At 35.7% G+C, this 57671-nt stretch carries 47 protein-coding genes (1 of these 47 cut by a window edge); 15 read left to right on the top strand and 32 right to left on the bottom strand.

Translation table 11 applies throughout. The features are described from left to right. Positions 1-56: 56 nt before the first annotated feature. From hflX to hemA, 14 genes are all read right to left on the bottom strand, one after another. Entirely contained in the window at positions 57-1289 is a 1233-nt protein-coding gene (hflX, locus tag K5R64_RS03090; RefSeq protein ID WP_220760768.1) for a GTPase HflX, read from the bottom strand. Positions 1290-1504: 215 nt separating this feature from the next. Then, positions 1505-1984 (bottom strand): FKBP-type peptidyl-prolyl cis-trans isomerase, encoded by a 480-nt coding sequence (locus K5R64_RS03085; RefSeq protein ID WP_220760765.1) that lies wholly within the window; start codon positions 1982-1984, stop codon positions 1505-1507. Between the two features lie 67 nt (positions 1985-2051). After that, complete coding sequence (locus K5R64_RS03080) at positions 2052-2507, bottom strand: FKBP-type peptidyl-prolyl cis-trans isomerase (RefSeq protein WP_220760763.1); 456 nt, start codon at positions 2505-2507, stop codon at positions 2052-2054. A gap of 3 nt (positions 2508-2510) precedes the next feature. Next, positions 2511-5243 (bottom strand): AsmA family protein, encoded by a 2733-nt coding sequence (locus K5R64_RS03075; RefSeq protein WP_220760761.1) that lies wholly within the window; start codon positions 5241-5243, stop codon positions 2511-2513. 183 nt (positions 5244-5426) lie between these two features. Beyond that, entirely contained in the window at positions 5427-6773 is a 1347-nt protein-coding gene (locus K5R64_RS03070; protein WP_220760759.1) for a DUF5689 domain-containing protein, read from the bottom strand. Positions 6774-6787: 14 nt separating this feature from the next. Continuing rightward, positions 6788-9625, bottom strand: a complete 2838-nt coding sequence (locus K5R64_RS03065) for a carboxypeptidase-like regulatory domain-containing protein (protein ID WP_220760757.1) — start codon at positions 9623-9625, stop codon at positions 6788-6790. 520 nt (positions 9626-10145) lie between these two features. Next, positions 10146-10541 carry a c-type cytochrome gene (locus K5R64_RS03060; protein ID WP_220760755.1) on the bottom strand — a complete coding sequence of 132 codons (396 nt, stop codon included), beginning with the start codon at positions 10539-10541 and terminating at the stop codon, positions 10146-10148. Between the two features lie 66 nt (positions 10542-10607). Beyond that, positions 10608-11615, bottom strand: coding sequence for a porphobilinogen synthase (hemB, locus tag K5R64_RS03055; protein ID WP_220760753.1), 1008 nt, complete (start codon positions 11613-11615; stop codon positions 10608-10610). Positions 11616-11711: 96 nt separating this feature from the next. Then, complete coding sequence (gene tnpA / locus K5R64_RS03050) at positions 11712-12170, bottom strand: IS200/IS605 family transposase (RefSeq protein ID WP_220760751.1); 459 nt, start codon at positions 12168-12170, stop codon at positions 11712-11714. Positions 12171-12371: 201 nt separating this feature from the next. Beyond that, complete coding sequence (hemF, locus tag K5R64_RS03045) at positions 12372-13340, bottom strand: oxygen-dependent coproporphyrinogen oxidase (protein WP_220760748.1); 969 nt, start codon at positions 13338-13340, stop codon at positions 12372-12374. Positions 13341-13460: 120 nt separating this feature from the next. Further along, on the bottom strand, positions 13461-14486 hold the full coding sequence (hemE, locus tag K5R64_RS03040; RefSeq protein WP_220760746.1) for a uroporphyrinogen decarboxylase: 1026 nt from the start codon (positions 14484-14486) through the stop codon (positions 13461-13463). A 22-nt stretch (positions 14487-14508) separates the two neighbouring features. Beyond that, positions 14509-15192, bottom strand: coding sequence for a uroporphyrinogen-III synthase (locus K5R64_RS03035; RefSeq protein ID WP_220760745.1), 684 nt, complete (start codon positions 15190-15192; stop codon positions 14509-14511). Next, complete coding sequence (gene hemC / locus K5R64_RS03030) at positions 15192-16118, bottom strand: hydroxymethylbilane synthase (RefSeq protein WP_220760744.1); 927 nt, start codon at positions 16116-16118, stop codon at positions 15192-15194. The genes K5R64_RS03035 and hemC overlap by 1 nt, the downstream gene beginning before the upstream one ends. Positions 16119-16344: 226 nt before the next feature. Continuing rightward, positions 16345-17601, bottom strand: coding sequence for a glutamyl-tRNA reductase (gene hemA / locus K5R64_RS03025; protein ID WP_220760742.1), 1257 nt, complete (start codon positions 17599-17601; stop codon positions 16345-16347). Between the two features lie 229 nt (positions 17602-17830). Between hemA and K5R64_RS03020 the strand changes: the two genes are divergently transcribed. The 9 genes from K5R64_RS03020 to K5R64_RS02980 all read left to right on the top strand — a co-directional run bounded on the left by K5R64_RS03020 (position 17831) and on the right by K5R64_RS02980 (position 26874). Continuing rightward, positions 17831-18703, top strand: a complete 873-nt coding sequence (locus tag K5R64_RS03020) for an AraC family transcriptional regulator (RefSeq protein ID WP_220760740.1) — start codon at positions 17831-17833, stop codon at positions 18701-18703. Between the two features lie 131 nt (positions 18704-18834). Next, complete coding sequence (gene hemH, locus K5R64_RS03015) at positions 18835-19848, top strand: ferrochelatase (protein ID WP_220760738.1); 1014 nt, start codon at positions 18835-18837, stop codon at positions 19846-19848. A 130-nt stretch (positions 19849-19978) separates the two neighbouring features. Further along, positions 19979-20536: a CopD family protein gene (locus K5R64_RS03010; RefSeq protein WP_220760735.1), complete on the top strand. Its 558-nt coding sequence runs from the start codon at positions 19979-19981 to the stop codon at positions 20534-20536. 153 nt (positions 20537-20689) lie between these two features. After that, positions 20690-22105, top strand: a complete 1416-nt coding sequence (locus K5R64_RS03005) for an ATP-binding protein (RefSeq protein ID WP_220760849.1) — start codon at positions 20690-20692, stop codon at positions 22103-22105. A 12-nt stretch (positions 22106-22117) separates the two neighbouring features. Further along, the gene (locus K5R64_RS03000; protein WP_220760733.1) at positions 22118-22900 is read left to right on the top strand and encodes an enoyl-CoA hydratase/isomerase family protein; all 783 of its coding nucleotides are present in this window, start codon (positions 22118-22120) and stop codon (positions 22898-22900) included. 23 nt (positions 22901-22923) lie between these two features. Further along, a complete protein-coding gene (locus tag K5R64_RS02995; RefSeq protein ID WP_220760731.1) occupies positions 22924-23325 on the top strand; it encodes a hypothetical protein in 402 nt (133 codons plus the stop codon). Between the two features lie 13 nt (positions 23326-23338). Then, positions 23339-24487, top strand: coding sequence for an aldose epimerase family protein (locus K5R64_RS02990; protein ID WP_255580281.1), 1149 nt, complete (start codon positions 23339-23341; stop codon positions 24485-24487). Positions 24488-24787: 300 nt separating this feature from the next. Continuing rightward, a complete protein-coding gene (locus K5R64_RS02985; RefSeq protein ID WP_220760727.1) occupies positions 24788-25783 on the top strand; it encodes an NAD(P)H-dependent glycerol-3-phosphate dehydrogenase in 996 nt (331 codons plus the stop codon). 236 nt (positions 25784-26019) lie between these two features. Then, a complete protein-coding gene (locus K5R64_RS02980) occupies positions 26020-26874 on the top strand; it encodes a mechanosensitive ion channel family protein (protein WP_220760725.1) in 855 nt (284 codons plus the stop codon). 21 nt (positions 26875-26895) lie between these two features. On the opposite strand, the gene dinB is transcribed toward K5R64_RS02980, so the two are convergent. Beyond that, complete coding sequence (gene dinB, locus K5R64_RS02975) at positions 26896-27987, bottom strand: DNA polymerase IV (protein ID WP_220760723.1); 1092 nt, start codon at positions 27985-27987, stop codon at positions 26896-26898. 150 nt (positions 27988-28137) lie between these two features. On the opposite strand from dinB, the gene K5R64_RS02970 reads away from it, so the two are divergent. Then, complete coding sequence (locus K5R64_RS02970; RefSeq protein ID WP_220760721.1) at positions 28138-28614, top strand: CYTH domain-containing protein; 477 nt, start codon at positions 28138-28140, stop codon at positions 28612-28614. Here K5R64_RS02970 and K5R64_RS02965 read toward each other — a convergent pair. From K5R64_RS02965 to pgi, 3 genes are all read right to left on the bottom strand, one after another. Beyond that, the gene (locus K5R64_RS02965) at positions 28611-29081 is read right to left on the bottom strand and encodes a septal ring lytic transglycosylase RlpA family protein (RefSeq protein WP_220760719.1); all 471 of its coding nucleotides are present in this window, start codon (positions 29079-29081) and stop codon (positions 28611-28613) included. The genes K5R64_RS02970 and K5R64_RS02965 overlap by 4 nt on opposite strands. Positions 29082-29165: 84 nt before the next feature. After that, a complete protein-coding gene (locus K5R64_RS02960) occupies positions 29166-29588 on the bottom strand; it encodes a hypothetical protein (protein WP_220760717.1) in 423 nt (140 codons plus the stop codon). Between the two features lie 114 nt (positions 29589-29702). Continuing rightward, complete coding sequence (gene pgi / locus K5R64_RS02955) at positions 29703-31346, bottom strand: glucose-6-phosphate isomerase (RefSeq protein ID WP_220760715.1); 1644 nt, start codon at positions 31344-31346, stop codon at positions 29703-29705. Between the two features lie 297 nt (positions 31347-31643). Between pgi and K5R64_RS02950 the strand changes: the two genes are divergently transcribed. Then, on the top strand, positions 31644-32894 hold the full coding sequence (locus tag K5R64_RS02950) for a T9SS type B sorting domain-containing protein (RefSeq protein WP_220760713.1): 1251 nt from the start codon (positions 31644-31646) through the stop codon (positions 32892-32894). A gap of 31 nt (positions 32895-32925) precedes the next feature. Here K5R64_RS02950 and K5R64_RS02945 read toward each other — a convergent pair whose 3' ends face one another. From K5R64_RS02945 to uvrC, 5 genes are all read right to left on the bottom strand, one after another. Then, positions 32926-34152, bottom strand: coding sequence for a peptidoglycan DD-metalloendopeptidase family protein (locus K5R64_RS02945; protein ID WP_220760711.1), 1227 nt, complete (start codon positions 34150-34152; stop codon positions 32926-32928). A 32-nt stretch (positions 34153-34184) separates the two neighbouring features. After that, on the bottom strand, positions 34185-35120 hold the full coding sequence (locus K5R64_RS02940) for a tryptophan 2,3-dioxygenase family protein (RefSeq protein ID WP_220760709.1): 936 nt from the start codon (positions 35118-35120) through the stop codon (positions 34185-34187). Next, the gene (locus K5R64_RS02935; protein WP_220760707.1) at positions 35120-35890 is read right to left on the bottom strand and encodes a DUF3108 domain-containing protein; all 771 of its coding nucleotides are present in this window, start codon (positions 35888-35890) and stop codon (positions 35120-35122) included. Before K5R64_RS02935 ends, K5R64_RS02940 begins: the two co-directional genes overlap by 1 nt. A 596-nt stretch (positions 35891-36486) precedes the next feature. Beyond that, complete coding sequence (locus tag K5R64_RS02930) at positions 36487-38673, bottom strand: patatin-like phospholipase family protein (RefSeq protein ID WP_255580280.1); 2187 nt, start codon at positions 38671-38673, stop codon at positions 36487-36489. A 62-nt stretch (positions 38674-38735) separates the two neighbouring features. Continuing rightward, entirely contained in the window at positions 38736-40547 is a 1812-nt protein-coding gene (gene uvrC, locus K5R64_RS02925) for an excinuclease ABC subunit UvrC (protein ID WP_220760705.1), read from the bottom strand. A 257-nt stretch (positions 40548-40804) separates the two neighbouring features. Here uvrC and K5R64_RS02920 point away from each other — a divergent pair, with 257 nt between their 5' ends. The 3 genes from K5R64_RS02920 to K5R64_RS17125 are packed head-to-tail and all read left to right on the top strand — an operon-like array spanning position 40805 to position 42565. After that, positions 40805-41782 (top strand): succinylglutamate desuccinylase/aspartoacylase family protein, encoded by a 978-nt coding sequence (locus K5R64_RS02920; protein WP_220760703.1) that lies wholly within the window; start codon positions 40805-40807, stop codon positions 41780-41782. Beyond that, positions 41769-42344 carry a 5-formyltetrahydrofolate cyclo-ligase gene (locus K5R64_RS02915; protein WP_220760701.1) on the top strand — a complete coding sequence of 192 codons (576 nt, stop codon included), beginning with the start codon at positions 41769-41771 and terminating at the stop codon, positions 42342-42344. The genes K5R64_RS02920 and K5R64_RS02915 overlap by 14 nt, the downstream gene beginning before the upstream one ends. A 38-nt stretch (positions 42345-42382) precedes the next feature. After that, entirely contained in the window at positions 42383-42565 is a 183-nt protein-coding gene (locus K5R64_RS17125; RefSeq protein ID WP_255580279.1) for a hypothetical protein, read from the top strand. 56 nt (positions 42566-42621) lie between these two features. On the opposite strand, the gene K5R64_RS02905 is transcribed toward K5R64_RS17125, so the two are convergent. The 6 genes from K5R64_RS02905 to gdhA form a co-directional block, all read right to left on the bottom strand. After that, positions 42622-43224, bottom strand: a complete 603-nt coding sequence (locus K5R64_RS02905) for a lipoprotein signal peptidase (RefSeq protein WP_220760699.1) — start codon at positions 43222-43224, stop codon at positions 42622-42624. A 109-nt stretch (positions 43225-43333) separates the two neighbouring features. Next, positions 43334-43714 (bottom strand): TraR/DksA C4-type zinc finger protein, encoded by a 381-nt coding sequence (locus K5R64_RS02900; RefSeq protein WP_220760697.1) that lies wholly within the window; start codon positions 43712-43714, stop codon positions 43334-43336. 7 nt (positions 43715-43721) lie between these two features. Then, complete coding sequence (gene ileS / locus K5R64_RS02895) at positions 43722-47183, bottom strand: isoleucine--tRNA ligase (RefSeq protein WP_220760695.1); 3462 nt, start codon at positions 47181-47183, stop codon at positions 43722-43724. Positions 47184-47312: 129 nt separating this feature from the next. After that, entirely contained in the window at positions 47313-48026 is a 714-nt protein-coding gene (gene recO / locus K5R64_RS02890) for a DNA repair protein RecO (RefSeq protein WP_220760693.1), read from the bottom strand. Positions 48027-48049: 23 nt separating this feature from the next. Then, complete coding sequence (locus tag K5R64_RS02885; RefSeq protein WP_220760691.1) at positions 48050-50332, bottom strand: T9SS type A sorting domain-containing protein; 2283 nt, start codon at positions 50330-50332, stop codon at positions 48050-48052. A gap of 135 nt (positions 50333-50467) precedes the next feature. Then, positions 50468-51811, bottom strand: coding sequence for an NADP-specific glutamate dehydrogenase (gene gdhA / locus K5R64_RS02880; protein WP_220760689.1), 1344 nt, complete (start codon positions 51809-51811; stop codon positions 50468-50470). A gap of 247 nt (positions 51812-52058) precedes the next feature. Here gdhA and K5R64_RS02875 point away from each other — a divergent pair, with 247 nt between their 5' ends. Continuing rightward, the gene (locus tag K5R64_RS02875; protein ID WP_220760687.1) at positions 52059-52862 is read left to right on the top strand and encodes a glutamate dehydrogenase; all 804 of its coding nucleotides are present in this window, start codon (positions 52059-52061) and stop codon (positions 52860-52862) included. 236 nt (positions 52863-53098) lie between these two features. On the opposite strand, the gene K5R64_RS02870 is transcribed toward K5R64_RS02875, so the two are convergent. From K5R64_RS02870 to K5R64_RS02860, 3 genes are all read right to left on the bottom strand, one after another. After that, positions 53099-54088: a Gfo/Idh/MocA family protein gene (locus K5R64_RS02870; RefSeq protein WP_220760685.1), complete on the bottom strand. Its 990-nt coding sequence runs from the start codon at positions 54086-54088 to the stop codon at positions 53099-53101. A 168-nt stretch (positions 54089-54256) separates the two neighbouring features. Further along, positions 54257-55399, bottom strand: coding sequence for a glycerate kinase (locus K5R64_RS02865; protein ID WP_220760683.1), 1143 nt, complete (start codon positions 55397-55399; stop codon positions 54257-54259). Positions 55400-55526: 127 nt separating this feature from the next. Then, positions 55527-57671 carry the 3' portion of a chondroitinase-B domain-containing protein gene (locus tag K5R64_RS02860; protein WP_220760681.1) on the bottom strand. Its footprint extends 162 nt past the window's final position, so only the last 2145 of its 2307 coding nucleotides appear in the window; the start codon falls outside the window, past its right edge; it ends in the stop codon at positions 55527-55529.

The following is a 57671-nucleotide window of genomic DNA, read 5'->3' as shown; positions in this document are numbered from 1 at the left end:
AAAATAAAGTTGAGTAGATTTCTATTGCGGAATTTGGGTTTTAAATTTGGGCGGAATTATTCCTCTTCTTTATCAATGGCATCCTTATAATCGGGATATAAGAACTTATTATAAGGGAAACGTGTGATGTGAATTTGTCTTACAGCTTCATAAACACGTTCTCTGAATTCTTCAAAATTTTCTTTATTTGTGGCCGAAATAAACAACGCTTTAGATTCACCCACTCGATTCATCCAAGTCGATTTCCATTCGTCTAGCGTATAATGCTTGGGCGTTTTTTCAGTCATCAAATCGTCTTCGTCAATGGTCAAATGGCGGTAGGCGTCGATTTTATTGAATACCATAATCGTAGGTTTGTCATGTGCTTTGATATCAGTCAAAGTTTGATTCACTGATGCGATATGGTCTTCAAAATCAGGGTGTGAAATATCTACAACGTGTAATAATAAGTCGGCTTCGCGCACTTCGTCTAGGGTACTTTTAAAAGAATCCACTAATTGTGTAGGCAATTTTCGGATGAAACCTACCGTATCCGATAATAAAAACGGGAGATTTTTAATCACCACCTTACGCACGGTAGTATCCAAGGTCGCAAAGAGTTTGTTCTCTACAAAAACATCACTTTTTCCCACGGCATTCATCAAAGTCGATTTTCCTACATTGGTATAACCCACAAGAGCTACTCGTACCATAGCGCCACGGTTGCTTCGCTGCACTCCCATTTGCTTGTCGATGGTTTTGATTTTATCTTTCAAAAGAGAGATTCTGTCTCGTACAATACGTCTATCAGTTTCAATCTCTGTTTCTCCAGGTCCACGCATCCCGATTCCCCCTTTTTGGCGTTCCAAGTGTGTCCACATACCTGAAAGACGTGGCAACAAATATTGGCATTGTGCCAGTTCGACCTGTGTTCTAGCATAAGATGTTTCGGCGCGTTGGGCAAAAATATCCAGGATGAGATTGGTTCTATCGAGTACTTTACAATCTGGGATAAGTTTGGAAATGTTTTTTTGTTGAGACGGTGACAGTTCATCGTCAAAAATCAAAGTCGAAACTTTATGTTCTTTAATATACAACAAGATTTCATCCAATTTTCCTGTACCTACAAAGGTTTTAGGATTGGGTTTATCCATTTTTTGAGAAAAACGCTTGACAACTTGACCACCAGCTGTATAAGTTAAAAACTCTAGCTCGTCAAGGTATTCATTAAGTTTATCCTCCGATTGGTTTTGCGTAACAATACCTACGATGGCTGTTTTTTCAAAATTGATTATTTCTTTTTCTAACATAATATGGAATAAGCCACAAATTTAATGATTTGCAGGCTAGTAATGATTGTAATTTATTTTATTCTTTTTGTAGAATTCCCACCAATAATTTCAATTTGATTTATCACAAATCAAATTTTTGCAAATTTACAACGAGTCACAACGATTTAAATCCCTTAATAGCGTAGGGTAAGAAACCGTTGTGACTCGGTGGGAAGAGCTTAAGATACAAAAAATTACTGCACTTTAAGTAAATGTATGTCAAATAACAGTACTGAACCACCAGGAATTTTTCCCATGGTATTGTTGCCGTATCCAATGTGTGCAGGAATAAGCAATACACCTTTTCCACCTTCTTTGAAGTAGGTGATTCCTTCAGTCCACCCAGGAATAACTTGTTGCAACCCAAAACTAATTCCTTCAGGACCACTTTGATCAAAGACATTTCCATCAGTAAAATACCCTTTGTAGGCTACTGTTACCTGAGACTCAGCTGTAGGTTGTGCACCTGTGCCTTCTTCGGTAATAATGTAGTATAAACCTGAATCGGTTTTTGTTGCTGTCAAATTGTTTTTGGCTAAATAGTCCTTTATTTCTTGTTCATTTTTAGCGGTATAATCACTAAGGACAGCGGTTTCTTGAGTTGGTTCTTGTTCTTTCTTTTTACAAGATGTAAAAGATACTGTTAAGGCGAGTGCTAATACGAGGTATTTCATAATCTATTTTAATTTAATTCTTTGTTTTACTGGGTGTTTGCGTTGTTTCTAAAAAAAACTTTGGAGATTAGTTTACACTAATGAGATGAATTTCGAAAATAAGTACCGAGCCAGCGGGAATAGTTAGGTAACTTCTGTTGCCGTAGGCTAAATGAGAAGGAATTAGTAAAAGACCTTTGCCCCCTTCTTTGAAATAGGTGATGCCTTCTGTCCAACCTTTGATAACATTTTTGAGGTTAAAAGTAATACCGGCTGCCGAACTTTGATCAAATACCACTCCATTGATGAACGTTCCTTTGTAAGCAACTGTTACATTCGAACTAGAAGTGGGTTGTGCGCCGTCGCCTTCTTCAGTAATGGCATAGTACAAGCCAGAATCGGTTTTGATAGTGGTCAATTGTTTTTCGGTGATGTAAGTATTGATTTCTTGATCGTTTTGTGCGGTATAGTCCGTGATAGGGTCATTGTTGGTGCAGGACACAAAAAGGATAAGAAGTCCTGCAATCAGTGAGTGAGTTTTCATAATTTAATTTGGGTTTTCTATATATTCTTGTTCTTCAATGTCTTCGGTTTTTTTACCGAGTTTTACTTTTGGTTTTTCCTGTGTGCCAGTTACAGTTAGTGGAATTCCAATTATTCCCAGTGGAGGCAATCCCAAACGCATTTTGATATTCAAACGCCCATCAAAACTGGAAGTCCCTTCAATCCTTGGTCGGAAACCTGCAAATTTAAACTTAAATCGTTCAATCGTAATGATGTTGTTTTTAATGGTGGTTTTGATATCCACTTTGGTCACATCTGGGTCTTTGATGCTTTCGAAATTAGTGGATTTACTAACCGAATTAAACATCTTAAATCCTTTCATTTTTACGTCTTTTACCGAAAGTACCCCACCGCCGGATAAGGAAGGATAAACGGGTTTCATGTCTTGATTTAGCTTTCCTTTGACGGCATAATCTAAGGATACAATTCCCTGCGCACTTTTGGCAGCCGATGCCATATTTCGAAACATTTCGATTTCGTTATACGCCTTTTTGATATCAAAGTCCTCGGCTTTTATTTTAAAATCAAAAAAGGCTCTTTGCAAGGTTTCGCTATTATAAACAATATCCATTTTTACAGGACTGCCTATAATGTTAAAACCTGAATTGGTTAAGCTTACTTTTCCTTTGTTCACATTCATATTCCCCGCCAAATTGGAAATAGTGAGTCCCTGCCAATACACTTTTGCGATAGCGGCATTCAAATTAAAATTAAAATTAGGCGGAATCACCACAACTCCTGTACTAGCCGCTGATGGGGCAACTGTTCCCTCAACAGGAATAGGCTCAGGGCTCGCAAACCTAAATTCATCCACGTACAGTCGAGGGCTTTTGAGGAAAAAATTCCCTTTTAAAACCGCCTTGTCAGAGAGAACAAAATTAATCACATTGCCCATTGAACCATTCATCACAAAATCAGATTTTCCATAAGAAGCTTTGAAATTATTGAATTTCAATTGGTCTTGCTTGAACGTAAAAACACCTTCATTTATAACAAAAGCTTTGGGGAAATATTGTGAACGAGTGGTGATGTTTTTTAATACCAAAGTTCCGCTATTATTCAATTTGTTATAACGTCCGCGAGTGGCATCGCTTTGAGTTCCTTTTAAGGCCAAATGAGCTTTGATATATCCTTTTACATCCAATCCTTTTTGAGAAAAAACCTTATAGATGCGTCCCAAATCCAATTCGCCATTGATTTTCAAATCATAATGCAGGTCGTCTAAATTTCCAAAAAGACCTTCTACTTTCATCGGTTTCCCTTCGAATACAAACGAAGCAGGGTGCATTTTTACCCAAACATCTTTGGTTTTTCCTGTGGGATTGTCCACTTGGATATCCAAATCTATATCCGAAATTGGATTTGGATAATAAGGCATTTTAATCCAGCCCTTTTTCAACGATAGCGACCCTTTTGTTTTGGGCAATGTTTTTTGTTCGATATCATAAACGCCATTGGCAGTAATATCAGCATTGAAAAGTCCTTTTAAGTCAATGCTAGCAATTCCAAAAGCGCGGTTCATTTTTTCTAAATCCATAGCAGCACGTATGCGAGCAGCGATTTCAGGTTTTTCTAAACCTTTGACATCCACGATTCCATTCAAGTAATTTTTGCCCACATTGAAAAAAATGGAATCTACTTTTACGTTTAATTGTTGGGTGTCCAAAGAAGGGAGTTTGGTGTCAAAATTTAAAAACAAATTTGTAACTGGCACAGGTACTTGGTCATACGCGACCATTCCTTTTCTGATTTTCATGTTGAAAGCGAGGTCGGGTTTGCTGTTGGTAGCTTCAACATAATTCCCTTTTAAAGTCAATAAGATATCGGTTTTTCCTTCAATCTTTGTTTTTTCAAGCCAATGGGTAAATTGCGGAGGCAAGGCCGTAAAGAAATCATATAAATTGCTATCCGTTGATTTTATTTTAAAATCGATCGCATAACCATCTTTAATAAAATTGAAAGTTCCTTTAAAATCTACGGGGAGCTTGTTGATTTTCAAATCGTTTTGTTTGAACTCGAAGGCCAATGAAGTGGTGTTGATTTTGGTAATCAAACTCGCATTCACGTTTTTGTTTTTCAAATAAGGCTCTCCCGCCATTGTGAAATCAAACGAATCAATTTTGGCTTCGGTAAATAAATCAAAAACGGATTTTTCTAAATCGCCTTTTCCTAAATAATTGAATCCACGTGCATCGATTAAAATTTTAGTCGATTGGTCATCATAAACTAAATGGGTGTTTTTGATGTCTATTTTTTCAAGCTTAATAGTTGTATCTGAACTTTCATCAGTAGCGTTGGATGTTTTTTTAGGTTTGTACACACTATAGTTAGCTTGTCCTTTTTCGTTCACTTTGATATTAAACAAAGCGTCAGAGACAAAAATTTGGTCGATTTTGACTTCCTTTTTAAAAATTAATCGCGGGATATTAATCCCAAATGCCATTTCTTTGGAATGAATCAAAGTGTCTTTTTTGAAAGGTGCGGCTCCGTTTAATGTAAAATCGTTTAGTGTTAGGGTCAAAGAAGGAAAATGATCAAAGAAAGACAAATTGGATTCTGTAAAATGCAATTCGCCATCGATGTTTTCATTAGCAAAAATTTTAATCTGATTGGTGATAAACTCCGGAAATAACTTTGGTAAAATATACAGTAGTAACAACAAGCTAACCATTGTAATTCCTGTTATTTTCAATCCCTTCCTCAGATTCTTTTTCATTGCAATAATTTTTTTGCAAATGTAGTTCATTTAATCAATTGTAGGATTCAAATTTTTTTGAACATAAATAGAGTTAAAACGATGCGCATTTAATACATCTCGTTTTAGTTTCTAAAGTTTTACACCGCAAAATTTAAGTCTGCCAACCAAACGGATGAGCTTCAAGGGCATAGTAATTTTGAACTATTTTTCTCCAAATATCTGAACATCATCTACTTGGAAGGCGCCATCCAACGCTGTGTTTTTGCCCGAGCCAATGTATTTAAAAGCAATGTTGATTTTGCCTGTATAATGCGACAAATCGACTCCACCTGATCCAATGAATTGGTACCAAGGTGTGGCTTGTTGCGGAACATTAAAGGTGACTTTGGTCCAATTGGCTTTGGTAACATCCAATCCGTCAAAATTTGTCGAAACATATACCTCTAATGTGTTTAATGGGGAATCTACATCTAAATGGTGTTGTGCGGTTCTAAAGGTAAGTACTTCATTTTTATAGCTATCCATATCGATTTTTGGTGAAATTAACCAAGCAATATTCGAATTGACTTTGGTACCACTGATGGCAAATTCGGCACAGCCATTTCCATTGTAAACCGCTCCTTTCCAAAACAAAGAACCTGCTTGAGTCAAATTAGTCCATCCAGGTAAACTCAAATTGCTTTTATCGGTCACCGATTGAAAGTTTTCGGTAAAAAACGGAATGCCTCGCGCTGTGGTGGGTTCGATATCTTTTTCTGAACGAACAACCAATTGGTAATCAGCCCCAAATTTTGTTAGTACACCACGGATTTTTACTTTTGTAGTAGGTACTAAATTATTTGCAAAACGAGCGTAACTACTGGTTCTTAAATAAATTTGGTTGCCATTTTTGTCCGTTAAATACCAATTGGTCCCACCGCCTACATTGTTGGATTCTTCAAAATAACGCCGGCCAATAGCTGCTTCCGCAAATTGTACCTCATTCAATTCCACCAGCGTGTTGAGGTTATTGTCTTTGGTCAATTCAGGGATAGTTGTGGTGCGTACTAATTGTTCTTCGGGAAGTGTGGTGCAGGAGGGGTAAAGTACTCTTTTATAGTCATTTTGAGAGAGGCGACCTACTGAAGCTTCGTTAAAAGCATTGGCATAAATAGCTCCTATACGCAATCCTCCATAATAGATATCAGTATATTGATTTTTTAATTTTAGATATACTTTGTTGCCTAAGCGATAATCGACATATAAATTGCTGGCATCAACGGGAACACTAAAACCAATAGCTGGTATGGAGGCTGTGGGCATGGTTTGTAAATAAAGGGTTTTAAAAAAATTACCGTATTCGTCTGAGGATACAACATACGCTTCCAGAATATCATCATAACCATATTGAGTTACTACCGAAGTTGCTTTTTCGAGTACTGTTGCTACCGTTTGGTTGGGAGTTAAATCCAACTGGTTACACACTAATTCTGGAACAGGAGGAGTATCTGACACACAGGACGAAAAAACAAAAAGAAGTCCAATTACGAAAGGAAGAAAGGTTTTCATAAGGTGAGTTTTGGTTATAAACTTAAAGTGAGATTCATATAAAAAGTACGGCCGTATCCTTGAAAATATTTGTTTCCAAAAGAAGGGTTGTTGCTACTTACATCTTGATTGCGTTGACGGAAATTAGCATTACGAGCTTGTTCAAATCCACCAGTTTTGTAATGGGTGTCCAAGACATTATTGATGCTGATAAATAGGCCTAAATAGTTTTTTTGAATGTGCCATGATTTTCCTCCGAGAACATTCACTAATGTTATTGCGGGTAATTTTTCTTGTTCCAAAAGTATTTTGGCTCGTTCTTCTGTTGCTTCAGGAAAAGGAAAGCCACTGGTGGGATTGGTATAAAATCGGCTAGTTCGGGCAATGGGTGATAAATCTACATAACGACCATCGAGCAAATTAATGTTGGTTGCCAACCACCAATATTTAGGATTTCGGTATTCTAATCCCCAACTATAGGCTTGTTGTGGCATGCCTGCTTGCTTGTAATTTTTGAGCAATGTAGTACCAAAATCAAAGCGAGGATTTTGATTTTCCTCTGTGGCCCATGTGTCATTGGTTACGACTAGATTGGGATTGTTAGTATAAATGTATTGACCATAAGCTATAGCCAAATTAGTTTTGAAAGTAGTAGAGATGTTGTAAGCTAAGCTCCATTCCAACCCCTGATTGCTTTTATTTAAATGGGTCAAAGATTGTCCCACAAAGGCATTGGTGTTGGTATAACCTGCACCATTATCAAAAATTCCCTCGGCGTAGAAAAAGGAATTTTGAGTGGCGTTCAGTTGTGAGATATGATAGGTCGTGAGTCGCGTTTGCCATTGCGGTACCCGATAGTAATAACTGATATCCAAGCTAGAGTTCGTTTCACTTTGCAATTCCTGAACGACACTATTGTTTATTCGGGCGTTAGGGAAACTGCTTTTTAGGGTTGGTGCTTTAGTGCTATGAGCTGCATTGAAGGTAACAGATTGACGCCCCGAAATTTTATAAATTAGTCCGCCTTTGAAGCCAAAATTTTCAAAGTTTAATTTGGTGCTTTTTCCAAAAGAAGTTGACGGATAGAGGCCGTTTTTGTACAAGCCCTCTCGTTCATACTGAGTTTTTGAAAAAGACTGCGCTAGGTAAAAATCGACTTTTTGGTATTGGAATCTAAATTGAGTAAAAGCCTCGATGGTTTGTGCCCAAAGGAGGTAATTGTAGCCGTATTTATCACCTTTTACCACTTGACGATTAGGATGATGTAAGTCCGATTGAGATGCATTACCAGTATAATAAGGATCGAAATCTTCAAAATATAGCCCGCCTAGTAAGTCGGTTAATTGCTGGTAATTGTGCGATTTTAATTTGGAAAAAGAAGCTCCTGCATGTAGTGATACATTGGTGTTAATTGTGGTGGTAAAAAGAGTATTTCCCATGATGCTTTTATCAAAAGAGCAATCTTCATATACGACATAATGACTTTGTGCGGGGGTATATCGAATTATTTTTCCTTGGTTATCCAATACAGGATTTTGATTGGTAAGGTATAACTTGTTCCAGTTGATTTGAGTATTGGCAAAAAATTCTTCTTTGTTTTTTTCCGCATTAGGTAGGTCGGGGATAAATGCACCAGCATATTCACCTTGGTCAGGAGCATAAAGGGAAAGATAATAACTTGGAAGTTTTCTATAATAAGTAGGATCAGGGCTGTTCGCATTTTGATAGTCAATATTGCTATTGCTTGTTTTTCCAAATTGATATACTAAACTTGTGGTCCATGAGCTATGGTCGTTGAGAGTAAAGTAATGATTTAACATCAAGATAGGCTCTTCGATAGTTTTTATTCGGGCATTTCTTTTTTTGCCGTTTTGATATCCCCAGTAGGAATTATAAGTTGAAGCAGTTAGCTGATTGACTTCATCGGTATTTGGGGAATTTTTACCTCGGGTATTGGGTGTATAAAATCCAGAGAAATTAAGTGCGTGTTGGTCGTTGAGTTTTTTTTCGATACCTATAAAAAGGGAGTTAGCATCATAGGTTGTTCCTTCAAAGTAAGCTTCATTGGCCCACCGTTTCCCTGCTGAGATGACATAAGCCCAACCATTTGAATGCAGTCCAGAAGCATAAGTGCCAATAGTTCTCCAACTGTAATTGGTGTTTGTTGCTGAAAAAGTGATTCGGGAACCAGCTTTAAAAACCGAAGCTCGGGTGTGAATTTGTTGTGTTCCTAATAGTCCCCCAAAACTATAATCAGATGCTGTCGTACCTATAGTTAATTCTTGATTACGAGTAACATCATTGAGTCCGCCCCAGTTACTCCATTGGGGTCTGCCATCATACATTTTATTCATTTTTACTCCATTGAGTAAGGTAACGGCGTGTTCTGTATCAAGACCTCGTATTCTGAATCGTGCCGCTCCCCAATTAAATGCCGCCGCTTGCTGAAAAACATCTTTTGTAGATTGTAATAAAATGGAACTGCTGATGAAACTTCCGCTATCGTCTTGTAATTCTTCATCTAGCAGCCTAATGGTATTGCTTTGTTGTTCTGTGGCCATGTCTTCTTCCATTGTAAGGATTCCCAACGATAGATTTTGGTTCTTATTTACTTCAATGGTCAACAATAAATCTTTATAGCCTTGATTGTGAACCTGAAGTAAATAGTTTCCAGCAGCTTCTACTTCTAAAGAAAATACTCCAGAGGCATCTGTGAGTTGCATCATCGAGGTGTTTTGAAGTCCTACTACAACTGAAGCTATAGGGAGAGCCGTTTTGGCATCTACAACTTTACCAGAAACGAGTGTTTTGTTTTGAGAATAAAGAAACACAATCGGAAAAAACAAGAAAGAATAAATTAGCGGTATTCTCATACGCAACATGCATTATAAAAACAATTAATAATTTAATTCCCTAGATTACGCATTTGGATTTAGTTCCTTTATGTCGTGCAGAGGTTACGGCTTGTGATGATTTGATTTTTAAAAAATCCGTTTCATCTATGTGACTTGCTGGTAGGTCTTTATGCATAAGCTAGGTGAAAGCTTATCCTTATAGCTTGCTATTAAAAGTAACCACGGTCGTAATTATCTATTTTAAACCGTATGTGTGAGGTTCTTATAAGATAAAAGTTGGGTGAAAAACTAAAAATGCGAGCGACATCTAAGGAAAGATTCCAATAAAGATGTTATTTGTTTTTGGAAATGAAATGTTGCCTTTCCAATTGATTGTCATTGGAAAGGCAATACTAAAGTAGGAAAAAAAGTATTTAGTTGTGTAAAAAATAAATTTTTTTAATAAAAAAATCCTTTCTTAATTTTTACAAAAATTAAGAAAGGATAAGTATTGTCGCTGCATTTAGTATTAACGAAACTAAGACAAATGATTTGGAAGTTATTTACTGTAAATGTAGGCTTCTAATCCTTTTAACTCTTCATCGCTTAATGCCTTTGTAATAGCAAAATTGGCTTTCATCACTTCAAATTGACTTGGATCCACGATGGCTTCCCCTTCTCCTTTTAGAAATTTTACGATATCGCCATTTTGCTCTTTGTAAATTTTAGCAATTTCGTGTACACTTGGACCAATAGTTTTTGTGTCTATTTGGTGGCAACTGGTACAATTTCCTTTTCCTGTAAAGATGGATTCACCAAGTTCTTCTGGTGTTTTCACAGTAGCTTGCATTCCTTCAGAAACAGGTTCAGGTTTTTTTTTAAAAGGCTCTGCTTCTTTCTTTTTGCAGGCAATAGCTAGAGATACGATGCTAATAAGAAGTATTATTTTTTTCATTTTAAAACAATTTTATAGGCTAAAATTTAGTTTTTATTCTAAATACCAATGTTGATAATTATCAGGCTATTGGTTTAATAAAATAGCCGCCTCTTTAGCAAAATACGTTGAAATTAAACTTGCACCTGCTCGTTTGATGCACATCAATTGTTCCATCATGATTTTGTCATTTTCGAGCCAACCCTTTTCGGCTGCAGCTTTGATCATGGCATATTCTCCTGAAACATGATACACCGTTACAGGAACGTCAACCGCGTTTTTTACTTCACGAACGATATCCAAATAAGCAATACCAGGTTTTACCATTACCATATCAGCTCCTTCTTGCACATCCCAAAGGGCTTCTTTTACGGCCTCAATGCGGTTGGCATAATCCATTTGGTAGGTTTTTTTGTCTTTAGGCACTTCGACAGGTTCAGCTCCAGACTCTACTTTTGGAGCTGAGTCCAAAGCATCACGGAAAGGACCGTAAAATGCCGAAGCATATTTAGCCGAATAACTCATAATCCCTACATTATGAAAACCTGCCGCATCTAATCCTTGACGCAAACGCAATACACGTCCGTCCATCATATCAGAAGGGGCTACAAAATCGGCTCCCGCCTGAGCATGAGAAACCGCCATTTTGACTAAAGCCTCGTTAGTCGAATCGTTTTCGACATCGCCATTGGCAATAATTCCGTCGTGACCGTAAATAGAATAGGGGTCTAAAGCCACATCAGGCATTACAATCATTTCGGGACAAGCCGCTTTGATAGCACGGATGGCATTTTGCATCAAACCATTGGGATTCCAAGCTTCTTTACCGGTATTGTCTTTTAAATCTTCGCTTACTTTTACATAAATGTTTACGGCACGAATACCCAAATCGAACAATTCCTGAACTTCTTTTACCGTTAAATCAATCGAACGACGAAAGATTCCTGGCATTGATGGAATCTCGACTTGTACATTTTCGCCTTCAGCAATAAACATCGGAAACATAAAATCCGATGGTGATAAAGTGGTTTCTCTAACTAAACTTCTTATAGATTCGTTTACTCTCAAACGACGACCTCTGTGTATTGGGAACATAGTATATTTGTTTAAAGCTCCATAGGAGCGTTATATTTATAGTAATTTGTTATTTATATTAGATATGAACCCCGTAGGGGTGACATCTTTATATTTTTAAACATCATCAAATAGATATAGATTATTATAATCGATATCAAATGCCTTTAAAAAATCAACATATTCTTCTTTGAATGTTCTCTTTTTATGATGCTCTTCTTGATTTTGAATATATCGAATCACATTTGTTAATTGAGAGTGGTTATATGAGAATGCACCAAAACCAGTCTGCCATTCAAATTTACCATTAATCCATTTTTTCTCATTTATAAAACGAGAAGAATTTGCTTTTATACTTCTAACCAAATCAGACAATGATTTATCAGGCTTTAATCCAATCAAAATATGAAGATGATCAGGCATTCCGTTAATAGCAATTAATTTTTGATTTTCATTTGTAGTGATTCCCGTGATGTATTTATATAATTCATCTTTCCAATTATTAGAAATCAAATTTTGTCTGCCTTTTACAGCAAAAACAATATGAATATAAATTTGAGAATAGGTGTTTGCCATACTAAATATTACAATAATATGCGATAAACATATCTATAAACATATCTATAAATATATCTATAAATATGTCGCTATAAATATGCCGCTCCTACGGAGCTAGATGGAACGGAATATTTTTTCTATAAATATGTCGCTATAAATATACCGCTCCTACGGAGCTCAATTAAAAAAACATTTTCCTTTGCTATAAATCTGTTGCTTCTACGAAGCTATCCAATCAATAGGTTTCTCAAGAACTTGTATTAATTTCTCTTCTTCGCTTCCTACTTCGGGATGATGATCGTACACCCATTGCACATGTGGTGGTAACGACATCAAAATACTCTCGATTCTACCATTGGTTTTTAGACCAAATAAAGTGCCTTTGTCGTGAACTAAGTTGAACTCAACATAACGACCTCTACGAATTTCCTGCCAAGTACGGTTGGCTGCTGTATAAGGCAAATCTTTTCTTCTTTCCACTATTGGCAAATACGCATCTAAGAAACTGTTTCCAACTTCTGTCACAAAATTGTACCAATCTTCCATTGCCATATCGGGAGTTGCTTTTAGATAATCAAAAAACAATCCGCCAATACCTCTAGCCTCATTGCGATGGGCATTCCAGAAATAGGCGTCGCATTTCTTTTTATAATTCGGGTAAAATTCTGGATCATGTTTATCACAAGCGGTTTTACAAGTTTGATGAAAATGGATAGCATCTTCTTCAAATAAATAATAAGGTGTTAAATCCTGTCCGCCACCAAACCATTGGTTAATAATTTTTCTTGAACCTGTCCCTAGCGAAGTCGAACCTGTACTGAGCTCTGCCGAACTTGTGCTGAGCTCTGCCGAAGCATACATTTCAAAATAACGCCAGTTGGCATGCACTGTAGGCACCATGGGATTTTTGGGGTGGATAACCAAACTTAGTCCGCAGGCAAAAAAATCGGCTTCGCCTACATTGAACATCTTTTGCATCGTATCAGGCAATTTTCCATGAACTGCTGAGATATTAACGCCTCCTTTTTCGAAAACAGCACCGTTTTCAATCACTCGGGTTCTTCCGCCTCCACCTTCTGGACGTTCCCAAATATCCTCACGGAATTTTGCAAGACCATCTATCTTTTCTAATCCAGCACAGATTTGGTCTTGGAGGGTTTGTATATATGTGTAAAATTGTTCTTTCATTGTTGTTTATCTAATCGTCAACGGATTAAAATCCGTTGCTACAATATGTGTCGTTCCTACGGAATTTATAAACTTTTGCAAGTTATATGGCGAGGCTGAACACTAATTCCTGAACACTGTCTAATGCCCGTACTCCTTAACAGCATCAATAAACGCTTTCGCATGATCCACAGGAATGTTTGGTAAGATTCCGTGACCTAGGTTTACGATGTATTTGTCTTTCCCGAATTCGTCAATCATTTCGTGAACCATTTTCTTGATGGTTGGAATTGGCGACAACAGTCTTGAAGGGTCAAAATTCCCTTGTAAAGTGATGTTACCACCTGACAAATAGCGCGCATTTCTGGCAGTACAAGTCCAATCTACCCCAAGAGCCGAAGCCTTGCTTTTTCCCATTTCGTTCAACGCAAACCAACATCCTTTTCCAAAAACAATCACAGGCGTTACCTCTGCCAAAGCTTCTACGATTTGGTTAATATATTTCCATGAGAATTCTTGATAATCTGTAGGGGATAACATGCCACCCCATGAATCAAAAATTTGAACGGCATTCACACCTGCTTTTACTTTTTCTTTAAGGTATAAAATAGTGGTGTCGGTGATTTTTTGCAATAAAGTATGCGCTGCTACTGGGTTTGAAAAACAAAATCCTTTGGCAGTATCAAAACTTTTGGAACCTTTTCCTTCCACTGCATAACAGAAAATCGTCCAAGGTGAACCTGCAAAACCTATCAAAGGCACTTCGTCGTTCAACATTTCTTTGGTCAATTTTATGGCATCCATTACATAGCCTAGCGTTTCTTCGATATTGGGTACAAATACTTGATTGACTTGCTCCATAGTACGAATAGGATTTGGGATAATGGGACCCAAATTGTCTTTCAATTCTACGTGAATTCCCATAGCTCTTGGTACTACCAAAATATCTGAGAATAAAATAGCAGCGTCTGGAGCAATACGACGGATAGGTTGTACGGTGATTTCAGCCGCTAATTCTGGTGTTTCACAACGCGTAAAAAAATCATATTTGTCACGTAACTCGCGAAATTCTGGTAAATACCTACCTGCTTGACGCATCATCCACACCGGTGGACGTTGTACAGTTTCTCCTTTTAAAGCTCTTAAAAATAGGTCGTTCTTGATCATGTTTTAATTTTTTAGCTGATTGCTAGCTATTTTCCGGTTTATAATATTCTATAACTTCTAAAATCACCTCTTCAATGGTCGGGATTTCAGGAATTACAATGTTTTTAATTTTCTTTGCTTCTAATGCTGAAGCTGTGGTTGTTCCTATACAAAAGCACACTTCCTTTTTGATTTTGTTGTTGGTCAAATAACTTTCCACTGCCGAAGGACTGAAGAACATAATTCCGTCAAAATTTTCTTGGGCTGATATCTTGAAAGGAGCCAGCTTGGTTTCATACACTTCAATTTCGTTAAAAGTGACACCAGCGCTTTTCAAAGCTTGTGGCAATGTTTCCTTACGCAAATTGCCGCTAAAAAAAGTGTAGCTCTCTTTATTATATATTAAGGTAATAATTTCGGCCAATTCTGAAGCGTAGTCCATGTAGGCGACCACTGTAAAACCGTTTTGTTCTAATAACTCTTTGGTTTTAATTCCAACACAAAAAACAGATTTTGTTTTTAGAACTTCCCAACCCTTTTGTTCCATCAAACTCAAAACCGCATTTTGACTACTAAAAATCAAGTTGTTATTGATAGAATTCAGTTCAAAAAGGTTGTTTTTTATTTCGATAAAATCTTGTTCCAATAAATCAAAATCAGCATCCAAAAATACTTGTCTTTGCTCTGCAGATAATGTTTTGGTAGCTAGTATGCTGATCTGGCTCATTATTTCTTTAATTTGCTTTTAATTTCCGCCATTAATTCCGCTCCACCATTGTCTAAAATTTCTTTAGCCGCATAGAACCCTAATTTTTTCCATTCGGAAATATCGACTACTTTATTGATTTCGATTTTTTCTTTCCCATCCAATGAAAACAAAACGCCATCAAAGTGAATGGTATCCTCCTCTTCATTGTATTTTGCCAAAGCGCCAATAGGAGCGGTACAGCCCCCTTCTAGTGTTCGTAAAAACTGGCGTTCAATATAGGTACAAATTTCTGTTTCGATATCGTTTAATTGTGACAGTGCATCGAGGGTGAAATGGTCTTCTCCCATGGCCACAACAAGCATAGCCCCTTGAGCGGGTGCTGGAATCATCCAGTCTAAGTCGATATAATCGCTAGGTTTTAGGTTGATTCGTTCTAATCCTGCAGCAGCAAAAACAGCTCCGTTCCAGTCGTTGTCTTGCAATTTTTGCATTCGGGTATTGACATTGCCGCGCAAATCCACTACCGTATGATTAGGATATTTATGCAACCATTGCGCTTGGCGACGCAAACTTCCAGTAGCGATGGTTCCTGTAGTTTCTAAAAAATCTAGATTTCCTTTGTGTACTAAAATATCTAGGGTGTTGGCTCTTTCCAGCACTGCCGCTTGAACAATCCCTGTTGGTAAAGCAGTGGGGACATCTTTCATAGAATGTACTGCAATATCAACCTCGCCATTTATCATAGCAATGTCCAATGTTTTGGTAAAAATCCCTGTAATTCCTAATTCGTATAATGGTTTGTCAAGAATGATGTCTCCTTGTGATTTTACGGCTACGATTTCGGTTTTATACCCTAAATCTTTTAGTTTTTTTTGAACCGTATGGGCTTGCCATAACGCTAATTCACTATCTCGAGTACCTATTCGTATTGTTTTTTCTGCCATTTTTATTTTTTGCAAATGTTTTTAAACATTTATTTTTTTCTAACCACTAAGACATTACTTTTATTAAATTTTCAGCCACGAATTCGCGAATTATACTTCTTTTATTTCTTATCGAAGATTTTAAACTCATTCGTGAATTTGTAACTTAATTTATATAAATAGAATACAGATTTGTTCTGTTTACTTAATGAAACTTAATTTCTTAATGGTTTAATTTGAATAATGGTTATTTAACCGCAGCTTCAATTTTGAATACTCTTTCTATCCATTGGATACTTTCATCTACCATTGTGTTTTCATCTTTCAAATGGTTGGCAAAATGGGTAGTGATTTTTTGAATGATTCTAGCACTAATGATTTCGGCTTGTTCTTCGTTGAAATCGGCTATTTTTTTACTTTGAAAGTTCAGCTCGGCTTTTTTGATGTCATTCAATTTGGCTTTCAATGCATTGATAGTAGGCGCAAATTTTCGTCCTTTGGTCCAAGTGATGAATTCTTCTTTTATTTCTTCGATTATTGCTTCTGCTTCTGGGATGTGTTTTTTTCTGTTTTCCAATGTTTCATCGGTCAATTCCGAAAGGTAATCCATGTGAATTAAAGTGACTCCTTCAATCTCTTCTACATCTTCGTTCACATTTTTTGGAATGGATAAATCCAAAATCAATAAAGGTTTCTTTAAGTTTAAAATGGCTTTATCTACCGTAGGATTTTGAGCGCCAGTGGCTACAACCAATACATCGGCTTTTTGTAATTCTAAGTGTAATTCAGAATAATCTTTTACAATCAAATTCAATTTGCCTGCTAATTTCTCTGCCTTGTCTTTGGTTCGGTTGATTAGTGTAATATGCTCGTTTTTGGTGTGTTTTACCAAGTTTTCACAAGTGTTACGCCCAATTTTTCCTGTCCCAAAAAGCAAGATGTTTTTATTAGAAATATCTTCTACATTTTTCAAAATGTATTGCACTGAGGCAAAAGAAACTGAGGTAGCTCCGGAAGAAATTTCGGTATCGGTTTTGATTTTTTTACTGGCTTGAATCACGGCATTTACGAGTCTTTCCATAAATGCATTGACTAGTCCCAATGCTTTGGAATGGATAAAACTGGTTTTGATTTGAGAAATTATTTCAAAATCTCCTAAAATTTGACTGTCCAATCCAGTTCCTACTCTGAAAATATGATTTACGGCCTCTTGATTTTTGTAAACAAAACCCACTCGTTGAAATTCCTCCACACTGCCTTGACTGTATTCGCAGATCAATTTGATTAACTGAAAAGGGTGTTCAGCAAAACCATATATTTCGGTACGATTACAAGTAGAAGTAACTACGAGACTTTCGATTCCGTCGGCTTTAGCTTGCTCTAACAATTGGGTTTTGGCTATTGCATCTAAACTAAATTTACCTCTAGTCTCGGCGTCCGCTTTTTTATAGCTTAGTCCTACTGCGTAAAAATAATGGTGTTTCGATGTTAGATTTTTTTCCATAAATTGCCTTTTCAAAGAAAGTGCAACAAAATTATTATTATAGTATTGATAAAAGTAACGCTAGAAGTTCTTTTTGTATCGCTATGTGTTTTTTTAACAGTAAACCCCTTGTTTTGTTTAAAATATACTATTTTTGCAGTGAAATTAACTCCTCGCAACGGGTTTGTTTAGAGTTATTCTAAATAACAAAAACTGATTTTTATCATCATCTAATTAAAAAAATGTCGCTATGGGTTCGCAAGAAATTATAAAGATTGAAGACGATTTTATATTAATACGCTTTCAAAATGATGGTTCGGAACCTTTTTATGCACAACGTGAGGTAAGTAATGGATTGATTCAGTTTCATTTTGGGCTAAAAGGCAGTGCGAAATTAATTTTTAATCAAGGGAATTACCTCTTAGATTTAAAAGAAGAGAAATCTTTGCTATTGTACAATCCTCAAAAAGAATTGCCTTTGAATCTAGAATTGGCACCTAATTCTTGGGCAATTTCACTTATCATTTCTATCAAAAAATTTCATGCGTTATTTTCAGCTGAGGCCGATTATATTACTTTTTTGAATGATGAAAATAAAAATAAAAAATACTATAATGAAGGCAATATTAGTCCATCAATGGCAATTGTATTGAGTCAATTGTTTCATTACAATTTACATCCTTCCATTAAAAATTTGTATTATAAAGGTAAGGGATACGAATTATTGAGTTTGTATTTTAACCGCACCGAAGACCCTAATGCAGAACAATGTCCGTTTTTGACAGATGAAGACAATGTGCTCAAAATACGTAAGGCCAAAGAGATAATTCTTTCCAATATGGCAGAACCACCAGGATTACAAGAATTAGCAGATCAAGTAGGACTAAATTTAAAAAAACTCAAGATGGGTTTCAAACAAATTTATGGAGATACTGTTTATGGTTTTTTATTTGATTACAAAATGGATTTTGCTCGAAAATTGCTCGATAGCGGTTCCTATAACGTCAATGAGGTAGGGTTGAAAATAGGGTATAGTACTGGAAGTCATTTTATTGCGGCATTTAAGAAAAAATTTGGTACCACTCCCAAAAAATATTTGATGTCCATTAATCCTACGACTTAATCCCACATTGATTTTTATAATGAAACAATAAATAAAAAATAGTTAATTGTACTTTTTACTCCACGGGGTTGAATTACTTTTGCGACAAAATTCCACATGCTTCGGAATGGAAATGATGAAAAAAATATTTTATGAAAGGCACATTACTTATCAATTTAGGCTCACCTGAGAGTCCCACCCCAAAAGATGTAAAACCGTATTTAGACGAATTTTTGATGGATAAATACGTTATTGACGTTCCGTTTTTACTGCGTGCGTTATTAGTTCGTGGTATTATTTTAAGAAAACGTCCAGAAGATTCGGCTGAAGCATACAGCAAGATTTGGTGGGAAGAAGGTTCGCCTTTGATTGTGCTTTCTAAACGAATGTTTGAAAAAGTAAAACCACAAGTTCAAATTCCCGTAGCCTTAGCCATGCGTTATGGTAATCCTACAATTTACCAAGGGTTAAAAGAATTGGCAGACAAAGGAGTTACTGAAGTGTTGCTTTTTCCGTTGTATCCGCATCATGCTATGTCATCGACAGTGACAGTTTTAGAAAAAGCAGAGGAAGTGCGTAAAAAGCATTTTCCAAACATGAAATTCAGCTCTGTTCCGGCATTTTATAACAAACCGGATTACATCCAAAATCTAGCAGATTTGATGAAGAGTCATTTAGATAATTTTGAATACGATCACTTGGTGTTTTCATATCATGGTTTGCCTGAAAGGCACATTCGTAAAACCGATGTGACCAAATCCCATTGCAAAATAGACGGATCGTGCTGTAATACACCGTCACCAGCTCATGAGTTTTGCTATCGTCATCAATGTTATGAAACCACAAAATTAGTTACGGCGGCTTTAGGAATTCCAAAAGAAAAATACAGCGTAACTTTTCAATCTCGTCTAGCAGGAGATAAGTGGTTAGAACCTTATACGGACGTTGAAATCAACAAAATGCCAGCAAAAGGAATAAAAAAACTAGCCGTTGTTACTCCTGCTTTCGTAGCTGATTGCTTAGAGACATTAGAAGAAATAGCGATGCGTGCCAAAGAAGAATTTGAAGAAAATGGTGGAGAAGAATTTCTAGCTGTTCCTTGTTTAAACGATGGTGAAGAATGGTGTAAAACAATGAGTAATTGGATTAATGATTGGGCAAAGTAAAATTTTGTTTAAAAGTTTAAAATTTGTTTAAGGGGTTAAAGTTCTTGGCCAAATTGGATACAGATTTTTTCTCATTTGTAGTATTTTTAAACAAACTTTAAACAATTTTAAACTTTAAACTAAAAAAACAATGGAACTCTACAACTACCTTAAATCCTTACACCTCATCTTTGTCATTACTTGGTTTGCGGGGTTATTCTACATAGTACGATTGTTTGTGTACCAAATTGAAGCCGCAGATAAGCCTTCTCCCGAAAAGGAGATTTTACAGAAACAATTCAAAATCATGTCGTATCGCCTGTGGTATATCATCACGTGGCCATCGGCGGTATTAGCGAGTATTTTTGCTTTTTGGATGTTATTTTTTACCCCTATAGGCAATGTTTGGTTACAAATGCCTTGGATGCATGTCAAACTTGGCTTTGTTTTTGTGTTGTATTTGTATCATTTAAAATGCCATCAAATATTCAAACAATTACAACAGGACGAGGTGAAATACACCACTAATTTTATGCGCTTGTGGAATGAAGGCGCTACTATTATACTTTTTGCTGTCGTTTTTCTGGTGGTATTAAAAAATGCCGTAAATTGGATTTATGGTGTAATCGGGATTGTACTTTTTTCAGTTTTGATTATGTTAGGATTCAAATTTTATAAAAAAATTAGAGAAAAGAACAGTGGTCAGTAATCAGTTTTTAGTATTCAGAAATAATGAGAACACTGAATACTAAACAGCAAAACTGTCTGAAAACTCAAAATCTGAACACTGAATACTAAAAAGAATATGCTGAAAAACTTTAAAATAGCAATGCTATCACTACGCATTCGAATCTTCCTTTCGATGATAGTAGTTATTATTGTAGCATCGATTTTATTAGCCTCTATTTCGATTATTCAGTTTAAAAACGAAGCCAAAGAATACCATCAAGAACGATTAGAACGTAAAGAAAATGCTGTGAGAGAGCATATTAATTATGTGCTTTCTACTACGACTTATCCGCTTACTACAGATAATTTGGATTTAATTTTTAAGGACAAAATCCACGAATTGGCTCATATTCATAATATTGAAATTAACATTTACAGCCTAGATGGTTTTTTGCTAAAATCATCCAAAGAAACTTTTTCTGTGGATAAAACAGCATTACCTATCCCAAAATACATTTTGAAATTGGTTCGTTCCTCAATCGAAAAAAGATATGTGGATATCAAAACCATTAATGGCGTCAAAAACAGGTCTTCCTACACCCAAATCAAAGATGATAAATTTAAACCTTTGGGTATCTTAAATCTTCCCTATCTGGAAGATGATGGGTTTTATGATAAGGAACTGCATAATTTCTTGATTCGATTGGGGCAGGTATATTCTTTCATGTTGATTGTAGCTTTTGCATTAGCTTACTTTTTGTCGGCATACATTACCAAGTCGCTCAAAACGATTTCGGATAAATTATACGAAACTACATTGAGTCAAAAAAATAAAAAAATTGTTCTCGAAGCCAGCAGTAAAGAAATCAATTCCTTGATTGCTGCCTATAACCGAATGGTGGACGAACTCGAGATAAGTGCCGTAAAATTAGCGCAAAGCGAAAGAGAAGAAGCGTGGCGAGAAATGGCTAAGCAAGTGGCGCATGAAATAAAAAATCCGTTGACACCCATGCGATTGACTGTGCAAAGTTTTCAACGAAAATTTGACCCTAACGACCCCAATATTCAACAAAAAATGAAGGATTACTCAGACACCTTGATTCAACAAATTGACACGATGAGTGCCGTTGCTTCGGCTTTTTCAAATTTTGCTTCGATGCCAGCGCAACAAAATGAAACCTTGAATGTGGTCGAAGTAGTCGAATTGACCTTGGATATTTTTAATGAAGATCACATTTTATTTAAGGCGGAATCACCTGAAATTATTTCTAAAATTGACCGAACACAATTGATTCGAATTATTACCAATTTGGTTAAAAATGCCATTCAGTCTATTCCCGATAATCAATTAGAAAAAACGGTAATTGTAGGTATCAAAAGCGAAAACAATCAGGTGATGATAACGGTGGAAGATAATGGTATTGGAATTCGCCCAGAAGATAGTGCCCGTGTATTTGAACCAAAATTCACCACTAAAAGTAGTGGAATGGGATTAGGACTGAGTATTATCAAAAACATCATTGAAAATTACAAAGGAACAATTACCTTTGAGTCAACCTTTGGTCAAGGAACTCGTTTTACCGTTACACTTCCTATTATTAATTCTTAATAAATTAGCATCATGGACTACAATACGATTTTAATTAGTATAAAAGAAAATATTGCAACCCTTACCATCAATCGCCCTGCAAAACTCAATGCCTTAAATAAAGAAACCATTGCCGAGTTGCATCAAGCTTTTGAAAGTTTGGATCAAAACCCTGTGGTGCGTGTGATTGTTTTAACGGGTAGTGGCGAAAAAGCGTTTGTAGCAGGAGCTGATATTGCTGAATTTGCTGATTTTTCAGTTGAAGAAGGAATTCAGTTAGCGGCTTTTGGTCAGGAAACATTGTTCAATTATGTCGAAAATTTAAAAACGCCAGTGATTGCAGCTATTAATGGTTTTGCTTTAGGAGGTGGATTAGAATTGGCCATGGCGTGTCATTTCCGAATTGCCTCAGAAAATGCTAAAATGGGTTTGCCTGAAGTAACATTAGGATTAATTCCAGGGTATGGAGGAACACAGCGTTTGCCCCAATTGATAGGCAAAGGCCGTGCCATGGAAATGATTTTGACTGCGGGTATGATTCCTGCCGAGGAAGCACTTCAGATAGGTTTAGTCAATCATGTTGTTCCACAATCAGAGTTGCTTGATTTTTGCGAAAGCATAGCCTTGAAAATCGTTAAAAATGCTCCTTTGGCCATTAGCAAAGCTATTCATGCCATCAACGCTAACTTTAGAGATGGAGAAAACGGATTTGATACCGAAATTAAGTATTTTGGGCAATCTTTTGGAACCAAAGATTTTAAAGAAGGAACAACAGCTTTTTTAGAAAAAAGAAAAGCACAATTTATAGGAGAATAATTTAATTATAAAATAACCAATTTATGTCCTTCCATCCCGTATTTGTCACTTTTTGGGAAAAAGTGGTCGAAAGTATTCATAATGGCACTTTTGCAAAACTTACATTAGCCAAAACCATTGGTGATACAGAGCTGAAAAACATTTATGTAAGACCTGTCTTGGATGGTGACACCACTTTTAAAATGTCATTAATTGCTCGCTATAAAACAGAAGAAATAGAGAGTTTTCATTCATTAGAAAACATTTTTAGTGTTTTGGCGCCTTATATGAACAATCCGTTTTTGACCGCATTGTTATTTACAACAACTAATGATGTTAGTTTCAAGTTGAACAAAAAACGTGTAGGGAGCATTATTGAGCAGGCACCTACTTTCAAAAATCCATCTGATGTGATAATCGAAATGCAAACCAAAGGAATTATCTAATAATTTTTTGGTTTTGAATTTTCTCTCTTTGATTAGTCTTAGTGTTTCATGCAAAGGCAATCAAAAGGACTTAAAGGATACCAAAATTTCAAAAAACAATATTGTGACCATCGAAAAATCAATTTACGGCACCACAGCCAAGGGGGAAAAGGTTGAAAGTTACCTACTTAAAAACCAAAAAGGAATGGAAGTATCCATTATTACATATGGTGGCATCATCACCTCATTAAAAGTGCCTAATAAAAAGGGTATAAGTGAAGAAGTGGTACTTGGTTTTTCAACTTTAGAACAATATATGGAGCCCCATCCTTATTTTGGAGCTCTTATTGGGAGGTATGGCAATCGGATTGCCAATGCTAAATTTTCCTTAGATGGCAAAACCTATACATTAGCAGCTAATAATGGGAATAACAGCTTGCATGGTGGTCCCGAAGGTTTTCATAGAGTAATTTGGGCAGTAGAAGAGGTTAAGGAAGGAGAAGCGGCTTCATTAAAATTAAAATACCTAAGTAAAGACGGTGAGGAGGGGTTTCCTGGAAATCTAACAGTGTATGTTACCTATTCATTGACTCAGGAAAATACTTTGGATGTTTTATATGAAGCGACAACGGATCAAAAAACAATTGTAAACCTCACACAACATACTTATTTTAATTTGTCGGGTGATTTTTCTAAAACTGTTTTAGACCATGAAATAGTTATAGATGCCGATCAAATAGTGCCTGTTGATGATACTCTTATCCCAACGGGTAAATTTGAGTCAGTTGCCAATACCCCGTTTGATTTTAGGAAATCCAAAGCCATCGGTAAAGAAATTAATGAGGCTAATGAACAATTAAAACGAGGCTTGGGTTATGACCATTGTTGGGTTTTAAATCATCAAGAAAAAGGATTCCGATTTGCAGCATCAGCTTATGAACCTATCAGTGGACGCTTGATGGAAGTAAGAACTACGGAACCTGGAATTCAACTTTATACAGGAAATTTTCTCGATGGAACTTTACCTACGCGAAATGGCAATACTTATGCGCAACGTACCGGTTTTTGCTTAGAGACCCAACACTATCCAGATTCACCAAATCAAAAGGATTTTCCAACTACCGTTTTGAAACCTGGCGAAAAGTACCAAAGCCAAACATCATTTGCATTTTCGATTAAATAAAAGTCAATTCCCACTTTTCGTTATGTAAAAAACAAAAAGGCGTTTTAGAATTTCTAAAACGCCTTTTCATAACACCAAAAACATAATTAAACTAATATAAACACTACTATTTTAGGATGAGAATGTAAAATAGTTGTCTATTAGTGAGTTAGAACGTTATATAAAACCTTATATTGTACTGTGATTAAAAAAAAGTGGTTTTTTGCGAGTTCTATATTCATAAAAAAGGACATTCTAACACATCATTTATTATAGGATTCGCCCATTTTTAAGTACTTTTGACCAAATTTTTATTCTAAAATGAGCGAAATAAAAAAAATTGGAGTAATTGGAGGAGGGAGTTGGGCTACTGCCATTACTAAAATGCTTTGCAATAATGTGACTGAGGTAATATGGTACATGCGCAATGAAGGAGCTATTGAACATTTAAAAGCGTACAAGCACAATCCTAATTATTTGAGTTCAGTTGAATTTGATGTTACTAAACTCGTTCTTACCAATGATATCAATGAAGCCGTTGCACAAGCGGATTATCTCATATTTGCGATTCCCTCAGCTTTTTTGGAAACAGAATTACAAAAATTAACCGTTTCTCTTACCGATAAAATTATTTTTTCGGCCATCAAGGGGATTGTTCCTGAAACGAGTTTGATTGTGGGTGAACATTTTCATCATGCCTATGACATTCCATATTATAATATAGGGGTTATTACAGGTCCTTGCCATGCAGAAGAGGTAGCTTTAGAGCGATTGTCTTATTTGACTATTGCTTGTGGTGATGAAAATAAAGCTAAATTTATCGCCAAAAACCTTTCGGGTAATTATATCAAAACCAAAATAACAGATGATATTATCGGGACAGAATATGCTGCAATGTTGAAAAACATTTATGCTATTGCGGCAGGTATTGCTCATGGTTTGGGTTATGGGGATAACTTTCAATCGGTTATTATGAGTAATGCAATACGCGAAATGAAAAAATTCATTCGAAAAGTGCATAAAATGAAACGTAATATTAACGATTCGGCTTATTTAGGAGATTTGTTAGTTACCGGTTATTCGGTTTTTTCAAGAAACCGTATGTTTGGAAATATGATTGGCAAAGGCTACACGGTAAAAAGTGCTATGATGGAAATGAGTATGGTAGCCGAAGGCTATTATGCAACCAAAAGTGCTTATAAACTCAATCAAGGTTACGGTGCGAAAACGCCAATTATTGATGCGGTGCATGCTATTTTGTATGAGAATAAAAATGCCAAAAAGATTTTTAAAGAGTTAACGGATAAGTTAGATTAAGTATAACGCAAGTATAACGTTCAAGAGCCATTTTCATTTTTGAGAGTGGCTCTTTTGTTTGGGCTGGGAATAGGGAAGAGTTGTTTTTTAACACATAAATTTATATATTGTATGAGTCCTTTTTTGTGAATTACTTATGGCGCTTTGCTTTCTTTTGGAATAGAAGTGGTTAATAGTTTTAAAAGGTATAAAATGGGGTTGGACTAGCCCTTTAAGTTAAATTTTAATACAATACTATGGAAGAAACAATTACTAAAGCAACCTATCAAACGAATAGTTTTTTGGATTATATTTCAATTGAAAGTGCAATAGGGTATATTGAAAAATACGGTTTGCCCGTGTTGTATGCCCTGCTAATTTATTTGGTGGGTTCTTGGGTGATAAAGAGAATTACGCGCATGTTTAAAACCGTGATGACCCAGCATAATTATGACGAATCTTTACAAGTGTTTTTGTTTAATTTGTTAACATGGGCGCTTAAAATATTTTTGATTATTATGGTAATTTCTACACTGGGTGTAGAAACGACAAGTTTAGCAGCAGTGATTGCTGCTGCGGGATTAGCTGTAGGTTTGGCGTTGCAAGGATCTTTGTCAAATTTTGCAGGAGGCGTATTGATTATTATGTTTAAACCTTATAAAATTGGAGATTTAATTGAAGCTCAAGGTGTGCTAGGAGTAGTAAAACAAATTGAAATATTTACCACCAAAATTATTACGCCCGAAAGCAAATTGGCTATTGTGCCTAACGGGGCTATGGCCAATGGTAATATCATCAATTATACTGCCGAAGGAAAAATGCGTGTCGATTTGACCATTGGTGTAGGCTATGGTGAAGATATCAAGAAAACCAAAGCGGTGTTACTTGAAGTATTAGTATCTAATCCTAAGGTGTTAGAGGATCCTGCACCTTCAGTGAGTGTGTCAGAGTTAGCGGACAGTTCAATTAATTTTGCTGTTAGACCCTACACAGCACCTGAAAATTACTGGGATGTGTATTTTACTACTTTGGAGAATTGCAAAATAGCATTAGATAAGGCTGGAATCGAAATTCCATATCCACATCGTGTTACGATAGCTAAGCAGGCATAAGGAATAGAAGTGTTGGTTAAGTTAAAATTCGAATTTTAATTGGACCGCAATCATCTTTTTTTTCTCAGTGGATTCGGTGTTGAGGTTGCTCATTGAAATGCCCAATAAGCGCACAGAATCCTTCATGCGTTCTTGGTATAGTAGTTCCTGAACAGTTTCCATAATAAGACCTTTGTCCGCAATGAAATAAGGTAAGGTTTTCGAGCGTGTTTGTTGACTAAAATCGCTGTATTTTATTTTGAGTGTTACGGTTTTGCCTGAGACATTATTTTTCTTTAATCGGCGTTCTAGTGTGGCTGCTATTCCTTGTAATTGTTCTAGCATGAATACTTCCGAGGAAAGATTGGTTTCAAACGTATGTTCAGCAGCAACAGATTTTGAGATGCGATTGGATTTTACGGGGCTGTTGTGAATTCCCCGTACCACATGATAATAGAAGACGCCTGATTTTCCAAAATGTTTCTCCAGAAATTCTATTGATTTTGATTTTAAATCGGTTCCAGTAAAGATGCCCAGTTGGTACATTTTTTCGGTAGTGACTTTGCCGACACCATAAAATTTTCTAATAGGTAATTGTTCTAAAAACGTTTCGACTTCTTCAGGTTTTACCGTTTTTTGACCGTTTGGTTTGTTGTAATCACTGGCAATTTTGGCCACAAATTTATTGATGGAAATTCCTGCTGAAGCCGTTAATCCTGTTTCGGCGAATATTCGGTTACGGATTTCTTCTGCTAATAAACTAGCACTGGGATTGCCTTTTTTGTTTTGGGTAACATCCAAATACGCTTCGTCTAGCGAAAGTGGTTCGATTAAATCAGTATAGTCTCTAAAAATAGCATGAATCTTTTTGGAAATTTCTTTGTAACGTTCAAAACGAGGTGGGACAAAAAGAAGGTCAGGACAATTTTTTTTGGCCAATGCACCACTTATGGCTGAACGAACACCAAATTTTCGAGCTTCGTAACTAGCAGCCGCAACCACCCCTCTGTTTTCGGCTCCTCCTACCGCAATGGGTTTTCCTCTTAGTTCAGGATTGTCCAATTGCTCTACAGATGCAAAAAAAGCATCCATATCAATGTGAATAATCTTTCTGTATGAGAGTGGTTCGGTCATGAGACAAATTTAGTTAGGATTTTGATTGAGTGGTCGTATTGTCAATAAAATAATCTAATTTTGAACGCAGTTTGACTCCGTTCTTGCTGCTAGAAATCAGAGAGAGCTATAGCATACAGCGGGTATTAGCTCCAAAAAATAAAATGAATTATGATTGAAATTGAACGCAAGTTTTTAGTTACTTCAAATGCCTATAAAGAGGTTGCATTTTCTCATAACCGAATTAAACAGGGGTATTTGAGTGCTGTACCCGAAAGAACAGTTAGGGTTCGAATCAAAGGGGATCGCGGATTTTTAACTATCAAAGGTGTTACCAGCGCTTCAGGGATGTCTAGGTACGAATGGGAGAAAGAAATTCCAGTAGCCGAAGCAGAAGAACTATTGTTGCTGTGTGAAGATGGTGTGATAGATAAAACACGATATGAGGTGAAATACCTAGGGCAAGTGTATGAAATTGATGAGTTTTATGGACGCAATCAAGGTTTGGTTATGGCAGAATTAGAACTTTTATGTGAGTCTGAAACCATACAAAAGCCTTCATGGTTAGGTGAGGAAGTGACGGGTAATTCTAAATATTACAATGCTTACTTGAGTAAACATCCTTATGTAACTTGGGAAAAAAACTAGTCGATAACCTCTTCGATGGTGACAATCATGACGCCTATTCCTTTATTTTTTGCAATTTCCATAAAAGCTCTTTTAGACAAGTCGATTTCTCGACCTCTAGAGAAAGGGCCTCTGTCTGTGATCTCTACTATGATGGATTTGCCACTGGCTTGATTGGTCACTTTTAATTTGGTTCCAAAAGGGAATTTTCGATGTGCCGCAGTATAAGCGTTATTGTCGAATTTTACACCACTGGCTGTACGTTTACCATTAAATTTATCGTGATAATAAGATGCGTTGGCATCTTTTTTATAGAACTTAAGTTTGAGTTTTGGTTCTTGCCTAATGGTGTCTTTGGATGATTTGATGCTGTCTTTAGAAACGGTTGGTTTTTGCAAAGAAGATTTTAATTTCTCAACAATGGAACTTTGACTGGTGGCTAGTCCAATAATAGCTATTAAAAAAAATAGTGTTATCGATTTTCTCATTTTGATTTTTTTGATTGTCATCTATTTTGCAAAAACCATACCTATTGCTAAATGCTAAGAAAAAAGTAGGTTTTTTTGATTAACTTATAACCATAAATTCCATGGTATTCTACTCAAAATGAGCAACAAGCCTACTCCATAAAAGATAGAAAATGTTTTAAATTTAGACTCGCTAGTAATTAATTTTTTATGCTTAGACCAGCCTATAGTAATCAAAGTAATGGCCGCAATATTAATTAATGGATGTTCAAGTGAAGTCAATCGTAACATTTTATCGGCCATTTGACCTAAAGAAGCGAAACCAAGAGGAGAAACAAAATAAAGTATCAATCCAATTAACAACTGTGTGTGTGTACCTATTAAAGCAAATAATGCAATTTTTCGGTCTTTAGGAGTGAATTCTTTTTTAGAAAATAAACCTGTAGCTGCATTTGCTACTGCTACTATTAATAAAATAAGAGCTAAATAAGCCCAGCCAGAATGAAACTCTTTAATGATTTCGTACATAAATTAGTGTTTTTTAAACAAATATAAACAAAAAAGTCATAAAAAAAAGCCTTACTATCATTGAAGCAGTAAGGCTTTGGGGTTTTAACACCACTTTAACGAGTGACGTAAATTTTATTTATTTTTTAAAAAATGATTTAATAAAAAAGAAGTAGAACTATCGTGGTTTTTTACCGTTTGGGTATTGATTTCGTCAAGAATAGAATTGGCCAATTGTTTTCCTAATTCAACTCCCCATTGGTCAAAACTAAAAATATTCCAAATAATCCCTTGCACGAAAATTTTATGCTCATACATCGCAATTAACGCACCTAAGGTTTTAGGCGATAGTTTTTCGATTAAGATAGTGTTAGTCGGTTTGTTTCCTGTAAACACTTTAAAAGGCAATAAGTAAGCTGCAGTTGCGGCGTCTAATCCTTGCTTGTCAAATTCAGCTTGTACTTGAGAGGCTGTTTTTCCATGTAATAAGGCTTCAGTTTGGGCAAAGAAATTAGACATAAGTTTGTCGTGATGCCCTTGGTCGCCATATAATGGTTTGATAAATCCGATAAAATCAGAAGGTATCAATTTCGTTCCTTGGTGAATTAATTGAAAGAAAGCATGTTGTGAATTGGTTCCTGGTTCGCCCCAGATAATAGTTCCTGTTTGATAATTGACAGGTTTTCCATCACGACCAACACTTTTACCGTTGCTTTCCATTGTGCCTTGTTGTAAATAAGGCGCTAGTTTTTGTAAATATTGAGTATAAGGAATCAAAGCTTCACTTTCGGCGCCAAAGAAATTGTTGTACCAAATGCTTAATAAAGCTAGAATTACTGGAGCATTGTGTTCAAAAGGAGTTTCTTTAAAATGCGTGTCCATTTCGTTAGCTCCTTGTAGTAATTGTTCGTAGTTATCGTAACCTATCGCTAGGCTGATTGTTAATCCTACAGCACTCCACAATGAGAATCGTCCTCCAACCCAGTCCCACATTGGGAACACATTATCAGGATTGATTCCAAACTCGGTTACCTTTTGCATATTGGTAGAAACAGCCACAAAATGTTTGGCAACATCTTCTTGTGTTGCACTTTCTAAAAACCATTTGCGGATGGTTTCAGAATTTGTCAATGTTTCTTGAGTAGTAAAGGTTTTGGATACAATGACAAAAAGGGTTGTTTCAGGGTTTAATTTTTTGATGATTTCGTTAACATGGTCGCCATCAACATTAGAAACAAAATGTACATTCAAATCGTTCTTATAAAATTGTAATGCTTCGACAACCATAGCAGGGCCTAGGTCAGAACCTCCAATTCCAATGTTTACAACATCGGTAAAAGCTTTTCCTGTATATCCTTTGCGATTTCCTGAGACAATGTCATTTGTAAAAGCTTTAATTTTTCCTTTTACGTCATAAACTTCAGGAATAACATTGCTGTCATTTACGTTGATTGTTTCCGTTTCTTTGGCTCTTAAAGCGGTGTGAAGAACGGCTCTTTTTTCTGTTTGATTGATGATTTCCCCACCAAAATAGTCAGCAATGGCGTTTTGTAACCCCATTTCGTTAGCCAAATCAATCAATAAAGCAATGGTTTCTTGGTTGATATTGTTTTTAGAATAATCAATTAAAAAATCATTCCATTGAATGTTGAATTTTTCTGTTCTTGAAGGGTCTTCTTTGAACATTTCTTGCATGCTACTATTTTGAATTGCTTCAAAATGTTTTTGTAGTTTGTTCCAAGCAGCAGTTGTGGTTGGGTTGATTGTTTGTAAAGCCATCTTTTTTTAGTTCAAGTTTTTTAAGTGGTGTAAAAATACTGAAAATCCTTTTAACTAATTTTGTCCTTTAGTATTAAATACCATTTTAATTTACTTTAATAATCTTTGGTAGTATAAGAAAGAGTAGAATCGTTTGTTGTTTTAGTCAAGTTGTGATTTTGTTTGTCTTTTCATATACAGGTTTGTTTTTGAGATAGTTGTCGGTTGATTTTTGGTAAGGTAAATTTTATGTGATACCTTTAAACCTGTTTTAAAAAAGGTGTCAATAAATCTGCTTTTTTGTAACGTTATATTATCATGAAAAATATATGCATAGTATTTTTTTTACTATTTTGTTGTAAAGGATATAGTCAATTAAATCCACCTACAGGACAAACACATTATTTTTATTGTAAGGGTGACCCTGCTTTTCAGCTTATTGCTCAAGGCTCCAATTTATTATGGACAGATGGAATAACGGGAAATTATTCACCTATAGCGCCTACACCTTCTACTGCAACGGCTGGGATTACGAATTATTTTGTTACTCAAACTATAAATGGTCATACAAGTTCTCCAATGATTATTAGTGTTTATGTAGAAGTGCCGTTTTACTTGTCCAACACTGTAAGACCCAATAATGATGCTTACTTTTTTTTTAGTTATGTTGGCCAAAAAAGATTTGACTATAGTTATACCATTGATGGAGGAAGTCCTATTGTAGGGTCACAAGTATCTCCTTTAAGTCTTACCATTCAAGGGTTACAAGAAGGACAAACAGTGGCTTTGACTTTAACTGCAGTCGATGTTCCCTCTTGTGTCCTTACTCCCACGCTTACATCCATTTGTAAAATACCTTGTAAAACAGATTATCCTGATTTTGATCCGATACGGCCGATTTGCCAAGGTACAATTCCACCAAATTTACAAACGACTTCAAAAAATGGAATTTCAGGGACGTGGTTTCCTTCGGTAATTGATACAGCTCTCGCTGGGACATTTGTTTATGAATTCACCCCAGATGCTGTTATGCATCCTTGTGCACCTAAACAAACTTTAAATGTGACAATAAATCCTTTAAATGTGTTGAATGATTTTCAATGGAAAGTTTCTGGAGGGTTAGCAGAAAAAAATAGTCTTACTATACATACGAATAGTAAAGGAGATTATTTATATCAATTAGATTTTGGGGATTTTCAAAAAAGCCCAATATTTGAAAATGTTTCTTATGGATTCCATACAGTAACAGTGAAGGATCCGCTTGGGTGCAGTCAATCTGTAACTAAATCAAATATTTTAGTTCTGGATTATCCTACGGTTTTTACTCCCAATGGAGATGGCTATAATGATACTTGGAATATAGAATCTCTTAAAGATAATTCATCTGCCAAAATTCGAATTTATGATAGGTTAGGCAAATTATTAGCGGAAATTTCACCTAAAAATAATGGTTGGAATGGTAACTATATGGGGATACCTATGCCAGCTAGTGACTATTGGTTTGTGGTTGATTATGAGGTAGATAAGCAGTTAAAAAAATTCAGTTCCCATTTTACATTAAAAAGATAGATTTTAGTAAGAAAGGTAGGTTGTACTATTTTTATAAATTCCCTATGCTATCGAGTGCGCGTTTGAGAGGTTCTATGTTTTGTAAGTATTTCGTTTTGTTATTGCCAGTCATGGGTTCGCCTGTGGGTAAATTTAGTTTTAAAGCATCGACCTGAACACCATTTTTCCAAAAACGATAGCACACATGAGGTCCTGTGGCCAATCCGGTACTGCCTACTTTTCCTATCACTTGTCCTTGAGTAACTCTTTGTCCGCGACGAACCAAGATTTTTGACATGTGTAAGTATTGAGTAGAGTAGGTGCTGTTGTGTTTTACTTTGACATAATTTCCATTTCCTGCCGTATAGCCAGTTTGTTCTACAACTCCTGAAGCAGTTGTTGTAATAGGTGTTCCGGTTGGCGCAGCGTAATCGGTTCCTTTGTGTGCTTTCCACCTTTTTTGTACGGGATGAAATCGGTTAGCAGAAAAACGCGAAGAGATGCGGCTGAACTTGATAGGGGTTTTTAAGAAGAAATTTTTCAGTGTTTTTCCATCTTCATCATAAAATTCAATTTTCCCTGAAGAACCTTCCTTGACAAAGGGAAAGGCGTAATTAATCTTGCCTTTGTACTCAAAAAACATTCCTTGAAGTTCGTGAACACCATTGTAAATAGAGTCGTTAATGTAACGTTCTGTGAAAAGAATTCCAAAACGGTCGCCTTTTTTTAATTTAAAAAAGTCAATGGTCCAAGAATATATTTTGGTAATCTGACTCGCTAGTCCAGCATCAACTCCTGATTTATCAAGGGTTTCAGACAAAGAGCCTTTGAGAACGCCGCCAATAGTTTTTTTTCTGATAGTGATAGGACGTGTTTTTTTGTAGGCTACAATTGCGGAATCTCTAAAGTCAAAAATATAATAGTTAAGCGCATCCGGTTGGTAAATAAAAACTTCTAGTTTGTTCGTCTTATTTTTAGACCTAAGCATGGTGTAGGCTTTATTGGGTCTGATGACTCTTACATCAAAGGTGTCTTTTACACTTTGTACAATTTCGTGAACCTTTCTATCGCCAATATTTTGTTTTTGTATGATAGTGCCAAAAGTATCTCCTTTTTTTACGGTATCTTGAACGACATTAAAATCAGCATAGTTAAATCCGAAATCGGAATTATCCGCTTTGGGTTTTACTATTTTTTTTACGACGGGCGTTTGTTCTGATTTTTTATCGCATGAGAATAGCGTGGTTAATACGATTAAAATGGCTGCTAAGTACTTCAAACTCTAATTTCTTTTTTTGGTATTTCTACAATTTATTTTTCTTCTCCCCAAGTTTTTAATTCTTCATCAGACCATAATTCTGGGAAAAATATTCTTTTTTGGTATTTAGGATGCATGTATTTTCTCCAGTCACTGCCACCAGTTGCCTCGCCATCACCTTGTCCGCTTTGGTCGATATATTTGATGGCTACTTGTAAATGTTGCATTACCCAAGTAATGTTTATCGTATAATCCAAATGTCTCATGGCTTCGATAAGTGCTGGATTTTTTTGGTCGTCAATGGACAGTTGTTTAAATTTTTGCCAGATATTACAACTTTTATGATTTTCCATAAAGGTCAAAAAGGAAGCTTTGTATTTTTCCTCAAATGAAGCCAAGGTGTATGATTTTTTTCCTGTTTGATGATCTTTGCCAGCAGCTTGCCAATAAAGTTTTTCAAAAATTGTTTCCACAGTTGTTTCTGCTGTGATGGTATTTCGGAAACGGTGATCTACAAGGTTAATCAAATCAGTTGAAGCAAATTCAATCAATCGGTATTGTGCACTTTGAAATCCGCTTGCAGGAGTTAAGGTGTTTCTAAACTTCATGTATTGAGTCACGTCCATACCGTTTTCCATTATGCTGAACGAAGTGGTAAGCATGTCAAAATAACGACTGATTCGGGTTAATCTTTCTGTGAAAAAAGCGGCTTGTATGGCTGAGGTATTTGCGATTTGTTCTATTTCCCAAAGAATCATTTTAAAAGTCAACTCATTTACTTGATGGTAAAGAATAAAAACCATTTCGTCAGGCAAGGTTGTTCTTTGAATTTGAAGATTCAATAATGCATCGGTATGCATATAATCCCAGTAAGTAATAGGTTTTGACCAAAGTAAACCTTCGAGTTGAGTATCTGTTTTTTGGTCTATAGCTTCATATTTTAATTCTATGTCTTTTAAAATAGCGCCCGTACTTTCATTAACGTTCATTACATTTTTATTTTAAATGGATTGCTCAACCCTTTAAAGGAATCCAAATCTGCTTTTATGGAACCTACTGCTAAGCTAGCTTTTATTCGAACAGGCAATCTATTGTCATCGTCTGATATCCAAACGGTTAAACTTTCTTGTTCCTTGAAAACACGACCTGATTGAACAAGTGGTCTGAATATCATGGAGGGAACGACCCCAAATTTAGTGGTAATATCTTCACGACCTATATACTTTAACTTAAATTTTGTGGTTTCGTCATCAAAAAACATGTCGATAACGATGGATTCCCCAATTTTTAGTTTATCAATACTAGGGTGATTTCGTAAATAATAAAAAGAAGATAGGATGTCCTGAGTATTGTCAGGTACAACAAATGTTTTTTCATTTTTGTTTTTATAATCTTTCACTAAAATTTTATTAGCGTGTTGATTAAAAAAACCTTCTTGATTTTTAGTATACCCTCCTTCATCTATTTTTCTAACAAATCGGTAAGGAACTCCAGTTTCTTTGTCAATATAACTTTCGTATAAATCATCAACCTTAAAAAAGAAACGAGACATTCCCGTAGTGTATCCTTTTCCTATTACATGAAATACTTTTTTATTGTCAACGACACCGTCTTTTACTTCCAGGGTAGCGTAGCCAGCATTTACAATGCCGTAATGGATTCGGAATTTAAACCATTCACCTACGCCATAAGCATCATCGTTACGAGAGTCAAAACTAAAACTGATTATTATTATCAAGAAGAGCACTAATTTTTTCATATGTAGATATTTGTTGCTGTTTATCAGTCATATGCCATTCGTATAAACCATTGCGAGTAGTGTTTCAATGGGTTTATACTCCTTTCATAACTTATTTTTTCTATTTTATGGATTTAGAAGTGCAAAATTTGTTCCAAATATATTAAAACATAAAAACTCAGTCAAATTAATGACTGAGTTTTTATACTATTAACTAACCAAAAAACTATAAATTATGAAATTTATATCAAATAGGAAGGAAACCACCCCTTCCGTTTTGTGATTACAAAGTTAGCTAAGAACATTGAATTATTTGCATCAAAACATATATTTTTGGAACGATTTATGAAGTTCGCTCATAAAAACGGTTATTTTTTTACATAATAAAAAAAAAGTCGTTTTTTTATATTATCCTTATAATTATCTGGTGGTTGCTTTGCGTTTTAAAAAATGGCTTTTTTAGGGGTTTTGGTTTAAAACCATAAGAATAGTTGAAAAAAGAATGTTTTCCTGATTTTTTAAAAACAGAAAAAAGTCCTTTTTAATGTCGTTTAGGTTGTGTACGTACTAATGTGTAACGAAATTAGTTTCAGTAGGTATTTTGGAAACGAATTAGATTAGAATAAAAAACCAATACTTATCCATGTGTATCCTTTGGTATGGTCTGGTGACCATGAATGTTTGATTTCGATTGGGCCAATGATGGTTTCTAGACCATAACCTAATGCGTAACCCGAATATTTAGGAATGGTTACCCAATCGTCCACACTTTTAAAAATTTTGTCACCAATATTGGCATAATTAGCCGAAAAGTTAACGTGGTTGTTTTTGTAAAATTCATAATCCAAATTGGCAGTTGCTTTGATGTAGCTATTCCCTCCTAAGCTTAAAAAATCATATCCATTAAAGGGTCTGAAATTATTAATAGGATTAAATCCGTATCCTCCTAAAGCAAAGTTTAAAAAAGGCACACTTTTATCTCCTACAGCAAATCCTGCTTCATTTTTAATGGTGACAGTGAAATTATTCCAAAGGGTTACGGCACCACCAAAATCTCCTTTCATAATCGTGTAAGGATTAAACGCTTCGGTGTAATCTGAGGAAAATAAATAGGTGTGTAAGTCTCCTGAAAAGTACCATCCTTTGGTGGGAAAGTGTTTGTCGTCGAAGGTGTCGTATTTAAGATACCCAAAAGCACTGAAATAATTGCTGTTATCAATAACGGGATCTACATTTGCAATTGTTTCTGATTTAATTTTCAAATACTTTAGCTCGAATCCGCCTCCTAACAAAAATCGTTGAAGAAATAAGGATTGAAAATACACTTGGTTGGTAATGTCTGAAAAGTCAACGTTTACCGTATTTGGTCCTAAATAAGCAAAATCTAAATTGCCTTGTGAATTATTTACGTTGCGGTTGAACTGATTGAACTGCGATTTGAATCCAACACTGAAGTTATATCCGTTTTCTACATAATAATCAAAATTATACCGAATATTATCTCCCAATACAATATCTAATGAGGCGATATCGTTCTTAAAAAATCGTTTTTTTTGGGTTACGTTTACCAGAACCGCACTCTTGAATAATTCATCATAATGCAGTCCAAATTTTAAAAATGATTTGATTGGTTCTTCTTTTAAAACCAAGTTTAAATTGTCTCCTCCAGTAACATTTGGTGTTAAATAATAATCAATACTACTAAAGTTATGGGTGGCGTCGATATTATTGATGCCTTTTTCTAGCTGTTTGTATGTTATTTCGGTACCTGCTTTAAATCGCAATTTTCCTGTGATGTATTCTTTGGTATAATTTTTTAGTTCGTTACAATTAATTTCTTGAATTTTTAGTTTTTCAGTACTTAAATGTAAGGGTGGTTTTTTGTATTTGTTATTTTCGTCCACTAGGGCTTTTATTTTTTCATATACTGAAAAAGCCGCTTCTTCTCCTTTTTTAACGATTTCATCTCCTAAGTCAAATGAAATTACACCATAATCTTTTATATCGGGTTTGATGTAAATGTCGGTTTTGAGAACGTTTCTCTTCATCTTTTCGATAGAATGTAAGTTGGTTATTTGAACCAAAATACGGGTGGCATCGTTTAATGATTTCTTATCCAATAAGTCATTTTGTACGTCAACACCAATGATAATATCGGCTCCCAATGCTTTGATTTCGTCAATCGGATAATTGTTAGTAACCCCACCATCGATTAAAAGTTCGTCGTTTAATTCATTGGGAGAAAATAATGAAGGAAAGGCAGCACTAATAATCATGGCTTGGGCTAGATTGCCTTTGTTCAATATAACTTGTTTTCCTGTTTCAATATTAGAACCAATACACAAGAAGGGAGTAGGGAGTTGATTAAAATCAGTAATGTGTCTCACATTTCGTGTCAACTTACTGAGTAAATTAAAATTATAAAGCCCTTTGGAAAGTGCATCCGGAATCCCAATTCTAAATTTATCAAAAGGGAGCACTAAGGCGTAGAGTTCGTCATTTCGTTTTTCATAGAAATTTTTTGAAGCTCTAGGAATATAATCACTTAATAATTCGTCAAAATTAGTAGCTCTAAAAATGGAATCCAATTGTTTGGCATTATATCCTGTTGCGTAGAGACCACCTACAATGGCGCCCATACTAGTACCGCCAATATAATCTATTTTTACGCCAGCTTCTTCAAGGACTTTTAAAACTCCAATATGAGCAAAACCTTTAGCGCCGCCCCCGCTTAAAACCAGTCCAATCTTGGGTTTTGTTTGGTCTTGTGCTAGCATTTGAAAACCTACCAGTAATACCAACATTAGGTTAAGACATTTTTTAATAAAGACTAGTTGCGTGTGCATAAAACTCAATTTATTAATCGTTAGCTCGGTTTTTGTTCGGTTCTGGTTTTGTAAAATTCGACAATTTTTTTGGCTTTCGATATACCAATAACGTCCGAAATTTCTTTTTCGCTTGCTAATTGTAATCTTTTAACACTTTTAAAGTGTTTTATTAGGGTAAGCATCGTTTTTTCGCCAATTCCAGGAATGGACTCAATTGAAGAGTTGAGTGCTTCTTTACTGCGCCGGTCTCTATGATGCGTAATCCCAAAACGGTGGGCTTCATTTCGCAATTGTTGAATGACCTTAAGGGTTTCAGATTTTTTGTCCAGATACAAAGGCACTGAATCGCCAGGGTAAAATAACTCTTCTAGTCTTTTGGCAATCCCTATGATAGTGATTTTTCCTCGTAATTCCAATGCATCTAAGCTTTTTAATGCCGATGACAATTGTCCTTTTCCCCCATCAATAATAATTAAGTTGGGTAAAGGTTGGTTTTCCTCTAATAACCGTTTGTAGCGACGATACACTACTTCCTCCATAGAAGCAAAATCATCAGGGCCTTCAACGGTTTTGATATTGAAATGGCGGTAATCTTTTTTACTAGGTTTTCCATCCTTAAAAACCACGCAAGCCGAAACAGGATTGGTCCCCTGAATGTTGGAGTTGTCAAAGCATTCAATATGACGAGGTTCTACAGGTAGTCGCAGATCTTTTTTCATTTGCGCCATGATCCTATTAGTGTGACGGTCAGGGTCAATAATTTGCAATTGTTTCATTTGTTCGATTCTATAAAACTTAGCGTTTCGAATAGACAAATCCAAAATTTGTTTCTTATCGCCTAGTTGAGGCACGGTCACTTTGATGGCATCCCCTAAATCAATATCAAAGGGAACAATTACTTCTTTTGAAAGCAATTTGAAACGTTCTCTAAGTTCGACAATGGCTAATTCTAATAATTCCTCGTCTGTTTCATCTAGTTTTTTCTTGATTTCCATGGTATGAGAGCGAATGATAGCACCATGCGAAATTTGTAAAAAGTTGACATAAGCCGCCCCTTCATCAGAAATAATAGAAAACACATCGATGTTCGTGATTTTAGGATTCACAATTGTAGAACGCGATTGATAATTCTCTAAAACCTCAATTTTTTCTTTGATTTTTTGAGCCTCTTCAAATTGCATTTTTTGAGCCAAATCCATCATGTGTTTTTTGAAATCTTTCAAACTGCTTTTGAAATTTCCTTTTAAAATATCCCGAATGGCATCCACTTGTTTTTGGTAATTTTCAAGGGATTCATAGCCCTCACAAGGGCCTTTACAATTCCCAATATGGTATTCAAGACATACTTTGAACTTACCCGACTCGATGTTTGATTTACTCAAATCATAATTACAGGTTCGTAACGGATACAGTTCTTTAATGAGTTCCAACATGGTATGTACCGTCTTGAAATTTGTATAGGGACCAAAATATTCTGAACCATCTTTAATCATTCTTCTAGTGGCAAAAATCCTGGGAAAAGGTTCTTTTTTTATACAAATCCAAGGATAACTTTTGTCATCTTTGAGGTTGATGTTGTACCTTGGTTGCAAGGTTTTGATTAAATTGTTTTCGAGCAGCAACGCATCAGTTTCAGTAGGAACCACAATGTGTTTGATGGTGACAATTTTCTTGACTAATACATTGGTTTTGGCACTGTCGTGAATTTTATTGAAATAGGAAGAGACTCTTTTTTTTAAGTTTTTGGCTTTGCCTACATATAAAATTTTACCGTCTTTGTCGTAGTATTGGTATACACCCGGTGCATCAGGTAACGTGAGAATTTGTAGGTCGAGACTAGGTGTTTGCATTCTTTTATTTTTTCATCAAATGATTTTTTCATTTGAGTGCTGCATCAGGAAAAAATCCCAATACAAGGGTATTCAACATTTTTTGGAAGTTTGAACTATTTAAAAGTTAAACTCGCCCAATAAGGCAATAGGTAAATGGCGTTAGTTTTGTTAGTGATGTTTTTTTGAAAAAACAATAAATATTCTTTGAAACGAACGACGTATTCAAAATTACGAATTTCAAATAATAATTTCTACTTTTAGACTTTATTTAAAATATGAAAAGCAATAAACCGTTAACAATTTTAGGAGAGACTGTATTACCGGGAGAGAGCAAGACCATTGATATGGAAATTGCTAAAATGCATAATGCTGCCAAGCTAAAAATTCCTGTGATTATACAACGTTCTAAATTTGATGGTCCTACGGTACTTTTTTCAGCAGGAATTCATGGTGACGAAATCAATGGTATCGAAATTGTACGCCAAATTATTACTCAAAAAATAAATAAACCTAAAAGAGGTACTATTATTTGTATTCCTATTATTAACATGTTTGGGTATATTAATATGTCCCGGCAGTTTCCTGATGGACGAGACTTAAATCGGGTATTTCCAGGACGAAAAAAAGGCTCTCTCGCTAGTAGATTTGCGTATCATATTTTGACTGAAATCATGCCACATGTCGATTATGCAGTAGATTTTCATGCTGGTGGAGCCAGTCGTTTTAATGCTCCTCAAATACGATTGATACCAGGAAACGAACAACTCAAAGAAATGGCTTCTATTTTCAATGCGCCTTTTACTTTGTTCTCCAAAAATATTGCAGGCTCGTTTCGCAATTCGAGTCAAAAACTCAATGTCAAAATGTTGCTTTTTGAAGGAGGCAAATCCTTGGATATTAACGATGATGTGGCTCAATCAGGGATTGAGGGAGTAAAGCGATTGTTGTCTTTTTTAGGGATGCTCGATCCCAAACACAGTGTGCATTTTAAAGAAACCGAAAGTATTTATATCAATTCTTCCATTTGGTTGCGAGCTAAATGTTCTGGAATGTTTCATGATCATAATAAGATTGGACAATTTGTTCGCAAAGGGGAAGTTTTGGCAACCATTACTGATCCATTTGGTAAATTTGAACGAAAAGTCAAGGCACCTAATGATGGGTATGTCATTAATGCCAATCATTCGCCTATAGTTTATCAAGGGGATGCTGTATATCACATTTCCAAAAGTTTATATAATGAGTCCAAATAAAAAAACTTTACGTGCCCAATATAAAGCGTTAAGGCAAAAGCTGAATGCCGCTGAAATCGAAGAAAAAAGTTTGGCTATTGCCAATGCTTTACTCAAGCTACCTATTTGGGAAAAGACCTATTTTCATGTTTTTCTTCCCATTGAAGAACAGCAAGAAGTAGATACGGAACTAATATTGCATCTTTTATCAGGAAAAGATAAAGAAATTGTGGTTTCAAAAACCGACTTTGAGAACCGAAAAATGATTCATTTTTTATTGACAGACAATACTAAAATCAAAAAAAATGAATATAATATTCCTGAGCCTGTAGAGGGAATTGAGGTGCCTTCTTCAAAGATTGAAGTGGTTTTTGTTCCATTGTTAGCTTTTGATGCAAAAGGTCATCGGGTGGGATATGGAAAAGGGTTCTATGATAAATTTTTAGCAGAGTGTCAAGCAGGTACAATCAAAATAGGTTTGTCATTCTTTGAAAGTGAAGAAGTAATTAGTGATGTTTTTGAAACCGATGTCGCGCTTGATTATTGTGTGACACCGATAAAAATTTATTCTTTCCCATTATGATTTTGTATCTTCACTTCCAAATAATAAAACCCCAATCTATGAAAACCTTTATTAATAATTCCGTTAGGTTTATCTTGTTTGCAACGCTTTCCGTCTTTTTGATTTCCAGTTGCAGCATAAGTACCCGAACGAGTACTAAGACACAACTTCCGCCTGGTCAAGCCAAAAAAATATATGGAGGGACAAGCGCTAAACAGTATGCGCCAGGACAAAACAAATAAAAAAAAGACCAATTCTAAATACTGAATTGGTCTTTTTGATGTAATATGATTTTATTTTAATGGCTGTTGTGAAATGCTTTTTTATTAAAAACGATTAAAATCCCAACACCTGTTGATATGGCTACATCAGCAATATTAAAAATGGCATTGAAGAAGGTAAATTCTCTTCCGCCCCAAATAGGTAGCCAGTCAGGTAAAAAACCTTGCCAAAACGGGAAGTAAAACATATCGACTACTTTGCCGTGAAAAAGCGTTCCATAGGGTTCATCTGTAAAAAGAGTAGCAAGTTGGGAATGACTTTCGTCAAACAATACACCGTAAAAAACAGAATCGATAATATTGCCAAAAGCTCCTGCAAAAATTAAGGCAATAGCTACGATAAGGTAGTTAGAGCTGTGTTTACGTTCAACAGAATCCCAAAGCCAATACCCAATACCGCCTACGGCAAAAATTCTAAACACAGTCAAAAATAACTTTCCATATTCTCCTGGGATGCGTGTGCCCCAGGCCATTCCTTCATTTTCAACAAATAATATTTTGAACCAACGGAATACCTCGACTTCTTCTCCTAAAATAAAATTAGTTTTGATGTAAATTTTAGATACTTGATCGACCATTAAAACTAAGAAGATGAGTAGATACGCTTTAAGTAGTGACATTATAAAATTTTTAAGTGCGTAAAAATAGGTAATTTGTAAAATATAAATTCCAAATTCCAATAATTTATTAGGCTTGGAATTTGGAATTTTAAGGTTTAAAATTCAATTATTATCGTTGCAAGTTCTTAGCCTCGATACTCATTGTAGCATGAGGAACAATTTTTAATCTTTCTTTGCTAATTAACTTACCTGTTACTTTACAAATTCCGTAGGTTTTGTTTTCCACACGGAATAAGGCATTTTTCAAATCACGTATAAATTTTTCTTGACGAATAGCCAATTGCGAATTCGCTTCTTTAGACATGGTTTCACTACCTTCTTCGAAAGCTTTGAACGTAGGCGATGTGTCATCGGTTCCGTTATTCAAATCATTCATATACGCACTTTTAATCAAATCTAAATCAGCTTGTGCTTTCTCTATTTTGTTTAAAATAATCTCCTTGAACTCTGCTAAATCAGCGTCTGAGTATCGTGTAGCTTCCTCTGTCATAACCCAATTATTTAGTAATCGTTATTATTGTTTTTATATCATCAAATTCAATTTCTATGCCATTTGCGATAGCTTCTTCAAAATATAAGTCTTCTGTTAAGGTTTCGGACTTGATATAGTTTAAATTAGGCTCAACAGCTGCTTTTAACAGCGAGTTGTTTTGCAAATGCACTTTTATTTTGTCAGTTACTTCAAATCCAGAATCTTTTCTAATGTTCTGAATGCGGTTAACCAGCTCTCTTGATATTCCTTCATTTTTCAATTCTGGTGTAATCACGATGTCTAATGCAACCGTAATTCCATTGGCGTTAGCCACTAACCAACCCTCAATATCTTGAGAAGTAATCTCTACATCTTCTAAGGTTAAAGTTACGGCATTTCCTGCAATTTCAAGCGTTAAGCTCCCCTCACGTTCTAATTTGTTGATGTCGTCATTAGAAAAACCTTGTATCTGCTTAGAAATCAATCCCATATCTTTTCCAAAGCGAGGGCCTAAGGCTTTAAAATTAGGTTTAATTTGTTTTACCAATATCCCAGAAGCATCGTCTAAAAGTTGGATTTCTTTAACGTTTACCTCCGCTTTTATCAACTCAGAAACTGCTTCAATTTCGCCCCTCTGACGCTCGTCAAGTACTGGAATCATTACCTTTTGCAATGGTTGGCGCACCTTAATCATTTCCTTTTTTCGCAGTGATAAAACCAGTGATGAAATGGTCTGTGCTTTCTCCATTTTGCTCTCCAACGATTTATCAACAAAGTTTTCAACGTATTTTGGAAATTCCGCCAAATGTACACTATCGAATTTTTCTGTTTGTGTTGCCAAAGTTAAGTCTCTGTAAAGCTTGTCCATAAAGAAAGGCGCTATGGGAGCACTTAATTTACTAACAGTCAACAAACAGGTATATAAGGTTTGATAAGCTGCAATTTTGTCTTGTGCGTAATCGCCTTTCCAAAAACGACGACGACACAAACGCACGTACCAGTTGCTCAGGTTTTCCTGAACGAAATCAGAAATAGCACGAGCGGCTCTAGTAGGCTCATAATCAGCATAGGCTTCATCTACAATCTTGATTAAACTATGTAGTTCTGATAAAATCCAACGGTCAATTTCAGGTCTTTCTTGTAAAGGCACCTCTGCTTCTTCGTGTGTAAACCCATCAATATTGGCATACAAACTAAAGAAAGAATAGGTGTTGTAAAGGGTTCCAAAGAATTTTCGTCTTACCTCGGCCACGCCTTCAATGTCGAATTTTAAGTTGTCCCAAGGATTTGCATTGGCAATCATGTACCAGCGCGTAGCATCTGGACCGTACTCTTTTAAAGTTTCAAATGGGTCAACAGCATTGCCTAATCGCTTAGACATTTTTTGCCCGTTTTTATCTAAAACCAATCCGTTTGAAACTACATTTTTGTAAGCAATGTTGTCGAAAACCAAAGTTCCAATAGCGTGCAAAGTGTAAAACCATCCGCGCGTTTGGTCAACTCCTTCCGCGATGAAATCAGCTGGGAACGATTTGTTATTGTCTATTAAATCTTTGTTTTCAAAAGGATAGTGCCATTGGGCATACGGCATTGCTCCTGAGTCAAACCAAACGTCAATCAAATCGGCTTCACGTTTCATGGGTTTGCCCGAAGCAGAAACTAACGTAATCGCATCGACCACATTTTTATGCAAATCGATCAAATCGTAATTGGATTCCGCCATGTTCCCCACTTCAAATCCTTTGAAAGGATTGGATGATTGAACACCAGCTGCAATCGCTTTTTCAATTTCGTTGTATAATTCCTCAACAGAACCAATCAGAATTTCTTCTTGTTTGTCTTCGGTTCTCCAAATGGGTAATGGAATTCCCCAATATCTTGAGCGGGATAAGTTCCAATCGTTAGCATTTTTCAACCAGTTCCCAAAACGCCCTTCTCCAGTAGCTTTTGGTTTCCAGTTGATGTTTTCGTTCAAATCAAACATTCGATCCCTAACTTCTGTGATTTTGATAAACCAAGAATCTAGTGGATAGTATAAAATCGGTTTGTCTGTTCGCCAGCAATGTGGGTAACTATGCACGTATTTTTCAACCTTAAAGGCTTTGTTTTCTTCTTTTAATCGAATAGCTATTTCTACATCTACCGAACGTTCAGGAGCCTCACCTTCGTTGTAGTATTCGTTTTTAACGTATTTTCCAGATAAATCACCCAATCCGTTTACAAATCGTCCTTGTAAATCGACTAAAGGCACAGGGTTGCTGTTTTCATCCAAAACTAACATGGGTGGAACTTCTGGTGTAGCTTCTTTGGCCACCTTGGCATCATCCGCACCAAAAGTAGGGGCAGTATGTACAATCCCTGTTCCGTCCTCAGTGGTAACAAAATCTCCCGAAATCACTCTAAATGCATTTTCTGGATTTTGGTATGGCAAAGCCAAAGGCAATAATTGTTCGTAACGAATGCCTACTAAATCGGCACCTTTTGCTTCAGCAACAATTTGATAAGGTATTTTCTTGTCTCCTGCTTTGTAATTTTCAAAATCAGCAGCTTCTTCAGTAGCAAAATAGGTTTTACCAAATTGTTTACCCACTAAGTTTTTGGCCAAAATCACTTGGATTGGCTCAAATGTATATTGGTTAAAAGTTTTAACTAAAACATAATCGATTTTTGGACCTACAGTCAAAGCGGTATTAGATGGCAAAGTCCAAGGAGTAGTCGTCCATGCTAGAATATGAAAATCCTCCCCCGACCCCTCCAAAGGAGGGGAGACAAGACCGAAAGCTTTTTCAATGGAATTTTCCACACCATCTCCCTTTCCTTTGGAAAGGGCTGGGGATAGGACTTTAAACTGCGCTACAATGGTAGTATCACTCACATCACGGTAAGACCCTGGTTGGTTTACTTCGTGAGAGGATAATCCTGTTCCTGCTTTTGGAGAATACGGCTGAATGGTGTAGCCTTTGTACATCAAATCCTTGTTGTAGATTTGTTTCAATAACCACCAAACCGACTCCATATATTTGGATTTATAGGTAATGTATGGATCCTCCATATCTACCCAATACCCCATTTTTTCAGTAAGGTCGTTCCATACATCGGTATAACGCATGACGGTTTTTTTACAAGCTTCGTTGTATTCCGCTACTGAAATTTTAGTTCCAATGTCTTCTTTGGTGATTCCCAATTCTTTTTCAGTTCCCAATTCAACTGGCAAACCATGGGTGTCCCAACCTGCTTTACGTTTTACTTGATACCCTTTTTGAGTTTTGTATCTACAAAAAATATCTTTGATCGCACGTGCCATTACGTGGTGAATTCCTGGCAGTCCATTTGCCGAAGGAGGTCCTTCAAAAAAAACGTAAGGTGCGTTTCCTTCTCTAGTAGTTACACTTTTTTCAAATATATTTTCTTTCTTCCAAAAATCAAGAACTTCTGACGCTACCTTAGGTAAGTCAAGTCCTTTGTATTCAGTAAATTTTGAGCTCATTTTGTCCTTTTCTTTAATCAATTTGCGAAAGTAGTGATTTATAGTAAATAGGCAAAAGCGAAACTGTAAAAGTTTACTTCTCTGTTGGTTTTTAACATACTCTTTATCTTAAAAAAGCAACGGCTAAAATCAGGAGAAAACCTCCTTAAGAACCTCTAATGATTTGGGGAGTTTAAACCCGTCCAAGTGAAGATGGTAATAATCCATTAAAATTTTTAAAAGGATTTGTCGTTCAACCACATGAAAAACTTTTTGGTTGGTATCAAATTTTAAATGAATTAATTTTTTGAACAGCAAAGTTTGATGTTCTGTGAGTGTGTCCACCCCAATAAAGGGGGTAAAATTCCCTTCTCTCATTTCGAAGAAGTTTTGGTCAATGTCGGATATATCAGGATAAAAACCTAAATATTTGGTCGTTTCTAACAACAATATCAAATGAAAATTAGCTACTTCGTTGTGATGGTCGAGCCATACTAAGGCTGTTTCTAAAAAATCGAAAAGGAGTTCGTTTTTTTCTTCTTCATGTATCGAATGATACAATACTTCGGACAAAAACAAAACCATCGTACTTTTGTAAATATCAGAGTGAATAGTCTGAAAAGGGGTGCTGATTTTAATTTCTTTAAAATTCTCTAAAGTCCCTTTATTTTTATGTATCGCCTCAATTTCTAAAATAGAAAGCGGCTGAAAATAGGCAATTTTTTGATTGACTTTTCGTCCTGCAAATGCATTTCGAACAAAATAGAACTTCAACCCGCTGGATTGTGTAAAACATTTGACAATCAGGCTTTTCTCTTGAAATTTAATTGAGGAAATAACGATTGCTTTGGTTTTGACTTGCATTACGATCAAATTTGGCCTGTTTGTTAGCGAACAATCATCAGTTTTTTTACCTTGGTTTCAATGCCATCTTCGGCAGCAATAAAAATCATATACACTCCTGAAGCCACTTTGTATTTTCCAAATGCAGTAGTATCCCATTCGATTGTACCCCCTTCGGAAGTGGTTTCAAATACCAAATTCCCTTCAATATCTGTAATTTTAATATTGGCTTTATCAATTAAACCCGTGATTTTAACCGTTCCTTGATACCCAGGACGAACAGGATTGGGATATACATACGCATTGCTCAAATCATCGTTAGCTTTTGTGGCGGTTCCTTTGAATGAAACCATTCCCTTTGTAGTTGCTATAAATACTTCGCCAGTAACTTCGTTGATGCCTACATCGTTAATAATGTTACTTGGTAATGGGGAATTATTTGTAGTAAAATGATGTATTGTTTTTTGACCATCTGAGGAAACTAAAAACAAACCTGAATCGACTGTAGCAATCCATTTGTTGTTAGCTCCATCGACTACAATATCAGTAATGAATTGTTCATACATAAGTTCTTGTGCTACTCCATCTTCTAATATTATTATAGGTTTTGTAGTGAGTTGATCTTCGGTTTGGAAATTATTTACATTAGGGAGTATTCTTAAACCGGAATAGGTGCCTATCCAAAGCTGATTGTTTTTGTCCACAGCTGAAACGTTAACATTAGCAATAGGTAGATTACCAAGGGTCTCTCCGCGTGTGATTTTCTTGAATGTATTGGTTTTACTATCAAATCCTAATAATCCTTGACGGTCTGTAGTTACCCATTTAATGTCATTTTTATCAATTGTAATTTTATTAAAGTTCACACTGGAACCAATATTGTTCAGAATCATATTTGTGGAGAATTCTTCCCATTCCCCATTGGTTTTTAAAACTTTTATGCCGTTGTTGACTCTGCTGTTGTTAATCCATAAATTACCTGATTTGTCGAAAGCAGTACCGTTAATCCGTATATCACAAATGTTTCCTGAACACACTAAAGGGTCTAGGGTACTATTTTTTTCATTAAACAGCATGGTGGGAACATCATTCTCAATTTTTAATAATCCTGAAAAAAAGGAACTAGCATATACCTGGTTTTCATTAAGAGGATTTATGATTATTTTGGAGATTGATTTTGCCTCAAAAAGCTGGCTATAAGGGATGTTTAACCATCCATTGGAACTAAATTTGCTAATTCCGTATGTTTTTAATGGATAAGGATTGTAATTAGTGTTATAACTTCCATAAACGACCCATAATGAATTTGGACTAACATCGAATCCAAAAATGCTGTTGCGTAGAGGTCCTGAAGGAGTTATGTTTTCGTATGGAAAACCGGGGGTAATTGCGGTTGAGAATAAGCCTTCTTGGGTAGTGCCTATATAAACCGTGTCGCCTGAGGTGGAAGCGCAACTTAGAGTAGGATTGGTGTTTGATAATTGATTGTTTGTGATTTGGCGAACAAGTGCTAATTGTAGGTTGTATATCAATACGGTTGAAGGAGTTGTAACTAATAGATAATCGCCACTTGCTCTAAAATCTGTAACGGATTGATTGCTGTTGGCAAAATTTACAAAAGTACTGTTGTTGTATTGATAAATACCGCCAGAAGTGTTGATAGCCAGCAACATGGAGTTTAAAGTTTCAATTCCCTGCCAATTTCCAGTTGTTACAATTTCCCATTGATTAAAGTCGATAAGATTTTTACTTTTAACCAAAGCTCTTTTTATGCTGGTAGTGGTACTGGCATAAATGTATCCGCTGTAAACGGCAGTTTGTGTCACACTGCTTTCAATTCCATTATCCCCAATGAAATAAGTATCGCCAAAGAGCATGGTGTTCAAATTAAATTGTACTATTCCAAAATCACAAGAGATATATATCAATCCTTGGTATTCCATGAAATGATTGATTTTTTTTATGGTAGCAGGCAATTGTTTGTTTAATATATCAACCACTTTCACTACTTTTCCGTCGGTTTCATTAATGACGGTAAGCAATCCGGTTTGATATCCTACTAAGGTTTTTTTTGAAGTAGGACTATAATAAAGTGCACTTATGGTTTCGCCTGATAAACCATCAATAGTTGTAGTGGTTTTTATTTCGTTTGTAAGATTGTTTTTTGAAAACAATGCATTTTCCGAAGCTACAAAAACGGTAGTGGAATTGGTGGAAATATCTTTGATTTCGTTGTATGAAAAATAGCCTTGCCAAGAGGAACTGTTTTGTGAAAAACTCAGGTGAAGCACAAGCAACATCAAAAGTGGTAAAAGCGTATTTTTCATTCTATTATTTTCATTAGGTTCACAAATATAATATAAAGATAAGAATTCGAGATTTTTACCATACAAAAAGTCTTCTGTAGCTACTATGTTCGATAGTTGCTCTCAGAAGACTTTCATAATTTTTTTAAGATTTTATCAAACGATTCCTTGAGCCAGCATAGCATCGGCTACTTTTACAAAGCCAGCGATATTGGCTCCTTTTACATAATCAACATAACCTGTAGTATCAGAACCGTATTTCACGCAGGATGCATGAATGGATGCCATTACATTTTTTAATTTTTCATCTACTTCGGCAGCGGTCCAATTCATTCGTAATGCATTTTGTGACATTTCTAATCCAGAAGTCGCTACACCACCAGCATTTGAGGCTTTTCCAGGTGAAAATAATATTTTGGCATTTAGAAAAACTTTTAGGGCTTCTAAGGTAGTTGGCATATTAGCACCTTCAGTTACACAAATACAACCGTTAGAGATTAATATTTTGGCATCTTCTTCGTTGATTTCGTTTTGAGTGGCACAAGGCATAGCAATGTCGCATTTTATATGCCAAGGTTTGCTAGCAGCAAAGTATTTGGCTTTTGGGTATTGGGTAAGGTACTCACTTATTCTGCCTCTTAATTGATTCTTGATGAGCATAATATGAGCTAACTTTTCGGTATTTATACCTTCTTCATCGTAAATGTAACCACTTGAATCAGACATGGTTACTACTTTTGCACCTAGTTGAATGGCTTTTTCTACAGCGTATTGAGCGACATTTCCAGAGCCAGAAATCACGATTGTTTTTCCTTTGATGCTGTCACCTTTGGTAGCTAGCATGTTTTGAGTAAAATAAACAGCGCCATATCCTGTTGCTTCGGGACGAATTAATGAGCCACCATAAGCAATTCCCTTGCCAGTAAGTACGCCTGTAAATTCATTGCGCAAACGTTTGTATTGGCCAAATAAATAACCTATTTCCCTTGCTCCTACACCAATATCTCCTGCGGGTACATCCGTGTCGGCGCCAATGTGTTTTGCTAATTCGGTCATAAAACTTTGGCAAAAACGCATTACTTCGTTGTCGGATTTTCCTTTGGGGTCAAAATCAGAACCTCCTTTTCCGCCACCCATTGGTAAAGTGGTGAGGCTGTTTTTAAAAGTTTGTTCAAAGGCAAGAAATTTTAAAATACTTAAATTTACCGAGGGATGGAATCGTAGTCCTCCTTTGTACGGACCTATTGCCGAATTCATTTGAACGCGATAGCCTCTGTTAACTTGTGTGTTTCCTTGGTCATCTATCCAAGTGACTCTAAAAATGATAATTCTGTCTGATTCAACCATTCTCTCCAAGAGCATTTTGTCTTGGTATTTTTTGTTTTCTTCGATAAATGGAATCACAGTTTCGGCAATTTCCTGAACTGCTTGTAAAAATTCAGGTTCATTGGGGTTTTTTTGAGCAACGGTTTCTATGAAATTGGTGATACTTTGTGACATAATATTTAAATTAAAAACAGTAGGTAAATGTTAACGGTATTTACAAATATACATTTATAATAAAAACTTTACGTGAGTCCATCTGTTAAGTTTAACCAAAAAATCAATTGTAGAGTTGTATGGTTGTTTCGAAACGACAAAGGTGGGTATCTCTGGATTGACGATATTATTTTGGCATAAATTGGATTTAAAATTCGATTGGTATTTAGTATTTTATATCTTTGTTCAGAATTGAAATTGCAAAAAAATGCGAAAATACTTTCTTGTTTTATGGCTACTATTGTTGGGTTTTTCGAATGCAATCAATGCTCAATTTGGATTTTCGCATGAAGTAGGAATTATAGCAGGGCCTATTGCCTTTCAATCTGATTATGGAGAACGATATGATTTAAAAACCAATCTTGAGAATTCAGGAATTGGAATTGGAATTATTCATTATATGAATTTTTCCTATGCTGCGGAGTGTAACTGTTATACACCTGAAACGTATTTTAATGATCATTTTAAATTGCGTAGCGAGCTTTCGTATAATAAAACCGATTTAGAACATTCGGGGGAGTGGGTAAAACCCGAAAGAACTTCCTTGGGGGCAAACCAGCTACGAGCTATGAAAGGAAGCACACAGCTTACTAATATCGGTATGCAGCTTGAGTATTTTCCTTTGAGTATTCGTGATTTTACAGCACGTAATGGAAGTATTGGACCCTTTGTAAGTTTAGGGGCTCAGTTTAGCTATTATAATGCAAAAGCTTATTCTACTTTAGGTCCATTGGGGACTCCCTTGACTACTTTTCCTAAATATTTGACACCTTCAGACAATCGTCCGTATGGTTTTTCGACCGAAAGTAACTCAGTTTGGTCCATTGTTACCAGTTTAGGAACGAGATACAAATTGACTCCTTTGGGAGATTTAATGGTTGATTTGCGTTTTCAGTATTTTTTCTCCAATTGGGTAGATGGCCTCAATCCCAATCCTGAAATCTATAAAGAAAATAAGGCCAATGATTGGTTGGTTTGGTTTAACGTAGGTTATATTTATTATTTACAATAAAATTAAAATCCCAATCCTAAATAATATAGAATTGGGATTTTCACTTTCTCAAACATCTTAAAAAAGAGAAAGTAAGATATTGTATAAAGTTATTTTATATCTTATTGGACAAATTTAATCATTAACTGTCTAATGCACAATAAATTGTGATTTTTTTGTAAAAATTTAACCTTACATTTAGATTTCAAGCTTTTAGGGATTTCTCTCGCTATGGATTCCCTTACGAAACGTGTAGTTTATCCCCCTAAGATTTGCTCCAATACCCAGCTGGTGTGCAAACCAGATTTTCCAGTTGAGGGATGGATGGCATTCCCTAGTAAATGTTCCCTCATGTTTTGAACGTGATAGAATTGGACATTTTCTGGATGATTTATAAATTGTTCCGTTTTTCCTTTTTCGTTGGTTAAAATAATAGGTTCTTCTTCAAAAATGGCAAATTCAATCTTCCCTTTGCTTCCTCGGATTTGCACGATGTCCTCTCGTGTGGCGCAACCAAAATTCCAACTCCCTATACCTGTAATTCCTGATTCGTGAATCCAGGAGGCAACGATAGCGTCTTTGGAGGTGTATAAACCTTGTTGGTTGGTGTTAAATCCTGTGACTTTTTCAATATTACCTAACAGGTATTCAAACAAATCGATGCCATGACTGGCTAAATCGTCGAAATAGCCTCCTTTGGCAACGATGGCGTCTGTTCTCCAATTGTATTCACCAGATTGGTCTAAGGGAGAGGCTGATTTACTTAAATGCCAACTAATATGTCTTACGGTGCCTATTTCGTTTTCATCAATCCATTTTTTTATTTGTTCAAAGCGGGGCAATGAACGTCTGTAATAGGCAATAAATAAAGGGATGTTTTGTTCTGAAAAAGCGTTATAAATAAACAAACTTTCTTCGTAAGTGGGAGCCATTGGTTTTTCGATACAACAAGGCTTTCCTGCAGCGGCTACTTTTAAAGCATAATACAAGTGGGAGTCAGGAGGGGTTGCGATATATATGGCGTCTATTTCGGGGTCATTGATGAGTTCGTCTGCATTGGAATAATGTTTGTGAACACCATGTCTTTTGGCATAGTCAGCACATTTTTCAGCATCTCTACGCATCACAGCTTTTAATTCGAAACCAACTACTTTTTGATAAGCAGGGCCACTTTTTACCTCGGTGACATTACCACAACCAATTATTCCCCATCTAACATTTGGTGATGTTGCAACTGTTGCATCCATATCTTTGTATTTTGTAACCTTTTCATAAAAAGGTTGTAATTAGAGAATATCAAATTTAATTTAAAATAATTTATTTCTCTATTTTTTAGTTTGGATTATAGTTCTATTAACATAAATGAACTCCCTACAATGGTATCTGAATTTATAAAACAAGAAGGTTTTGAGTTTTTATTGTGTGTTATTTATTGTGTTATAAAAATTTTGAATTAATTGAAAACTTAGTCTTTGGAGATGTATTGCGGCATTTTGGATGGCATCAGCTATAGTGATAGTACTGCTAGTGATTGCCATTAGGTTGTGGGGTCGCAAGTTGTTTTTGATTAAATTATAATCCTCAATTTTTCCAGCCAAGATTGAAAATGGAATTTGATTTTCTATGGCTCTTTCGCTAACTCCTTTGATAACCTTCCCTTCAATTGTCTGTTTGTCAACACTTCCTTCTCCTGTAATAATCAAGTCGATAGTATTATCTAAAAGTTGATTAAATCCTGTTTGTTCCATTACAAAATCTATTCCTGACTGCATTTTCGCATTCAAAAAACAAACAGCTCCCGCACCTAAACCTCCTGCTGCCCCAGCTCCTTCCATTTCTCCTACATCCATATTCAAATATTTAGAAACTTGTTTGCTAAAATGATTCAAACCTACATCCAACATTTCTATCTCCGCCGCAGAAGCTCCTTTTTGACTGCCATAAATATAGGCAGCGCCATTGGGTCCATAAAGTGGATTTTTTACATCGCAAACCACAGTAACATTAACATCTTTAATATCAAATAGCAATTTTTGACTATCAATAGAATTGATAGAAATCAGTTCTTTTCCAATAGGCACAATTTCGTCCCCAGACTCTGAATAAAAACGATATCCTAATGCGGTTGCCATTCCAACTCCTCCGTCATTTGTAGCGCTTCCACCAATGAACAAAACAATGTTCTTGAAGCCTTTTTTTATAGCATCCAATATTAATTGCCCTGTTCCAAAAGTAGTGGTGTGACAACAATTTCTTTTACTTTCTTCCAATAACTGCAAGCCTGAAGCATTAGCCATTTCTATAAAAGCAGTATTTTCATTATGCTTATAAGTAGTTGTTATATCTCTAAACAAAGGATCCTTCACCATCACCGAAACCGACTTGAGGTTGAAATGATTTTGCAAAATAGTCAAAGTCCCTTCGCCACCATCGGCTAACGGATGTTTTATCGTTTCGATTGCGGGATCGTATTGATGAATCCCTGCTTCAATTGCATTACAAACTTCCATTGCTGAGAGTGAACCTTTAAATTTATCTGGAGCAATTACAATTTTCATAAGTTGGCTTGGTTTCAAATCAAAAGATTTTAAATCTCATAAAGGTATAAACAAAAAGGGAAACCTGTTGTGCAGCATTTCCCTTCTTTAACCAAAAACTATTAAAAAAAACCAACCAAAAATGATACTAATACATCATCTTTTGCTTTAAATTCTGCTCAATTTTAAATTCACCAGAATTTTTAATATTGTTATTCTTAGGTGCCTGACCTTTTTCTCCCCATAAAAGCGCAATCAATTCAATGGGGTTGTTCAAAAAGGTATTATTGGCAATAGAAACGTTTACGATTCCTCTTGTTTTAATCAAAATTCCAGCAGGCTCTTCTTTACCAGAATTGGTTACAGAATTATTTTGAAAAACAAGGTTGCCACCAATGGTTGACTCATCATATCCCCCACGGTAATAATCTACAATGCTGGTTTGAATAGCGTCAAACTTGGTGTTTTTGATATAGACAAATTCGGCATTGTATTCGCCTAGATCATCATTTTCATCAGCTAATCGAATACCTCTTTTACAGTTTTTTATCACTGAATTGTCGATGGAAATGGTATCTGCAAAAGCATCTTTATACGCGTTTAAAACGGTATCAAAATCGCTCACTTCAATATTATTAGCCCACAAATTATAGGCACTTTTCATATTTTTTTCCAAAGTAGCAAATACATATTGTACTTTATTCCCTTTGATAACTAGATTTTCAACAACTAAATTCCCTTTCGGTTTCATTAGGAAAGCAGGGCTTTTATCTGCTCCTTGATACACTAGAGTGGCCTTGTTTTTTTTGTCTTTTCCTTTAATGGTTACGGTTTTATCAATCACTAAAGATGTCGGAATTGTATAAGTTCCTTTTTTCAATTCGATAATTGTACCAGAAGCCACTTTCTCAATTGCCGTTATCAATTCAGCACTTGAACTCACTTTAATTGTTTTGTTAGGAAAGTTCTTTTTTTCAGGAGAAAACCAATTGGTACCGTAGTTATTAATGGTAATAACACCTTTGGATGTATCTACTGGTAACACCACAGCGCCTATCGCATTTTGTTTTGTTCTTTCGTTTCCAAAAAGATCTGTTTTTATGTTTTCAAAGTCAAAACCTTCATAAACTTCAGCTTTGTTAGAACCTGGAATATACAGCCAATCTGAAATTTTAGAAAGGGTAAAATTTTCTGTTTGAATTCCTTTGTCTTTGACATCCCCATTATTAGGACTGTTCAAAATGTTGTTTTTAAATTGTACCCCATCCACTTTGTCATACGCTTTGATTGGAAAGTCGTTTGGGTTTTGGTTGTAAATCATGTTGTTTGCCACCACAATTCTTTCGGGTCTAGCAGAGCGAATTTCTGTAGCAGGTAACACATCACTTTTGTTCATGTTTGCCCCAACGCTAAATTGCCAAGGTGTGATACAATCGACAAAAGTATTGTAAGCAATTACCGCATCAGTAACTTGATTATATCGGTTTTGTGGTGCTTTGGGTACTCCGTTCATTACCGCTAAAGCACTGCGAAATTCATCTCCTTTTATTTTGTAAAAATAATTATTAGTGATCCAATGTCCTGTATTTATGACACGAACACCTCCCATAAAATCAGAGTTTTCGTCTCCTATGAAAATATTTCCATCGATGGTACAGTAGTTCCCATGGCGCAATACCAATGAACCTTCAGATTTGTAAAAAATATTGTTTCGGAATTCGTTATTGTTGGATTTGTTTGAAATAATCTCTACTTCGCCATCACATCTTTCGAAATAATTATTAGCCACTAACGTATTAGAAGGAGCCATTGATGTGCCACTATCCCCTAACTGAATGGTCTCCCCGTGAGGCCCTCCTTTTCTTGGGCGTGGTCCAAAATGATTGTTAGTAATTTTGTGGTAGTTGTTGATATGCTCATTCCCTTTTAAGATGACCATGATGGTAGGGCCTTGATTGGATTTTCCTGTAATATAACAATGGTCTAATTGATTGTGTCTGCCCCAAAATTCGATCCAATGGTCGTCTCTAACACGGTTTAATTGAGTGAAGTCTTCGATTACACATTGCGTAACTTTACAGTGGTTAGCAATGTTTTTATTGTCAATATGAAAATCAATAACAGTATTCGATGGGGTATATCCGTTTCTAAAATACAGTCCACTTACTTCCAAGTAGGTACCACCAATTTTTAAATCGGAAACACCTTCAATAAATACTTTTCCTGGCGTTTCTGCTCGTAAAACGATAGGTGCATTTGAGGTTCCTTTTCCTTTAAACTGAATTCGGACGTC

Source organism: Flavobacterium sp. UMI-01, from assembly GCF_019656315.1.
GTDB lineage: Bacteria > Bacteroidota > Bacteroidia > Flavobacteriales > Flavobacteriaceae > Flavobacterium.
The sequence above is the reverse complement of the archived record's forward strand: the minus strand, read 5'-3'. Positions and strand labels throughout refer to the sequence as shown.

Excerpts from the sequence above, each read along its gene's own strand:
- hflX (WP_220760768.1), bottom strand. The coding sequence starts at position 1,289 with ATGTTAGAAAAAGAAATAATCAATTTTGAAAAAACAGCCATCGTAGGT.
- K5R64_RS03085 (WP_220760765.1), bottom strand. The coding sequence starts at position 1,984 with ATGAAATACCTCGTATTAGCACTCGCCTTAACAGTATCTTTTACATCT.
- K5R64_RS03080 (WP_220760763.1), bottom strand. The coding sequence starts at position 2,507 with ATGAAAACTCACTCACTGATTGCAGGACTTCTTATCCTTTTTGTGTCC.
- K5R64_RS03075 (WP_220760761.1), bottom strand. The coding sequence starts at position 5,243 with ATGAAAAAGAATCTGAGGAAGGGATTGAAAATAACAGGAATTACAATG.
- K5R64_RS03070 (WP_220760759.1), bottom strand. The coding sequence starts at position 6,773 with ATGAAAACCTTTCTTCCTTTCGTAATTGGACTTCTTTTTGTTTTTTCG.
- K5R64_RS03065 (WP_220760757.1), bottom strand. The coding sequence starts at position 9,625 with ATGAGAATACCGCTAATTTATTCTTTCTTGTTTTTTCCGATTGTGTTT.
- K5R64_RS03060 (WP_220760755.1), bottom strand. The coding sequence starts at position 10,541 with ATGAAAAAAATAATACTTCTTATTAGCATCGTATCTCTAGCTATTGCC.
- hemB (WP_220760753.1), bottom strand. The coding sequence starts at position 11,615 with ATGTTCCCAATACACAGAGGTCGTCGTTTGAGAGTAAACGAATCTATA.
- tnpA (WP_220760751.1), bottom strand. The coding sequence starts at position 12,170 with ATGGCAAACACCTATTCTCAAATTTATATTCATATTGTTTTTGCTGTA.
- hemF (WP_220760748.1), bottom strand. The coding sequence starts at position 13,340 with ATGAAAGAACAATTTTACACATATATACAAACCCTCCAAGACCAAATC.
- hemE (WP_220760746.1), bottom strand. The coding sequence starts at position 14,486 with ATGATCAAGAACGACCTATTTTTAAGAGCTTTAAAAGGAGAAACTGTA.
- K5R64_RS03035 (WP_220760745.1), bottom strand. The coding sequence starts at position 15,192 with ATGAGCCAGATCAGCATACTAGCTACCAAAACATTATCTGCAGAGCAA.
- hemC (WP_220760744.1), bottom strand. The coding sequence starts at position 16,118 with ATGGCAGAAAAAACAATACGAATAGGTACTCGAGATAGTGAATTAGCG.
- hemA (WP_220760742.1), bottom strand. The coding sequence starts at position 17,601 with ATGGAAAAAAATCTAACATCGAAACACCATTATTTTTACGCAGTAGGA.
- K5R64_RS03020 (WP_220760740.1), top strand. The coding sequence starts at position 17,831 with ATGGGTTCGCAAGAAATTATAAAGATTGAAGACGATTTTATATTAATA.
- hemH (WP_220760738.1), top strand. The coding sequence starts at position 18,835 with ATGAAAGGCACATTACTTATCAATTTAGGCTCACCTGAGAGTCCCACC.
- K5R64_RS03010 (WP_220760735.1), top strand. The coding sequence starts at position 19,979 with ATGGAACTCTACAACTACCTTAAATCCTTACACCTCATCTTTGTCATT.
- K5R64_RS03005 (WP_220760849.1), top strand. The coding sequence starts at position 20,690 with ATGATAGTAGTTATTATTGTAGCATCGATTTTATTAGCCTCTATTTCG.
- K5R64_RS03000 (WP_220760733.1), top strand. The coding sequence starts at position 22,118 with ATGGACTACAATACGATTTTAATTAGTATAAAAGAAAATATTGCAACC.
- K5R64_RS02995 (WP_220760731.1), top strand. The coding sequence starts at position 22,924 with ATGTCCTTCCATCCCGTATTTGTCACTTTTTGGGAAAAAGTGGTCGAA.
- K5R64_RS02985 (WP_220760727.1), top strand. The coding sequence starts at position 24,788 with ATGAGCGAAATAAAAAAAATTGGAGTAATTGGAGGAGGGAGTTGGGCT.
- K5R64_RS02980 (WP_220760725.1), top strand. The coding sequence starts at position 26,020 with ATGGAAGAAACAATTACTAAAGCAACCTATCAAACGAATAGTTTTTTG.
- dinB (WP_220760723.1), bottom strand. The coding sequence starts at position 27,987 with ATGACCGAACCACTCTCATACAGAAAGATTATTCACATTGATATGGAT.
- K5R64_RS02970 (WP_220760721.1), top strand. The coding sequence starts at position 28,138 with ATGATTGAAATTGAACGCAAGTTTTTAGTTACTTCAAATGCCTATAAA.
- K5R64_RS02965 (WP_220760719.1), bottom strand. The coding sequence starts at position 29,081 with ATGAGAAAATCGATAACACTATTTTTTTTAATAGCTATTATTGGACTA.
- K5R64_RS02960 (WP_220760717.1), bottom strand. The coding sequence starts at position 29,588 with ATGTACGAAATCATTAAAGAGTTTCATTCTGGCTGGGCTTATTTAGCT.
- pgi (WP_220760715.1), bottom strand. The coding sequence starts at position 31,346 with ATGGCTTTACAAACAATCAACCCAACCACAACTGCTGCTTGGAACAAA.
- K5R64_RS02950 (WP_220760713.1), top strand. The coding sequence starts at position 31,644 with ATGAAAAATATATGCATAGTATTTTTTTTACTATTTTGTTGTAAAGGA.
- K5R64_RS02940 (WP_220760709.1), bottom strand. The coding sequence starts at position 35,120 with ATGAACGTTAATGAAAGTACGGGCGCTATTTTAAAAGACATAGAATTA.
- K5R64_RS02935 (WP_220760707.1), bottom strand. The coding sequence starts at position 35,890 with ATGAAAAAATTAGTGCTCTTCTTGATAATAATAATCAGTTTTAGTTTT.
- K5R64_RS02930 (WP_255580280.1), bottom strand. The coding sequence starts at position 38,673 with ATGTTGGTATTACTGGTAGGTTTTCAAATGCTAGCACAAGACCAAACA.
- uvrC (WP_220760705.1), bottom strand. The coding sequence starts at position 40,547 with ATGCAAACACCTAGTCTCGACCTACAAATTCTCACGTTACCTGATGCA.
- K5R64_RS02920 (WP_220760703.1), top strand. The coding sequence starts at position 40,805 with ATGAAAAGCAATAAACCGTTAACAATTTTAGGAGAGACTGTATTACCG.
- K5R64_RS02915 (WP_220760701.1), top strand. The coding sequence starts at position 41,769 with ATGAGTCCAAATAAAAAAACTTTACGTGCCCAATATAAAGCGTTAAGG.
- K5R64_RS17125 (WP_255580279.1), top strand. The coding sequence starts at position 42,383 with ATGAAAACCTTTATTAATAATTCCGTTAGGTTTATCTTGTTTGCAACG.
- K5R64_RS02905 (WP_220760699.1), bottom strand. The coding sequence starts at position 43,224 with ATGTCACTACTTAAAGCGTATCTACTCATCTTCTTAGTTTTAATGGTC.
- K5R64_RS02900 (WP_220760697.1), bottom strand. The coding sequence starts at position 43,714 with ATGACAGAGGAAGCTACACGATACTCAGACGCTGATTTAGCAGAGTTC.
- ileS (WP_220760695.1), bottom strand. The coding sequence starts at position 47,183 with ATGAGCTCAAAATTTACTGAATACAAAGGACTTGACTTACCTAAGGTA.
- recO (WP_220760693.1), bottom strand. The coding sequence starts at position 48,026 with ATGCAAGTCAAAACCAAAGCAATCGTTATTTCCTCAATTAAATTTCAA.
- K5R64_RS02885 (WP_220760691.1), bottom strand. The coding sequence starts at position 50,332 with ATGAAAAATACGCTTTTACCACTTTTGATGTTGCTTGTGCTTCACCTG.
- gdhA (WP_220760689.1), bottom strand. The coding sequence starts at position 51,811 with ATGTCACAAAGTATCACCAATTTCATAGAAACCGTTGCTCAAAAAAAC.
- K5R64_RS02875 (WP_220760687.1), top strand. The coding sequence starts at position 52,059 with ATGCGAAAATACTTTCTTGTTTTATGGCTACTATTGTTGGGTTTTTCG.
- K5R64_RS02870 (WP_220760685.1), bottom strand. The coding sequence starts at position 54,088 with ATGGATGCAACAGTTGCAACATCACCAAATGTTAGATGGGGAATAATT.
- K5R64_RS02865 (WP_220760683.1), bottom strand. The coding sequence starts at position 55,399 with ATGAAAATTGTAATTGCTCCAGATAAATTTAAAGGTTCACTCTCAGCA.